Origin of the sequence: Pseudomonas syringae group sp. 247E2 (genome assembly GCF_032587795.1) — a bacterium.
GTDB classification, from domain to species: domain Bacteria; phylum Pseudomonadota; class Gammaproteobacteria; order Pseudomonadales; family Pseudomonadaceae; genus Aquipseudomonas; species Aquipseudomonas amygdali.
The window spans coordinates 1-54,286 of the sequence record NZ_JAWHPK010000025.1 but is presented as its reverse complement, the minus strand read 5'-3'; the positions used below and the strand labels follow the sequence as shown (position 1 = coordinate 54,286).

The window sequence follows — 54,286 nt, the reverse complement described above, 5'->3', positions numbered from 1 at the left end:
ACGACTGCTCAAGCAAGCGTCGGGCAGACAGGGAACATCATGCAGAAAACGATTTCCAAGTCCTACCTCCCGGATGAAACCCTGCAATCATGAAAAATACCCTGAAAAAACTGCTCATCGCCGTTGCGTGTCTGGCGGCTGCTCCCGCGTTCGCTGCGTGTCAGATGGCGCCGGTGGCGTATGACATGCCTTCGCAACGTTTGGACGAGGCCTTGCAGCAACTGGCGCATCGATCAGGCTGCCCGGTGAAGGTCGATCTGGGCGCTGACAGCAGCAGAAAGGTCAAGAAATTCAAGGGTACGTTCACGCCGGATCAGGCACTTTGGCTGGTGTTGAAGAAAACCGGGCTGGAGGGCTATGTCGAAAACGACGGGCTCACCGTTGATCGTCGAGGCCAGGATTTCGTAAACCAGCGGGCAACAGAGCTACGCACAGCTATCGATGAGGCAGGCACACGAATGGAAGCCAGAAAGAAAAAGCGCTTTCTTCACCAGCTGGAGACCATCGAAGCCGGAGCGAAGAAACTGGTTCTTGAGCAGAGCTTTGTCAGCGCAGCCGAGATGGCGAGTTACAAGCGTGACTTCGACGAACTGTCGAGCCAGATACCGGCCAGCAAGTGATCCCGCGATAATTGCGCTAACATTTGCCACTTTTGAGCAAAAGGCCGAACGCGCTGTGGATGACCGATGAAAAAAACCACATTACTCCTCTTGGCACTGGCCCTGCCTGCGCTTGCTCAAGGCGCGGGCGATGCAGAGGCCGGGAAAGCAGTCTTCACCCGCCTCTGCTCGGGCTGTCACAAGATCGGCCCTTCTGCACGCAGCGCATTTGGCCCGCCCCTCAACGGCATCATTGGTCGTCAGGCGGGGCATCAGGAAGGCTACGTTTACACCGACGCGATGAAGAACTCGGGGCTGGTCTGGACGCGCGAAGAGTTGCGCACGTATATCAAAGACCCAGGCGAAGTCGTGCCTGGCACGCGGATGAAACTGTGGTGGATGGGCAACGATGAGCGAATGGAAGACCTGCTCGAATACCTGGACGCAAACAAATAATACGGACAGGTAGATAAACCGCCCTCGGTGTTTACCGAGGGCAGTCGCTCAGTTACTTATCCGGGGTGTACGGCGGGTAATCATCCTTGCTGCCCTTGTCAGTGGCTGGAGTCTTGGCGGGCTCGCTCGGATCGATTTGCGGGTCCTGGGTTTTCGGTGACTCTTCGTCAAAACCCGGATCATTCTTGTCTTCGTTGCTGCTGCCTGGATTGGTGCCGGTCATGTGAGCCTCCACTGGTTAAATTCAGAACCTGATAGTCAGAAAGCGGATCAACATAGCCGTGCGATATGTCTGACGAACGGGGCCTTGCAGCAAGAGGATATGGCGGCGTTCAGAGGCAAATGGTAGCCTTGCGCCATGCAAGGAGAGAACCATGAAAAGGCTTTCAATCACGCTGGCAGTGTTAGCGCTGCTGGGTGCAGGCACGGCGTACGGCGAGATCTTCAAATGCACATCAGCGCAGGGACAGGTGAGCTATGCGTCGATCCCCTGTGACAACGCTGCACAGAGCGCGCTGCAGCGCCAGGGCCCGCCGAACATGCGGCGCGAGGGTGAGCCTATCGATTATGTTCACCAGACCAATCTCAAGGCCACTGAATACCTGAAGATCAGTGGCCGCACCCACGTGACGGTCTACGAGACGGAACGCTACAAGGCGTATCAACGAAACCGCCCGCCACCGCCGAACATCCCTTCGCAGTGCCAGAGCCCGCGTTACGACAGCCAGTGCTTTGATCCGTCGGGTGGCATGTCTTCAAAAAAACAAGCGGCTCGCCAGGACGCCGCTCGATAAGCTATCGCGCGGTTTTCACATCGGCACGCACTTCGCTGATCTGTATCTCCGGGATCAGGTCGGTGTAGTTGGTGATGTCGGCATTGATCTGCTTTGAATGCGGCCCCATGCCGGCTTCAAAGTCTTCTATGGAATCGCAATAGATGTGGCACATGCCGATATACCGAGGCTCGGAGCCCGGCGTTGCTCCGCCTATGCCTCTGTCGACGCTGTAGCCTTTGCAGTAACTGCCCATCAGCTCTTGCACCAGCGGCAAGTGTTTGTCGCGATAGTAATCGTGGTCGAAACGGGCACCCTCTTCATACGCATACAGCACACTGACTTTAATCATCTTGATAGGCTCCTGAGTGAAGGATCAATACATTCGTCTGAGCACTCTAGCGATTATTGCGGCCGGGTGCTGACATCAATGACGTGCTCCCTCACAATCACGCCGTCTTGCCCCCTGCCGTGAAAAGCGGCCGGGCTATCGAAACGTTTTGAGGAACCCCGCATGAATACGCTTGAGTGGAACGAGGCCGCGCTGGCGAAATACCTCGCGACCCATCCGACCCTGAAGGACGAAATCAGCGCGTTGAGCCCGAAAGAGCAAAAGCAGCAATTACAGTGGGCTTTTGAAGATGAGGCCGAGAGCCAAGGCATCGAGACCTGGGAACTGGCGCTGGAACTGATTGCCGAGTCGCCCGAACAGTTGCAGAGCATGCGCCTTGAAGCACACCGCCAGGTCGCCGAGGCGCTGGGCATGGACTGGGAAGAATATTGCGGCTTCAACGATATCCAGCCATGACCCGAGCCGCCGTTGAGGGTAAATCGGCCATTGATTGGCGATCTACCGAGTGACTCATCAGTCAGCGCTTTACCTGTTCCTTATGGGTGAGTAACGTCTGCTCACTTCAATAAAGGAATCACGTCATGAGTGATCTGGTCTCGTACCATCTGGACGACGGTGTCGCCACGCTGACCCTGAACAACGGCAAGGTCAATGCCATTTCCCCGGACGTAATCATCGCGTTCAATGCTGCGCTGGATCAGGCCGAACAGGACCGGGCAATCGTGATCGTCACTGGACAGCCCGGCATTCTCTCGGGCGGCTACGACCTCAAGGTGATGACCTCGAGCGCCGAAGCGGCGATCAATCTGGTTGCTCAGGGCTCCACCCTGGCGCGCAGAATGCTGTCGCACCCCTTCCCGATCATCGTCGCCTGCCCCGGCCACGCCGTTGCCAAGGGTGCCTTTTTGCTGCTGTCCGCCGATTATCGAATCGGTGTCGCAGGGCCATTCAGTATCGGATTGAACGAAGTGCAGATCGGCATGACCATGCACCACGCCGGCATCGAACTGGCGCGTGACCGGTTGCGTAAATCAGCCTTCAATCGCTCGGTGATCAATGCCGAAATGTTCGACCCTGAAGGAGCGATGGCCGCCGGCTTCCTGGACAAGGTGGTCAGCGTCGATGAACTGCAAGGCACCGCACTTGCGGTCGCCGCACAGTTGAAGAAGATCAACATGAGCGCGCACAAGAAGACCAAACTCAAGGTCAGAAAAGCCTTGCTCGATACACTGGCTGCAGCTATCGAGCAGGATCGGCAACACATGCTGTGATACCCAATCGAAGCCCGCCCGCGCGGGCTTTTGTTTACCGGCGAACTCATACGCATTTGATCAATCTGATCAGCTACCGCGCATGTTTTTTGCGCCACTGACATATTGAAGAAGCGATAGCGCCATGGGTCGAGTTGTTGCAGCAGCGGTGTACAGCAAAGGCAAAAAAGTCCGCGATATAACCCTTGATGAGGGTGCCGCCTGGGCCGCCAAACCCGATCATTTCGTCTGGATCGGCCTGGAGCAGCCCAGTAATGAGGAACTGACCAGCCTGAAAGAACAGTTCAACCTGCATGAACTGGCCCTTGAAGATGCCATGGAGGTTCACAGCCGTCCAAAGCTGGAAACCTTTGGCGATGCGCTGTTTATCGTGACCTACGCGCCGGTACGCGAAAACGGCAAGCTGCTGTTCATCGAAACCCATATCTTCGCGGGCAAGGGCTATGTCATCACCTCGCGCAACGGCCATTCCAAGTCCTACGGGCTGGTGCGTCAGCGCTGCGAGGCCAGGCCACTGCTGCTGGAGCACGGCGAAGACTTCGTGCTCTACGCCCTCCTGGACTTCGTCACCGAGAACTATCAACCGGTGACCGAAGCCATCCATGCCGAACTTGAACTGTTGGAGCAAAGTGTCATCGGCGGCTCGTTGCGCGAATCCGACATCCAGCACATTCATGCACTGCGCCGTGACCTTTTGCGCATGCGCCGTTATGTAGCGCCGATGGTGGAAGTGGGTGAAGAACTGCAGAGACTCAGTTTCCCGTTCATCGACAAGAACATGCGCCCCTACTTTCGCGACGTGGAAATTCACGTCAAGCGGCAGATGGAAGACCTGGGCAACCTGTGTGACATCGCCAGCCAGACAATCGAAATCGGCCTGTTGCTGGAGTCTTCGAGACAAAGCATCGTGCAGCGCAAGTTTGCTGGCTGGGCAGCGATTCTGGCCTTTCCAACCGCAATTGCCGGCATCTACGGCATGAACTTCGAGAACATGCCGGAGCTCAAGTGGGAATACGGCTACTTCATCGTGCTGGGCGTCATTCTGGGCGGGTGTACGGCGCTGTTTGCCAGCTTCAAGCGCTCTGGCTGGCTATAGCACCGCCACTGCATTCCCGTTCAAACAGCCACGCGCCGGATCAGACAGACTGTTTTTCCGGCTTGTGCGCCACAAAGCGCATCATCCATTCTGCCACCGTCGTCCCATGATGGTCGTGATCCAGGCTGGCAACACCCTGTTGGTAAACCTGTTCGCCCAGCGCTTCCTGACGAAGATCAAGCAAGGTCCGGGAAAACTCGTGAATGAACTCGGGATGGCCCTGGAAACACAGCACCTGATCATTGATATGGTAGGCCGCAAATGGACAGAACTCGCTGGATGCAAGCACCGTTGCGTTCTCGGGCAGCGCGGTCACCTGATCCTGGTGGCTGATCAGCAACGTGAGCTTGTCCATTGCTGGCGTCATCCACGGTCTGGCGGGTGCCAATTGATAGTGATGAATACCCACACCCCACCCCTGCACGGCACGCTCGGTCCTGCCGCCCAGGAGCAAGGCCAGCAACTGGTGACCAAAGCAGATACCCAGCAGTTTTTCGCCGCGCTGATACAGCTCCAGCAGATAAACCTTCAAGGTCTGAATCCAGGGATCGGTGCCAAACGAGTCTGCCTTGCTGCCGGTCACCAGATAAGCATCGAACTGCTCGTCTGCAGGTGGATAGTCCCCTTGCACCACGTTGTAAACCGTCAGCTCTGCAGCGATTGGCTGGCGAGCGAAGAGCAATTCGAACATCCGCCCGTACCCCTGGTATTGCTCGACCAGCTCCGGTCGCAGGTTGTCGGTTTCCAGAATACAGATGCGTAAAGACATAAAAGAGGCCCTGAAACAATGATGAGGCAATAGCGCACGGGCAGAGCCTGCCTTGAAGGCATCGGCAAATCAAGCAGCACCCCGCGCCTTGTCGGAGGTTTAATGCACGTAGGAAAAGTCTGACCCGGACGAACGGTGCAAAGCTGACCGATGTGAATGAAGCGTCTAGCAAAGGCCTGAGCCTCTGGCGAGCAGTTGATTGATAACGTTAAGTTGCATAAGTAGGCGTTTAAATTCCCAACCGTTCTAAGGCTTGGGGCACCTCGGCTCTATTGTTAAATCTGTAACAGGAGGCGCGCAAAATCCTTTAAGCGCTCGGGCCAGCGGTCAAATGACCGGGTCCACCTGTTCAATGCGCACCCATGCCAGCGGTCGACTCTCTGCGTTGCGGAATAGACCTGCTTCTGTCGCTCAGGAATAACAACAAAAGGCGGTCAGCCATGTTCAAGTTCAAACACTCCAAAGTACGTCAGGCGGGATTAATCCTCTTTACCACTGCGCTGTTATTGATCGTGCCTAACCTGAACAGGTTGTTCGGCTGATCTGACACGCTTTCGGTCAGTGTGTAACTGTGCCACTCTTTCCACTCGACTGAAGGAGACGCGCCTATGCGCCAATGGATTGCTGTTTTTGCACTTGTCAGCAGCTTCGCAGCCCACGCGGGCATGGTAGATCAGGCTGCAGCTGTGGCTGCGCTCAAGGAAGGCAAACTGGCGATGGATGTACGCAGCCAGACCGACTATGACGCTGGCACGGTATTGAATGCGGTACGGGTCGATGACCGGCGGCTGGTCAATCAGATGAAGCAGGTGCTCAACGACCGCAATGCGGTTTTCGTTATTTTCAGCAGCACCGACAGCAAAGCCGACAAGGCTCAGGAAAAGCTCAGGGCGGCGGGCTATTTCAGCGTCATCAATGGCGGTAATTATGAAGAGCTGCACAACGCGCTCTACAGCACCACCGACGACCCTGCCGAATAAGCAATGGCCGGAGTTTGAATTCCGGCCATTTCAGTGAAGCGCAGGTCAGTGCGTTAAAGCTACTGATGCTGCGCCTGGACCTGCACGCGGGTTTTCACTTTTGGCGTACCGGTCATGGGTGAAACCACGACCTTGGCGTGCATCTGTTCAGACCCGCCACCCCGGCGCATGCCGCGCACCGGGCAAGCATCCAGATAGTCCAGCCCTACCGCCAGCTTCAAATGGCGCTCAGGAATGGCCAGCTGGTTGGTGACATCAAAACTGTACCAGGCGTCATCTATCCAGGCTTCGGCCCAGGCGTGACTGGACAAGTGTTCGCTGTCTTCGCTGCACAGGTAACCGGATACATAACGTGCCGGCACCCCAAGACTTCGGGCGCAGGCCAGGAAGGCGTGGGTATGGTCCTGACAGACCCCCGAGCGTCCGGCGAAGGCTTGGGCGGCACTGGTGTCGACTTCGGTCGCACCCTGCGTGTAAGTCATGTGCTGGTTGAGCGCCTGCATCAGGTCGATCAATGCGCTACGGTCAGCGCGCTTGCGACATTCCCTGGCTGCGAAACTGCGAATCGCTTCGTCAGGCTCGGTCAGCCGGGTAACGCGCAAAAACGGTAATGCCGACTGGCTTTCGTGCTCGGCCTCACGGGTTTCGTCGATTTCCACCTGCCCGCGCGCGCCGATGATGATCGCCTCGTGCGGCTCTTCCAGGCTCAGGACATGCAGGATATTGCCGAAAGGATCAATCTGCGCGCGCACCGGGCGCGGCAACGTCAATTGCCAGCTAAGCACTTGCTGGCGCTCACTGTCGTGAGGCGTCAGGCGCAGATACTGGATACTCGAGCGCACCTGGTCATCATAGTGATAGGTGGTCTCATGGCTTATCGAAAGTCTCATGCAGCCTCCAGGTACGAAGTGTGAATGGCATCACCCAGTTGGGCCAGCATTGGAATGAATTCGTTCAACCACTCATGCAGGCCCTCAGCCAGAATCTCGTCGATACTGGTGTAGCGCAATCTTGCATCCATCTCGGCGGCCATGCGCTGCGCAGGTCGGCCATTGACGCCGGGCAGACTGGCCAGAATGACGTCCATCTCTTCCAGACAGGCGCGCAACGAGCGCGGAATGTCTGCACGCAGCAGCAACAGTTCGGCAACCTGACGCGCGCCTGGCGCATCCCGATAGACTTCAGTGTAAGCCTCGAACGAAGACAGTGCGCGCAACAAGGCGCTCCACTGGTAGTACCCGGCAGCCGAGTTGTCCGCCGCAGCATTGGCCTGTGGCCCACGCAGTTCGAGCATCTCATAGCGGGCGTCGAGCATGCGCATGGTGTTGTCAGCGCGCTCGATGAACGTTCCCAGACGAATGAAACGGAACGCATCGTTACGCATGATGGTGCCGTAGGTCGCACCACGGAACAGGTGCGAACGCTCCTTGACCCACTCGCAAAAGCGACTCATGCCGTAACGGGTCAGACCCTGTTGAGCAATGCCGCGAATTTCCAGCCAGGTGGAGTTGATGTTCTCCCACATGTCGGCAGTGATACGCCCGCGCACGGCATGCGCACTGGCCCTTGCGGCGCCCAGGCAGCTGTAGATGCTGGCCGGGTTGGTCGCGTCCAGCGCGAAAAAATGCAGCATGCGCTCGGCATGCAGTTCACCATGACGCTCGATGTAGGTTTCCAGCGTTCCGGTAATCAGCAACGGCATGGCTATTTCATCCAGCCCGTCGCCCCGCCCGTCCTGCGGCATCAACGACAGCGAATAGCTCACGTCCAGCATTCGGGCGAGGTTCTCCGCTCGCTCCAGGTAACGCGACATCCAGAAAAGATCAGAGGCAGTTCTACTTAACATTGGCAGGCATCCTTAATCCTCGACCACCCAGGTGTCTTTGGTTCCGCCACCCTGTGACGAATTGACCACCAGTGAGCCTTCACGCAAGGCCACTCGGGTAAGCCCGCCAGGTACGACGCGGGTTTCGCGACCGGACAGAACAAAGGGGCGCAGATCGATATGTCGCGGTGCTATGCCATTTTCGACAAAGGTCGGACAAGTCGACAGGCACAAGGTGGGTTGGGCGATGTACGCATGCGGCTTGGCCTTGAGGCGCGCCCGGAAGGCTTCGATCTCGGCGGCGGTCGCTGCAGGGCCGACCAGCATGCCGTAGCCCCCGGAGCCCTGGGTTTCCTTGACGACCAGGTCGCCCAGGTTGGCCAGCACATGTGACAGCTCTTCCGGCTTGCGGCACTGCCAGGTCGGCACGTTCTTGAGAATCGGCTCTTCGTCCAGATAGAAACGAATCATGTCGGTGACGTAGGGGTAAACCGACTTGTCATCGGCAACGCCGGTACCAATGGCATTGGCCAGAACCACATTGCCGGAGCGATACGCGGCCAGAAGTCCTGGAACGCCCAGCATGGAATCAGGGTTGAACGCCAGCGGATCAAGGAATGCATCGTCAAGCCGACGGTAGATAACATCGACAGCCTTGGGACCGTCGGTGGTACGCATGAACACGCGGTCGTCGCGGACAAACAGATCGGCACCTTCAACCAGCTCGACCCCCATCTCGCGAGCCAGAAACGCATGCTCGAAAAAGGCGCTGTTGAAACGCCCGGGCGTCAGTACCACGACACTCGGGTTGTCCAGATGGCTGGAACTCTTGAGCGTGTCGAGCAACAGATTCGGATAGTGATCGATCGGTGCAATGCGCTGGGCCGAGAAAAGCTCGGGGAACAAACGCATCATCATCTTGCGGTCTTCGAGCATGTAGCTCACGCCGCTCGGGGTTCGCAGGTTGTCCTCCAGCACGTAATACGTGCCATCACCGTCGCGCACCAGATCGACGCCGGAAATGTGCGAATACAAATCGCGGTGCAGGTTCAGGCCCTGCATCGCCAACTGATATTGCTCGTTGGCCAGCACCTGTTCGGCAGGAATTATCCCGGCCTTGATAATCCGCTGGTCGTGATAAAGATCCGCCAGAAACATGTTCAGCGCCTTTACGCGCTGGATACAGCCACGCTCGACAACACGCCATTCGCTGGCGGGAATGCTGCGCGGGATGGTATCGAAGGGGATAAGCCGCTCGGTGCCCTGCTCATCACCATAGAGTGTGAACGTGATCCCGGCGCGGTGAAACAGCAGATCGGCTTCGCGCCTGCGTTGAGCCAAAAGCTCGGGAGGCGTATCACCCAGCCAGCGGGCGAACTCCCGATAGTGCGGACGGACTACGCCGCCCGCATCGTACATCTCGTCATAAAAGGTGCGGATCATGCCGTACTCCTTGTCACCATGGACACCAAGACCATCGCAAAGCCCGTGCCACCGGCATAAACGCTTTGATTTCAAAAGGTTAGGTAAACACTCGACGTTCTACGCACCATTCCTGTGCACTAAACGCCCAAGCCGATTATTTCGCGCCTCATTCGGAAGCGTCATTCAACCGTGAAATCTATGATCAGCATAGTCAGAGTTGATTTCCGCCAACAACATTAGTTCGCCACACTCCACAGCAACCGAGCAAACAGGGCACCAAACGCCGTTTTTGCGCCAACCGTTATTTTGTCCAGCAGGCGAAGAACGCGTGCGGACTTTAAACAGACTTCCCTTTGCGCCACTCATTTGAGTGGCTTTTTTTTGACCACTGTTTACGAGCGCGAAGCAAAAACAGAACCGGCCGATCCAGAACGTATCCCGAATCAGCCGGTAATGTGTTGCCTGACAATCAAAAGCCATCAAGCGTGCAGTCTTCTGATCTCCTGAGTGACACCCCAACCTTCGACCTCACCGTCCATGGGTGAAATCACCATCTGGAAGTCCTGCTCGAAATCACCGATACCGTCATAAGTGGCGTACATCACTTTGCTCAACTGCAAGTGCCAGTTACCGTCATCACGTACGTTTACCTGGGTATTGAGGGATTCACCGCGAAATTGCTCTGCAGCCTGCCGTGCCCGCTCCTCATCCGGGAAGATGGCGTAAAACTCGATGGGATAGATTCGCGCGAAATCAAAACCGCCTTCTTTCATGCGGCGCAGTACGTTACTGCTGATGTCCTCTTGATAGGCTGTGCTCATGAAACGTCCTCCTATGCAACGATAGATAGAGTTTCAACTCTTCCAGAGCGACCGCCGAATCATCGGGGGCCGCCGCACGACAGATAATCCGGCGTGGGGAATCAAGCATGTAGCTGACCAGACCAGGCTTGGCACAGGTCGGGTATCGAGATGTCAGAGGCCGTTTGAACAGCCTCATCTGCAGAGTAGACCCATCGTGGGCAGGATGCCAAGTGGTTGCCACGAAAAGCTTTTTGAATCACCGCAGGTCAGGCAACTTCTGTAATGGAAATGATCCGCACACTGTTATGGTCTTTAAGCGTTTTAACCGTAGGCTCGTCGGTGCGCCCGTCAAGATCATTGAGATCCAGCTCATCGGTGACTGGATACAGGTCCTTGCGCAGGAAACGCGCGGCCTCCTCCTCACTGGGACGCTCGTCAAAACCAGCCTCACGGAGTTGCTGCACACCATCCTTGTCCAGATACGAAATGGCCCACTGTTTCATCAATGCCTCCAGAACGAAGCCAGGCACTCTGGCTTATGTGATAAGGACCTTTTGGCCCATGCATTCGTTCCAACGAATTACGCCGGACAGCCCGCGATGACGGGCAAAACAAAAGGCCCTCGCAATGGATGCCGAGGGCCTTTTGTGTGCTGCTGATCCGACTTGCCGGGTACCCGGACAAGTCAGTCATGGTCAGTTACGGTTCTTGCTGGCCTCGACACCGGCCGTGTTGTCCAGAAGGCTCTTGGTGGCGGTCTGCAGGAAGCTTTCCAGCTTGCGCTTGAGCTCCTGAGTGTCAGGTGCATCAGGCACTTCTTCGGCAGACGGCTTGGCACCCAGTGTGTAGGTCAACAGCTTGGCCGGCATTTCTGTCGGCTCGATCAGAATGCGGTTGCCGCTGATGATCGCGACCACCTGCTCACTGCCCGACGGCTTGATCACACCGAAGCCCTTGTCACCCTCAGGCAGGTTCAGCAGATCGCGGCCCCAGCACTGGTTGCGGTTCAGGCCACCCAGACGACCCATGATGGTTGGCACTACGTCAACCTGTGTGCCGACAATGCTGCTGCGCTGGCCGAATTTCTCTTGTACCCCAGGCCCGATCAGTAGCAATGGCACGTTGAAACGGCCCAGGTCCATTTCAGTCAACTGCTTGTCATTGCCGAAACCATGGTCGCCCAGCACCACGAACAGGGTGTTCTTGTAGTAAGGCTCTTTTTTGGCCTTCTCGAAGAACTGACCCAGCGCCCAGTCGGCATAACGCATGGCGGTCAAATGCTCATCCAGCGAGCCGTGCCCGGTCACGCGCTCGACCGGCAGCGGGTCCGGCAATGCATACGGCGTGTGGTTGGACAGGGTCTGCAGCAGCGCATAGAACGGCTTGCCGTCCTGACGAGCTTTGAGCTCCTGGGCGCCACGGTCGAACATGTCCTGGTCGGAAACGCCCCAGGTCGGATCGGAGAACACCGGATTGACGAAGTCCTCGCGACCGACAAAGTTGGTCATGCCCTGGTTGCTGAAGAAGCCCGACTGGTTGTCCCAGGCGAAGTTGCCGTTATAGACATAGACGTCATCGTAGTTGCGACCCGCGCTCAGCAATTGCGGAAGGCCCGACAGCTTATGGCTGCCCTCTGGCGTCTGCATCAGGTACTCAAAGCCCGGCAGGTTCGGGAAGCACGCCATGGTGGCGAACATGCCCTGATGGGTGTGGGTACCGTTGGAGAAGAAGTGGTCGAACAACAGCCCCTCTTTCGACAGCTTGTCGAAATACGGCGTGATGTTGGCATCGTTGCCCAGCGCCCCTACCGAGTGACCGGCGAAGCTTTCCATCAGGATCACGACCACGTTGCGGATCGGCAAGGTGTTCTCTGCCGGTGGCGTGAAGTCACGACGCACAGCGGCAATATCGGGTTCCACAAGCTTGTCATGCGAGGTCAGCAGCATGTCGCGCACCGTCTGCTGCGCCTCGGCCTGTGGCAGCGTCGCCTTCCAGATGTTGTCGCGATCTTCGGACATACGGCTCTTGGCCGCCGTAATCAGGGTCAGTGTGCCGTTCAGGCCCAGCTGGTTGGCGAAGTTGGAGTCGGTGGTGTAAGCGTCACCCCAACGCAGCGGTGGGCCCTGGCGCAGGGTGCCACGGATGCACACCACCATAACCAGCAATACCAGCACGAAAACGCCAACACGCATGTACCACGGCGCAACTGTACTGACCGTCTGGGTGCCCTTCGTCGTTACGAGGCGTGGCCGCGTCAGGCGGTCGATGCCCTTGAACACCAGGCTCAACAGCCAGGTCACGATTGCCCAGGCGAGCAGGTAGCGAACCACCGGAAAGCCATACCAGAGCATGCTCAGGACAGTCTTGGGGTCTTCCTTGACGTATTGAAACACCAGACCGTTCAGGCGCTGGTGAAACTCACGGTAGAAGTCCATTTCCATCAAGCCGAAGAACAGCGTGATGCTGCCGACCAGGGTCAGCCAGAACCGGAAAAACCCGCGTGCAGCCATGGCCCGGGCGCTGAACAGCGACAGCACCAGCGGAATGAGCAGATACATGGTCAGGCGCAGGTCGAAACGCGTGCCGTTGAAGAGTGCTTCAAGGAATGTCGAGGCTGGCGTGTCGCCAATCATCTCGCGGTTGTAGACCAGCAGACCGATACGCAACAGCGTGTACATCACCATCAAAGCGAAACCGCTGAGCAGGATGTAAGCCAGATGCGATTTGACAGTCGGGTTCAGCAGGCGGGCTTGCCGATGAATCTGGGCGTCCGTTTTAGCCATGGTTGTCAGGATCCGGTGGATTCAGGGGTAGGTTCAGGGTGCAGCACCGCCCTTCACCAAGGGCGGGCGGCGTACGACAGGGCGCAGATATTACTTGATTGCGGGTCACCAAGGGCCGGGGCGGCCCATGAATACGCGTGCCTGTTCAGCTTCGCGCGCAATTCTGGGACAGAAAGTGTGAAATTTCTGTCGCCAGTTGCGTGCTTCAACGCCTCTCAGGCGGCGTTATGGCTGACCCGGCCGCTAACGTCAGATCTATTGATCAGTCGTTGCTGGCCTTGCTCACAGCCTGCAGTACGTACTGCGGCAAGGCGAATGCGCCAATGTGAACTTCCGGGTTGTAATAGCGCGTAACAATACCGCTGCCCGTGAAGCGCTGACGCAGGGTTTCCAGTGGCAGTTTGCGGTAGCTCTTGTCAGTGGCGCCCCAGGCAAAAGTCATTGCACCGCCGATGTAGGTCGGGATGGCGGCCTGATAGAAATGCCAATCGGCAAACAGGCCATTCATGCGTCCTGCAGTGGTCTGCACACCGCTCAGTTGCATGAAGGGCGTACCGTTCTGGGTAACCAGAATGCCGCCTTCGTTCAGGCAGCGATGACAGGCCTGATAAAAGTTCTCCGAAAACAGCACTTCGCCCGGACCGATAGGATCAGTGGAGTCGGAGATGATCACGTCGAACTTCTCTTCGGTCGTCGCGACAAAGCGCATGCCGTCGTCGATGACCAGGTTCAAGCGCGAATCGTCAAAAGCGCCACTGGAGTGATTGGGCAGGAACTCCTTGCACATCTCGACCACCGTGGCGTCGATCTCGACCATAGTGATGTGCTCGACGGTCAGGTGCTTGGCGACTTCGCGCAGCATGCCGCCATCGCCGCCGCCAATGATCAGTACACGTTTGGCAGCGCCGTGGGCCAGAATCGGCACGTGAGTGAGCATTTCGTGATAGATGAACTCATCCGCCTCGGTGGTCTGGATCACGCCGTCCAGCGCCATGACGCGGCCCATGCGCGGGTTCTGGAAGATCACCAGATGCTGGTGTTCGGTACGCACTTCGTGCAGCATTTTTTCCATACGAAAGCGCTGGCCGTAGCCTTCGTACAACGTTTCCTGATAATCGCTCATGGGTAAGCTCCCGCTGGGTACTGATGACAGGACGGCCGACCGCCCACAACAAAGGCGCGCATTCTACGTCGAGGAACATGACAGGTCGAACCTCTGTGCAGCGTCATGCTTGCAAATGCCCTGGCCCATGAGCGAAAAACGCCTGATTACCCAGGGTAATCAAGCGTTCGTTGATAACCTGGCGGCCTATCAGATTCGCACGTTGCCACGCGGTCCGAGGATTGCCCAGATGATCAGGCCCACAACAGGCAACAGCACGATCAACAATACCCAGAGAATTTTCTTGCCGGTCTCGGCGCCGCTTTTCAAGACATTGATGATGGCCCAGATATCGAGCGCCAGAATGATCAAGCCGACCAGGCCGTTGAAACTAGAACCCATGGTGTTGCCCCTAATTGAATGCTTACCTTCCTAGGATAGTTGCGCCGTTCGGGGGTTCCGTTGAACCAACCTTATATTCTCAGGCTCCCAACGGGGGTCGACTTCGCATTTCATTCATTATCGCTTTCACCCTCACACAGGTAGCCGTCTTCATGCCAACGCCCGCACAACCCCGAACGCCTTGGGCGACATGGTTCAACCATCTTCAGGGCAGCCCGCTGGTGAGCCTGGGTTTCGCCCTTGCTCTGCTGATCGTCGTCGGCCTCGGCGGCATCAGTCTTTACAACGCCTTCTATGGCACCAGCCAGGTCAACTTCAATCATGCACTGCTGGGCGGCACGGCCGGCTTCCTGGCGACGGCGCTGGGTGCAGTCATGGCGGTCGCCCTGCGCAACGTTTCGCAACGCGCTCAAGACATCATGCTCGGTTTTGCTGCCGGCATGATGCTGGCTGCCAGCTCGTTCTCGCTGATACTGCCCGGGCTGGAGGCCGCTCGGGGCATAACCGACAGTGGCCCTTGGGCCGCTGCGACGGTGGTGACCGGTCTGGGCCTGGGTGTGCTGTTGATGCTTGGGCTGGACAAGTTCACCCCGCACGAGCATGAAAGCGTGGGCCGTCAGGGTCCTCATTCAGAGCGAATCAGCCGGGTCTGGCTGTTTGTCCTGGCGATTACCCTGCATAACCTGCCGGAGGGCATGGCGATAGGTGTGAGCTTCGCCAGCGGCGACATGAACGTCGGCCTGCCGTTGACTACTGCCATTGCTATTCAGGACATCCCTGAGGGCCTGGCCATTGCGCTGGCCCTGCGTGCTACCGGGCTGTCGGCATTCAAGGCAATGCTGGTGGCCATCGGTTCAGGACTCATGGAGCCGCTGGGCGCGCTAGTGGGCCTGGGTATTTCCAGCGGGTTTGCCATCGCCTACCCGCTCAGCATGGGGCTGGCGGCAGGTGCGATGATCTTCGTGGTGTCCCATGAAGTCATCCCGGAAACCCACCGCAACGGCCATCAGACCTCGGCGACGCTCGGCCTGATGGGCGGCTTCGCGGTAATGATGTTTCTCGACACGGCGCTGGGTTAACCGCGCAATGCCTGCAGAGCGGGTGCGGCATGGATGCCGGCCAACGCTGCCAGTTCAAGCACCCGCGCCTCGTCATGGCCATACACCAGCACCGCTTGCAGTTCGTCATCCAGCGGCTGGCTGAAGTTCATCAGCACGTAGCCGCCCATGTCCTTGTTCATGCTGCTCAATTGAATCTGAATCCGGTTGAGCGCTACCAGTGGTTCGACCTTGGCCAATTGTTTCGGCTTGATGTTGAACGTCACGTTCTTGCCGAATGACTGCACGATCTGCTCGAACAGGTCCATATAACTGTCGGCCTGAAACAGCACGGTTTCCGGCAGACTGCCCACCACCACCCATTCGCCCAGCGGAATCGGAAAGGTGTCGTCGTAGTTGATATCAGGGTTGGCGGCCAGAAAAGCCTGAGGGTCGGCATACGCCTGCGCGGCTTCATCGGCAATACGCACGATTTCGTCGTCGCCCATGCAGCCGGAGCTGACTTTGCTGATTAATTCGACCAGTGAGTCTTTCATGGGAGCGATCCTGATAACGGGCAAAAAAAGAGGCGCGAAGGATAACGGTAAATCCATCGCGCCTCTATGTGTTCATGCCCTGAAGGCACTCGGCATCAGGACCGGGCCGGCTGCACACCCAGTTTGATCAGTTGATCAATGGTGACAGTCGCACCCATTGCCTGAGCGGCACCCAGTGCCGTGATGCCCTTGGCATCAGTGGCATGCGGGTCCGCGCCCTGACTGATCAGGTAATCGACTATCTCGTTGCGATTGAACATGGCCGCCATCATCAACGCAGTACGACCATCGGCAGAGGCACCATCGACGTCGGCACCGGCCTCGACCAGCAGCCTCACCACCGCCAGATCGCCCTTGAACGCAGCACCGGCGATAGGGCTCTGACCATTGTCGTTGCGAATTTCCGGATCGGCCTTGTGATCAAGCAGCACCCGGACCGCATCCGCATGACAGTGATAACTGGCCAGCATCAGCAGCGTGTCGCCCTTGTGGTTGCGCAAGTCTGCAGGCAGGCCCTTTTCAAGCAGACGCTCCAACATGACTGCATTTCCCTGGCGAGCCACATCGAATACCTGCTCGGCGAACTCGGCGGCTTCGTCTTCAGTCATGGTTTGCGAAGCGCTGATATTTGTATCGGTCATTAACTACTCCTTGGCGCACGGTACTCCGGGCATGCGTTGACCCGGCGTCGATACACACACTGACCTCAAGTCTCGCCAGCTGTTCGATCAGCATCGATACGGATGCGCAACGCCTGCTCCTGATCACCGCAATCGATGCAATCCCCCTCCTGCCCGATACCCATCATGCAGGAAACGGCAAAATGCAGGGCGCACGAAGGGTGTTCATGCAAAATGCACGAAGACTTAAAATAGAGAATATTTCAAGTTATTGATTTTAAAGGATTTATTTTAAGTCAAAGACTGGCACAGACACTGCAATAGTACTTCCAAGCTTATTATCCCATGAGCAATGGAGCCGCCTGACATGACTTTTATTCAAGAAAAATTCGCTTCCGTATTCTCCGACTACACCGTTACCACCCAGCCACGTCCTGATGGTGGTGTTCTGTTGTCACTGCGTACTCACGATGGCAAGCAGATCCGTCGCTCCGTGTCTTATGCTCAATTGCACACTCCGGTCCAGCTGGAATGGGTAATCAGTGCTATCCGCCGCGACCTGGCTGCACAAGCCAGCGAGTTGCCAGCTATTTCGATGCTGCAAAGTCAGCACCGCTTTGACCTGCCGACTTACCACACCCGTTGATTTTCCCGCCGCCTTGACAGGCGGCACCCGCTGTACGCTCTCATCCCTTGTTTGCCGCGATTACACCTTGTTCTCGCGGCTTTTTTTTGCCCGCGTTTTCAGGTGTCGATTACCTGATCAAACCCCGGCAAAGCGCTTCGCCTACCGCCTGCGCCCTATTGGCGACACCCAGCTTGGAATAGATGGTCTTGAGGTGATACTTCACCGTCGACTCCGACACGTCGCGGATCATTGAGATCTCCCAGGCAGTTTTTCCATCCCTGGCCCACTGCAGTACCTCCAGTTCCCGATGGGTCAAACCGCGAGAGCAGAACTTCAAACCCCGCGCAACGCTGTGCAGCACCGGCATGAGACTGCTCATGAGGTATTTTTGTTCAGCGGAGATCGCTCGCCCCACTTCACCCAGCGTACAAACCGACGTCACGCTGTCGGCACCACGGCAATGGTTCATGTAGCCGTAGGAAATGGCCGGAAGCAGTTCGCACGTATCGACGATTTCTTCGTAACACGCTGACACCGGATACTGTCTGAATGCATCCTGCCAATTCACAAATCCCAACTGATTGCGATAACAGCGGATGACCGGATCCTGGGTGATGAACTCGCGCTGGCGGTAAGCCTTGCCCCAGGCATCATCGACATTGCAGGTAATGAACGTCAGCAGCACCGGCCCTTTGAACTGATAGAACATCGCCCGCTCACTGTTGCATTCGCGCCTTAGCCATTCGAGGGCATTCTCGATAGCGGTCTGGCCATCGAGTTCGCTGATCGTGCTCACCATCTGCTGTATCAATAAGTCCCTGCTTGCGCTTTCTGTAATGGCACTGCACATCGCTGCCGCTCCTTATGCGCCCGTGAATCGGTACAGGTGTTGTCCGTGACTCAGGGGACGATGGGCGCAGAACTTACACGAATAATCGCGTTGAAGAATGACGAGCAGAACAAACAGACTCAACGCACTTTCAGGTAGGCAACGTCCCACTCAAAAACAGGACGCTCCAGACAGAAAATAGCGTGCAAGCCTTGCGGCGGGCAGATTTTCATACCGCGGCATCAGGACAATGCCGCGCACGACAGGCTGATGTCGTTTAGAACGAAGCAGGGTCAATGAGCGCGAAACTGCTCACATATCTGTGACCCGCAAGCACCCCGCCGTCACGCGCCAGACCGCAGGTGACCATGCCAGCGGCCTGCGCTGCGTCGAGCTCTTCGACGATATCCGAGAGGAACAGAATGTGCTCGGCAGGACACTCGATTGCCTGCGCAATCGTCCGGTAGGACTGCGCTTCGCGCTTGGGGCCGGACGTCGTATCGAAGTAACCACTGAACAGACCGGACAGATCGCCCGCCTCGGAACAGCCAAAAATCAATTGCTGAGCCTGAATTGAGCCCGAGGAATAAACGTAAAGCCTGTAGCCCTGTTGATGCCAGTGTTTCAAGGCATCGACAGCATCCGGGTAAACATGGCCCTTGAGCTGTCCGGCGTTATAGCCCTGCTCCCAGACCATGCCCTGCAACGCCTTGAGCGGCGTGGCCTTGCGGTCTTCGGCAATCCATTCCAGCAGTATTGCAATAACCCGCTCGACATCGGCATCAGGCTCGCAGGCCTCGCTGCGTACCGCTTGCAGCTGCGACGCCACTGCCGGTTGTCCGGCGTTTTGCCGAACAAACCCGGGCAGGTGCTTTTTGGCAAACGGAAACAGCACGTCGAAAACAAAACTCACTGCGCTGGTGGTGCCTTCAATATCCGTGAGGATAGCTTTGATGGGCATCAGAATCGGGCTCCTGTCAGTCTTCCAGCCGTGGAAAACGGCCAGCAATGTCTTCACCGGTAAAATTCGCCACCCAGCCTTCCGGATTGTTGAACAGGCGGATGGCAACGAAATGCGGGTTTTCGCCCATATCGAACCAGTGCCGGGTGCCGGCCGGTACGGAAATCAGGTCGTTCTTTTCGCACAGCACGGCGTATACGTAGTCCTCGATGTGCAATGTGAACAAGCCCCGCCCGGCTACGAAAAAGCGCACTTCGTCCTCGCCATGCCGATGCTCTTCAAGAAATTTGGCGCGCAATTCGGCTTTCTGCGGGTGGTCACTGTTGAGGCTGATGACGTCCACGGTGACATAACCATGCTCGGTCATCAGCTTGTCGATCTGGGTACGATAGGCGCTGATCACTTCTTCCTGGCTGGCACCGGGGGTAATCGGCGTCGCCGCTTCCCAGCGGTCGAACGCCACGCCGTGCTCGGCCAGCGTCGAAGCAATATCTTCCAGATGGGTCAGCACCTTGTTGGGCGTGTCAGGGCTTGAAACGTGATAAACGGACAGGCTGCTCATGGCATGAATCCTCGGTTTGGGGCACCACCTTCCGGCTTTTACAGGCAGGTCAGGCTTACAGGCTGGTTTTAATACGACGTTTTCAACGGTTCAATACCGCGCGCATTTTAAGTTCGCATTCAAACAGAAACTCGAACGCTTCGATCTGGCGCAAGGCGTCGCTCATTTTTGCCCCCCAGGTGTAGAGACCGTGACCGCGGATCAGGTAACCAGCGCACTCGGGATGGGCGTCCAGCCAAGGCTGCACCTTTGCGGCGAGACGGGCAATATCCTGATCGTTGTCGAAAATCGGTACCACGACCTGCGACTGATGAGTGACCACGCCGTGAAAGGCCTTTTGCAGCTCGTAATCCTCGAACACCAGATGATCGGCGGCAGTCAGCCTCGACAGCACCGTCGCATTCACCGAGTGGGTGTGCAGCACCGCGCCGACCTGTGGCCTGCTGCTGTACAACTGGGTGTGCAGCAAGGTTTCAGCAGACGGCTTTTTCCCGGGCTCCAGGCTGTTGCCTGCCATATCGGTAGCCAGCACATCGTCAGGACCCAACTCGCCCTTGTGCCTGCCGGATACGGTCAGTAGCGCCTCGGTGGCTGAAAGACGCGCGGAGTAATTGCTGCTGGTGGCAGGCGACCAGCCGCGGCCATACAGGAAGCGCCCGGCCTCGATTATTTCCACGCTAAGTTGTTCGCGGCTCATACACCTTCCTCTTTCTTGGGTGTGATAATCATGATGGCTGCGGCAAAGGCTACAAGGCTGGCAATGGCAAACGTCCAGGCTGGCCCCAGCGCGTTCCAGCTGTAACCGGAATACAGAGCGCCCAACGCGCCACCCACGCCGGACAACGCGGCATACAGTGCCTGTCCCTGTCCTTGCTGACGCGGGCCAAAGCTACTTTGCACGAAATGAATGGCGGCGGCGTGAAAGCTGCCGAACGTGGCGGCGTGCATCACCTGAGCAATCAGCAGCGCGGTCAGGTGATCGGCAAACAGTCCCAGCAGCAGCCAGCGCAGCGCAGCCAGCAGAAAACTGGCGAACAGCACCTGACGTACCGAAAAGCGCTGCAGAATCCGGCTCATGACCATGAACATCAGCACTTCAGCCACCACACCGACCGCCCATAGCAGGCCGATCAGGCCACGGCTGTAACCGAGCGCTTCGAGGTGCAGGGTCAAAAAGGTGTAATACGGCCCATGGCTGAGCACCATCAGCGCGACACTGAGGTAGAACGCCAATACACCGGGACGCGCCAGTTGCCTGAGAAAGCCGCCCGACACGGTTTCGCGGCTCGACGGTGAGGGATGCGCATTCGGCACCCACCAGCTGCTGACAACGATACCGGCCATGATCGCCAGCGCGATGTAAGGAAACAGATCCAGACTGAACCACTCGAACATCCGTCCCAGCACCACGACCGCCAGAATGAAACCGATCGAGCCCCACAGTCGGATCTGACTGTAACGCGAGGTCTGGCCTTGCAGGTGCGCGAGGGTGATGACTTCGAACTGCGGCAGGATGGCATGCCAGAAGAACGCATAGAGCGCCATGACCATCGCCAGCCAGGCATAGCTTTTTTCGACCAGAATCAGCGAAAACGCCAACAACGTGCAGATGGCACCAGACCGCACAATGGTCAGACGCCAACCGGTGTGATCACCCAGCCACCCCCAAAGATTGGGCGCGACACAGCGCATCAGCATAGGGATGGCGATCAGTTCGCCTATGCGTGAGCTGGAAAAACCCAAGTGATGAAGATAAAGGGCCATGAACGGCGCAGACAGGCCGAGCAAGGCGAAATAGCACACGTAGAACCCGGACAGCCGCCAGTAAGGAAGCTGTCCGCCGGATGTTTGCGTCACGCTAGCAGTCCGCGACCGTGACAGCGCGCATTACAACTGTCCCAGCACAGGCGTGTTGACGCTGACATCGGCGTTCTGACCGCGATGACGCAGCAGATGATCGAGCAACACGATGGCCATCATCGCCTCGGCAATCGGTGTGGCGCGAATGCCGACACACGGGTCGTGCCGGCCTTTGGTGATGACGTCAGCCGCGTTGCCATCGGTATCGATCGAACGCCCCGGCGTGGTGATGCTGGAGGTTGGTTTGAGCGCCAGATGCGCAATGATCGGCTGGCCCGAGGAAATGCCACCAAGAATGCCGCCCGCCTGATTGGACAGGAAACCCTGTGGGGTCATCTCGTCGCGGTGCTCGGTACCGCGCTGTGCAACGCAGTCGAAACCGGCACCGATCTCTACGCCCTTGACCGCATTGATGCTCATCAGCGCGTGTGCCAGCTCGGCGTCCAGACGATCGAAGATCGGCTCGCCGAGGCCGGGCATTACGCCTTCGGCCACCACCGTTATTTTCGCCCCGACCGAGTCCTGATCACGTCGCAGCTGGTCCATGTAGGCTTCCAGCTCCGGCACCTTGTCAGGGTCGGGGCAGAAAAACGCGTTGTCTTCTACCGAATCCCAGGTCTTGAACGGGATCTGGATCGGGCCCAGCTGGCTCATGTAGCCGCGAATGACGATGCCCTGGGTTGCCAGATATTTCTTGGCAATCGCCCCCGCTGCCACGCGCATGGCGGTTTCCCGTGCCGAACTGCGGCCGCCGCCGCGGTAATCGCGAATACCGTACTTGTGGTGGTAGGTGTAATCGGCATGGGCCGGACGGAACAGGTCCTTGATGGCCGAATAGTCCTTGGACTTCTGGTCAGTGTTGCGGATCAGCAGGCCTATGGAGGCACCGGTGGTTTTGCCCTCGAAGACGCCGGAGAGGATCTCGACCTCATCGGCCTCCTGACGCTGCGTGGTATGACGGCTGGTGCCTGGCTTGCGCCGGTCCAGATCACGCTGCAGGTCTTGCAGGTCCAGCTCCAGCCCCGGCGGGCAGCCGTCGACGATAGCGACCAGCGCCGGGCCGTGGCTTTCGCCGGCGGTGGTGACAGTGAACAGCTTGCCGAAAGTGTTGCCGGACATGCGGGCGCTCCGAAAAATCAGCCAAAAAACCAGATCGTTAAACCAAGCGCGCCAGTATACGCAGGCTCGCGGTTCAGTTCATCCTCGAACCTTCTGTCACGCCGCGCGTCCAAGCGAGACTCTCCCCATGATGGCCTTGCGATGTTATCCGGTAATTCCCTGCTTCGAGTACCAAACGCGCTGCGTCTGCTGGCCCTGCCGATAACATTGACCCTGAGCCTAATCGCCGGAACAGCCAGTGCTGCGGCGCCCAGCGTGGTGCAGCGGCCGATCACGGTGGATACCGAAAACGGCAAACTGTACGGCACTCTGCTGATGCCCCGTTCGGACAAACCGGTCCCGGTGGTGCTGATCATCGCCGGTTCCGGCCCCACCGACCGCGACGGCAACAACCCTGAGGGTGGACGCAACGACAGCATGAAACGCCTGGCGGTGGTTCTGGCTAAAAACAATATCGCCAGCGTGCGCTACGACAAACGCGGCGTCGCAGCCAGCAAGGCAGTCACGCCGGATGAACGCAATCTGAGCGTCGAGCGCTACGTGGCCGATGTTCAACTCTGGGCCAGAGCGCTCAAAGCCAACCCGCGCCTTGGCCAGCTGATTCTTCTGGGCCACAGCGAGGGTGCGCTGGTGGCGACGCTGGCGGCTGAAAAAGTGGGTGCAGCGGCGTTGATTTCCGTGGCGGGCACCGGACGGCCTGTCGATCAGGTGCTGCGCGAACAATTTCAGGAGCGCTTGCCACCGGATCTGCTGCAACGCAGCAATCAGTTGCTCGATGAACTGAAGGCGGGCAAGACCGATGACAACGTGCCCGCCGAGCTGGAAGTGGTATTTCGCCCCAGTGTCCAGCCGTATCTGATCTCGCTGTTTCGCCAGGACCCCGCCGCAGCCTTCGCTGCAGTGCACATTCCGGCGCTGATCGTTCAGGGGCGCAACGACATTCAGGTGGGCGTGGGCGATGCCCTGCTGCTGCAAAAAGCCAGACCGGATGCCGAACTGGCCCTGATCGACGGAATGAATCATGTGCTGCGTATCGTGCCAGACGACTTACAGCAGCAGTTGTTGTCCTACCGCAACCCGACCCAGCCACTGGCCAGTGAAGTGACCAAGCGGATCCTGGCCTTCATCAAGGCCCTGCCCCAACCAGGAAAAAAATCTGACGTCAGATAATTGCAAACCCTTCAGTCTTCGGATATCTGGCCGATAGCGGTTTGCTGGCTTTTTGTTCCGTTGCAAGTATTCCGTTGCAAGTATCCCGGTGCAAGGCCCAGGAAAGGACACCATTATGACTGACGCGAATATCATGACTGAAACCACTGCAGCACCCGAAAGCGTAGAAGCCGAGGTTCAGGCACCGCCGCAGCCGTGGGAAGACGTTCTGCCCGAGAACTTTCAGATGTTGCGTCTGGCACCACAGCCTACCGACCGCGCCACCGGCGGACGGCCCTTGCGTTTTGTGCAGTTTGGTCGTGCCGAGCGGCACAGCAAGGAATTGAGCCTGCTGCGCATCAATGTGCAGCTGCCAGGCCAACGGGTCCGCAAGGAGCAGAACAATCTGGATGTCTGGGCCGATCACGAAAAGCGCACTGTGCGCTTCGGTCCCGAATCAGGCTTGCAGATCGAGCCGTGGAACCGCGGCATCGGTCGTTTCATGATCGCCCATGCCGTGCATTGGGCGCAGAAAAGATGGTCATCCTACAAGATTGAAGGCGTAGCGCTGGCGAGCAAGGACGGCCTGAACGAAGACACACGCCTGCGTCGTGACCACTTTCTGCGCACCTTGGGTTTTGAAGTAGCGTACGCCGATGCCCAGCACATGAAAGGCACCATCAAGGACGTACACGTCGGCAACCTGCACAGCACCTGGAACAACGACAAGGTGCAGATCATCGAAATTCTCGAAGCCTCGCAAATGCTGGAAAAGGCCGAGAAGAACCTGATCGAACAGGAAGTGACCATTCGCCAGCACGAGGACCGGGTCGGCAAGTACAAGCGCGAGGACGCTGGTCTGCGCTTCACGATTGCCTGCCTGGTGACCTTCGCAGTGTTTCAGGCGGGACTGTTGATCTGGATCGCGACCCACCGATAAAAAAGGAGCTGATCTCAGCTCCCCCTTCTCTCAGTCTTCCCTGTCAAACCTTCGACTGGAACAACGCCTGATGGTTGCGGCACTGTTCTGCTGTGAGCATGAACACCCCGTGACCGCCGCGCTGGAAATCCAGCCAGGCGAAATCGACTTCCGGGTACAGTGCCTGCACGTGCACCTGGCTGTTGCCTACTTCGACGATCAGCAAGCCTTTCTCGTTCAGATGATCGGCTGCCTGGGCGAGCATACGGCGTACCAGGTTCAGACCATCGCTGCCACAGGCCAGCGCCAGCTCAGGCTCATGCTGATACTCGTCGGGCATGTCGGCAAAGTCTTCGGCGTCCACATAGGGCGGGTTGGACACGATCAGGTCGAAGCGCTGCCCCGGCAAACCGTCGAACCCGTCGCCCTGCACGGTGTAGACGCGATCCTCCATGCCGTGACGCTCGATGTTCTGGTTAGCCACCTCCAGTGCGTCGTAGGACAAGTCGGCCAGGGCCACCTCGGCTTCGGGAAACACCTCGGCACAAGCGATACCGATGCAACCGGAGCCGGTGCACAAGTCCAGAATCCGGGCTGGTTCGTTGGCCAGCCAGGGCGCGAAACGCTCTTCGATCAGTTCGGCAATAGGTGAACGCGGGATCAATACACGATCATCGACAATGAACGACATACCGCAGAACCAGGCTTCGCCCAGCAGATACGGCGTTGGCACACGGTCATCGATTCGGCGTTTGATCAGGCGTTGCAGTTCGGATATTTCGTCGACTTCCAGGCGGCAATCCAGGTAGCTGTCGGCGATTTCCCAAGGCAGATGCAATGCGCCCAGCACCAACTGCCGCGCTTCATCCCAGGCATTGTCGGTGCCATGACCGAAAAATACGTCTTCCTCGTGAAAGCGGCTGACGGCCCACCGTATATGGTCGCGCACGGTACGCAAACGGGAAGTGATCATGGACAAACTCCTTGGAAAGACGACGAGCTGCTGTAAGACGAGCCACGGTGAAAAGTCTGGTTCCGAACAATGCACATTCTTCGTACCCGATAGGCATGGAAGTTTCCATGATTCGCGTACTGCCATCAAGGCAAACCGCCAGCCACCCCCACCGCCAACTGCCCTGCAGGCCATAAAAACCGTGGCCTGCGATGGTTGCCATTCCCAGAACGCCTCAGCCAGAGGACAATGTCACAAAAGCCCCACACCAAGGAGCCCGTGAATGTCCGATTTAAAGACCATGTTCCAACTCAGCGGCCGGGTGCATGCGCCCGCCAATTTGAGCAATGCGACGCTGATCATCATCGATGCCCAGAAAGAATACCTTAGCGGCCCGCTGGCCCTGACCGGCGTCGACGAAGCCCTGGCCAACATCTGCCAATTGGTCGAGAAGGCCCGTGCGGTCAAGTGCCCGATTGTTCATATTCGCCATCTGGGCACTGTGGGCGGCCTGTTCGACCCACAGGGCGAGCGCGGTCAACTGGTGCCGGAGCTGTTGCCAAAGGACGACGAACATCTGGTCGAAAAACGCCTGCCCAACGCTTTCAACGGCACCGGGCTGCATGATCTTCTGCAAAAGCTGGGTCATCTGGACCTGATCGTCTGCGGCTTCATGAGCCACTCGAGCATCAGCACCACGGTTCGCGCTACCAAGGACTATGGTTATCGCTGCACACTGGTCGACGATGCCTGCGCAACCCGCGACTTGCCGAGCCCGCACGGCGTCGTCAGCGCGCAGGTGGTGCATAGAACCGAGATGGCGATCATGGCCGACAACTTCGCCACACTGGCGCTGACCAAAGACCTGATCTGATCTGCGCCGGAACGAGTGGTTGTGTGGGCGTATTCACATAACCGCCTATCCCTTGCCGGCTCGTATCATCCCTGAGGCGGGAACCACCCCTTATTCTCCGGGTCACAGCGCCGATACTCCATTGAGCCGATACCTATTGAGGAAAAGGCATGAAAACGTCAGATGGTTTCGATGCACGTCGCCTGCGCCCCAGGGGTCAGGGCAACTGGGGCAAACGCATCGGTACGCTGATCGCGCTGCTTCTTTTGGCGTCAGGCGTGTTGCTGACCGTTGCCGGAGTTTCCAGCCTGACCGTTCACCCGCAGATGCTCGGCGAGCTGAATGCCAGCCCTGGAGGCGCCGCATTTGTCGCCGTCGGCGGGTTGCTGGTGCTTTATCTGGGTGTCTGGCTATGGCGCCGCTGCCGCCGTCAACGCAGTGCCAGCGGCTTGAGTATCTCGGCGCACCTGATGAAAAAACACAACTGACCCTGGCGCTTGAACGGTTAGAATGGCTTCCTTCGCGGAGGCCCCATGCAAGACGACGATTTTTCCCTGTTCAGAAGCGAAACGCGCGGCGTAAAGCCGCTCAAGCATGAACACGCCGATGTCGGCAAACCCAAGACCGATCGAAAAATGCTGGCCCGCCTGCGTCAGTCGGCGACTGTGCGCACCGATTCGGTGACCGTCGACGGCTTGTCGGATCAATTCGTGATCGATGTCGGTCCGGAAGATATCCTGAGCTGGTCGCGCGACGGCGTGCAGGAAGGCCAGATGCGCAAGCTCAAGCTCGGGCAGATCAGCTTCGAAGGCAGCCTGGACTTACACGGCATGAGTGTGGAAGTGGCGCGTGAGACGCTGTGGGAGTTTCTGGCTGAAGCGACCCGACTGGAAATACGCTGCGTACGTGTCACCCACGGCAAGGCGGTACGCCTGGACGGCAAGCGCCCCATGATCAAGAGCCACGTCAACACCTGGCTGCGTCAGCATTCGCAGGTACTGGGCTTTTGTTCATGCCTGGCCAAACATGGCGGTGCGGGTGCGGTGTACGTGATACTCAGACGCACCATGATGGAAGGACGCGACGAGTAATCCTCCTCGCGCCCCTCTTGCCGGACAGCAATCTGCTGCCCGGCGTATTACTCAGCGCGGGCCAGGACCGCCGGGGCCTCCAGGTCCACCCCCTTCATGATGGCCACCGCCGCCGCCATGTCCGCCCGGACCAGGCCAAAACGGCCAGCAGCCGGAAACCGACGACAGTACGATTGCGAACAACGCTATTTTTGCTACTCGACTCAACATCCGGATTCACTCTCTCGACAGGCAATTGATTAATAACCTGCACAGTCAGACAGCGCCGCACCGGGGAAGTGGGTAGCGATCTGGTCGCCAACGTGTAAGCGCTACGATACAAAACGCATAACGCCCGGTTGATTTGCAGCGCTGCCGTGCACCCGCACTCTTGCGTAAGTTACTATGTGCGCCGTCGGCGACGGGCCTGCCCTCGCACCCATCGAAACCCACACGGAAACACACCCCTGTGACACTGGAACAGAATTACACCGCCATACTCGGGCAACTGGGCGAGGACGTCTCGCGCGAAGGTCTGCTGGACACCCCCAAACGCGCCGCCAAGGCCATGCAGTACCTGTGTCGCGGTTACGCGCAAACGCTGGAAGAAGTCACCAACGGCGCGCTGTTCAGCTCCGATGCCAGTGAAATGGTCATGGTCAAGGACATCGAGCTGTACTCGCTGTGCGAGCATCATCTGCTGCCGTTCATTGGCAAGGCACATGTCGCCTACATTCCCAATGGCAAGGTGCTGGGCCTGTCGAAAGTGGCGCGAATCGTTGATATGTACGCCCGCCGCCTGCAGATCCAGGAAAACCTCAGCCGTCAGATCGCCGAGGCCATCCAGCAGGTTACCGGTGCACTGGGTGTGGCAGTGGTGATCGAAGCCAAGCACATGTGCATGATGATGCGCGGTGTCGAGAAGCAGAACTCGGCCATGATCACGTCAGTGATGCTCGGCGAATTCCGTGAAAATGCTGCCACTCGCAGTGAGTTTCTCAGCCTGATCAAGTGACCCGTTCAGCCAGCGTTCACGTGCCACGGCGCACGCTGAACGTCCGGCCGATTCCCGCCACTGTCCGCAAGAGGTATGACCGTGTTCATGAAAGCGTTAAGAGTCGGCCTTGGCCAGCTCGTCATCGGTATCGACTTCCTGACCCGCCCGAGCAGGAAGAAGCGCGATCCGCAGGCCCAGGCGGCTGTCGCTGAGGCGGCTCAAGACCTGACGCTGTACCAGTTCCACGCCTGCCCGTTCTGCGTGAAAACCCGTCGCACCCTGCACCGTCTCAATGTTCCTGTCGCTTTGCGCGATGCGAAGAACAACGAGCTTGACCGTCAGACGCTGCTTAACGAGGGCGGCAAAATCAAAGTGCCTTGCCTGCGAATCGAAGAAGGCGACAAAACCGTTTGGATGTACGAATCCAAGGTCATTATCGACTACCTGAATCAGCGGTTCGGCGCGATCTGAACACCTCGTGCCCGACGTGCCTCAACGCGGGCAACCTTCCTCGCGGCAGGCGACATAGGCTTGCAATTGCTTGAGGCGCACGCGGGTCTGGTCAGCCAGGCATTGCGATTGCAGCAACGACCATATGGAGCCTGAATCCTCGGGCTTGCCAGCCTGATACAGGCAATCGGCGTCACGCAGGTCTATCCACTTCAGTTGTGCATCCTTGAACGCCTGCTTTTTGGCCGGCGTCTTCAGCCACGTCATCTGCGCCTTGTACTGCTTGTTGAGATCAGCATCGAGCGCCGACAGCTCATTGGCAGCACACTGATTCATGCTGGCCTGATTGGCATCGCAATCCTGAGCCTGTGCCGAGCAGCCGATACCCAGCGCGATGAAAGCGGCCAGAAGTGCTATTGAAACACGCATAAATTTCCTTTTATTCAGCCAATGGGTGCATCAATCCAGCATACCGACATAACCCGGTTGCGCCTTGACCCGATCCAGCCAGCGCCGAATTCCGGTGTAAGGTGCCAGATCGAAACCGCCCTGATGAGCGACATGGGTATAGGCGTACAGGGCGATATCGGCGATGGAGAAATTCTCACCGACCAGAAACGGTGTGCGATCAAGCTGCTGCTCCATGACCGCCAGCGCTCGATAACCGGATTTCTGCATGGCCCGATACTCGGTCATGCGTTCAGCCGGCAAGCCCAGATAGAACTGAATGAAGCGGGCAACCGCCACCGACGGCTCATGGCTGTACTGCTCGAAAAACTGCCATTGCAGAACCTGGGTGCGCAGCCGCGGTTCGCTCGGAAGATACCTGGAACCATCAGCCAGAAAATTGAGAATCGCATTGGACTCCCATAGACAAGTGCCGTCTTCCAGTTCCAACACGGGGATCTTGCCGTTTGGGTTCTTCTCCAGAAAAGCCGGGGTCTGGGTTTCGCCATTAAGAATATCGACCGGCACCCACTCGTACTCACTGCCCAACAGGTTAAGCATCAACTTGACCTTGTAGCAGTTGCCCGAGTTGTAATCGCCATAAACCTTGTACATCGCCTGCTCCCTCGATATGCCTGTATTGCCGGCTCTGATCAGGCGGCTTTCAGATTCTGTGCCGCACGGACCACGGACGCCAGTCGTTTTATGCCTTCATTCAGACGCGCCGGGTCGATATGACTGAAATTGAGGCGCAGATGGCCGTGATTGGCGTCCGGGTCAGCAAAAAAAGGTTCGCCCGGCATGAACGCGACGTCCTGCGCCAACGCGGCATCCAGCAAGGTACGGGTGTCCAGCGGCTGTTTCAGAGTCAGCCAGAAGAACAATCCGCCTTGCGGGCTGTTCCACTCAGCCAGGTCTGAAAAATGCGTCTGCAAGGCATCCTCGAATGCATCCCGGCGACCACGGTAGAACTCGCACAGCGTCAGCAGATGTTCACGATAGTGCTCAGTGCCAATCCACTGCAAGGCCTGCCATTGGCCAAGGCGATTGGTATGTAGATCGGCGGACTGCTTCAGGCGCAACAGGTGCGGAAACAGATCGGGACTGGCGATCAGATAACCCACACGCAGGCCGGGCAATAGCGTTTTGGAGACCGTGCCGGTGTAGATCCAGCTTGCTGTCTTCAGGCCGCTGACAATCGGCCTGGCACTGCCGCCGTCAAAACTCAACTCGCGGTACGGCTCATCCTCGATCAACGTGACGCCGAACTCGTCAAGCAAAGCCGCAACCGCATCGCGGCTGGCCTGGCTGTAGCGCACTGCCGAGGGGTTCTGGAACGTCGGGATCAGGTAGGCGAATGCGGGCCTGTGCTGCTCCAGGCGCTGGCGCATGGTAATCAGGTCCGGGCCTTCGGCCTGCAGGGGCACGGTGATGCAGTCGGCACCAAACAGCTGAAATATCTGCAGCGCCGCCAGGTAGGTGGGTGCTTCAAGCAGAATCTCGGTGCCTTTGTCGATGTAGAGCTTGGCCGCAAGGTCCAACGTCTGTTGAGAACCACTGACCACCATGACCTGACTGGCATCGCAAGCAATACCCAGGGCGCGGGCGTCGGCAGCCAGCGCTTCGCGCAGCGCAGGTTCGCCCTCGCTCATGCCGTACTGGCCCAGAGAAACAGGCATGTCAGCCCACTCGACTTTGGGCAGCATCGACTCGGCAGGCAGGCCACCGGCGAACGACATCACTTGCGGGCGCTGAGCGGCGGCGAGGATCTCGCGAATCAGAGAACTTTTCAGACGGGAAACGCGTTCGGAAAAAGCCATGGCACTTACCTGTAGCCGAGACGAAGGAAAATAAGTCAAACTTGTTGACTCAAATTACGACGCCCAGCCCGGATACGTCAACATGCTTGACTTAAAAAAACCTGCTAATCAACAAATGGCCATGGAAGCCTTCTTCTTCGGCTACCAGGCGTTCACCGCCAAGGCTGATGAGATGCTGGCCAAGCGCGGCTTCAGTCGCGTGCATCAGCGCATTGTATTTTTCATCGCTCGCTATCCCGAACTGAGCGTCAAGGAACTGCTCACGGTATTGGGCGTGAGCAAGCAGGCGCTCAATGCCCCGCTGCGCCAATTGATCGGCATGGACCTGGTGCACAGCACCGCCCCGGAAACCGACAAACGCAAACGACTACTCGGGCTCACCGATGAAGGCGCCCGTTTCGAGCAGGCGTTGCGGCGTGAACAGGTCAAGCTGCTGCAACGCGTGTTCGCCGAAGCGGGTCAGGAAGCGGTGGATGGCTGGATGACAGTCAACCTGGCGCTGGGCCAGACACTGCAATCCGGTGCGTGTCCAATCGGGACTGACGTCGAATAAATACCACTGTCGCAACTGTGCTGGCATTTACTCATATCGCTGTATCGTAAAGCCGAGCGGTCATGCGTTTAGGCTTGGCGTCCTTTGCTACCTGCCCGCTTCAAGGAACGCCCTGCATGAAGGAAACCCTCAAGGCACCATTGCGCCCGCTGACCGACTCATCGCCGTCTGCGGTGGTTGCCGGCTTCATTGCTATGATGACTGGCTGCACCAGCTCACTGGTGCTGATGTTTCAGGCCGGACAGGCGGCGGGGCTGAGCAGCGTGCAGATCTCATCCTGGCTGTGGGCGTTGTTCATGGGCATGGCGGTGTGCAGCATCGGCCTTTCGTTGCGCTACCGCATGCCGATTACTGTCGCGTGGTCCACACCCGGTGCCGCACTGCTGATCACCAGTCTGGGTGGTGTGGCATACCCGCAGGCGATTGGCGCGTTCATGACCAGCGCGCTGCTGGTCATCCTGTGCGGCGTAACGGGCAGCTTCGAACGTATCGTGCGGCGTTTGCCAGCCTCGCTGGCTGCGGCCTTGCTGGCGGGAATCCTGTTCAGGATCGGCAGTGAAATCTTCATCGCCGCCCAGCACCGCACCGGCCTGGTGTTGGGCATGTTTTTCACGTATCTGGTGGTGAAGCGTCTTTCCCCACGCTACTCGGTGCTGCTCGCACTGCTGGTCGGCATCGGGATATCGGGCGCGCTGGGCTTGCTGAACTTCAGCGGTCTGGCGCTGCAAGTCGCCATGCCGGTCTGGACCACTCCCGAGTTTTCCTGGGCCGCGACGGTCAGCATCGGCATTCCGCTGTTCGTGGTGGCCATGACCTCACAGAACATGCCGGGTGTGGCGGTGTTGCGAGCCGACGGTTACTACCCGCCTACCTCACCGCTGATATCGGTAACAGGCTTTGCTTCTTTGCTTACCGCACCGTTCGGCTGCCACGGGATCAACCTGGCCGCCATCAGCGCCGCCATCTGTACCAGCCCTCATGCGCACGAAGACGAGTCCAAACGCTACACAGCGGCGATCTGGGCCGGGATTTTCTACGCAATCGCCGGGATTTTCGGCGCCACGCTGGCAGGTCTGTTCAGTGCGTTCCCCACGGAGCTGATGATCTCGATTGCCGCACTGGCGCTGCTCGGTTCGATCACCAATGGCCTGACCGTGGCCATGGCCGAGCCCCGCGAGCGCGAACCCGCTCTTATCACGTTTATGGTGACGGCCTCAGGGCTGACGCTGTTTTCCATAGGTTCGGCATTCTGGGGCATTGTTGCGGGCCTGCTGACCATGCTGATTCTCAATGCACGCAAGGCCGGATAAGCCTGCCTCAAGCCCACGTCATAAGAACGATCAACTACGGGCAGTGGCTGACACCAGCAAGGTTCCGGCATCTGCATCGAGTATTGCCTGCGTTCCCAAGGGCACGGCCTGATTGAGATCTCCATGCCCTACCGGCAAGCCGCCCAGCACCGGAATGCCCAGACTGCCCAGCCGTTCCAGCAGCACATCGGCGGGGCTGATGGTGCCGCCGGTGTTCGCGGCCGGGGTGAACTCGCCCACCGCGACACCCGCCAGACGCGGAAGGATGCCGCAGTTACCCAGATGGGTCAGCATGCGGTCAACCCGATAGGCCGGTTCGTTGACCTCTTCGATGAGCAAAATCGCACCGGTCATGTCGGGCATGAACGGCGTACCCACCGAGGTATCGAGGATGCACAGATTGCCGCCCAGCAACAGGCCCTGCGCGCTGCCGCCGGTTCTGACCTTCGCCGTTGGTGAGGCATGATCGGCCTTGAGCAATACCGGCTCGGTACTCATCAGCACATGGTGCATGCCGCTGACGAACAGGCCACCGCGTTCCAGCTGCGAGGCGACCGGGCCATGAATAGTGGCCAGACGCGCATGGTTCCATAGCGCACCATGCAGTGCGGTGATATCGGAAAAGCCGGTCACCAGCTTGGGGTCACGACGCACAGCGTCCATATCCACCTGCTGGACAATTCGCTGCACGCCATAGCCGCCGCGGTTGCAAATGACCGCACGGATCTCCGGATCAGCCAGTGCGGCGTTAAGGTCAGCAAGCCGCTCCTCGTCGGTTCCCGAATAGAATGAGTATTTGCCCAGTGCATGCGGATAGACACGCGGACGCAGCCCCCACCCCTTGAGTACCGCGACCGCAGCGTCGATTTTGCCGGGGTCAACAGGCCCGGCAGGCGATACCAACGCCACGGCGTCGCCAGCACGCAGGACCTGAGGGTGAAGCGTCTGTGGAGAAGTAGCTGGCATTACGGTTATCCAGACGTTTGTCGAGCGATGAATCTAGAGCACCGGCGTAAGTGACTCAAGCCCTATCGGCATTCAGCCTGCGTCATCTGCAGATCCGTCTGAACGCCAAAGCCGCATCGGACTCCTATCAATCACATGGATCAAACAGCATTCGCTTGATGATCGCTTCTTGCCTGAGCAACGCGGCGAGCGTTTGAATCCATCTTTGAACCATTTTCTGGAGACCCTGCCATGACTGATCTTTCCAACCGCCAGTTCCTGCTCGCCAAGCGTCCGTCGGGCGATGTGCGCCGTGAAGACTTCACCTATCAAGAGGCTCCGGTCACCGCACTTGCCGAAGGCCAGATACTGGTCAGGAACAAATACCTGTCGCTGGACCCGGCGATGCGTGGCTGGATGAATGACGGAAAATCCTACATTCCGGCCGTAAAGCTGGGCGAAGTGATGCGCGCCCTGGGCGTAGGCGAAGTGCTCGAATCGAAAAACCCGAAATTTGCCGTAGGCGACCATCTGCAAGGCGCACTTGGCGTTCAGGATTACTTCGTGGGCGAGCCAAAAGGCTTTTACAAGGTCGATACCAGCCTTGCCCCGCTACCGCTTTATCTGTCTGCTCTGGGCATGACCGGCATGACTGCCTACCTGGCGCTGCTGGATGTCGGCCAGCCAAAAAGCGGTGATACCGTAGTGATTTCCGGTGCAGCGGGTGCTGTCGGCAGCGTCGCCGGACAAATTGCCAAGCTCAAGGGCTGCCGGGTTGTCGGCATCGCAGGAGGCGCAGAAAAATGCCGTTTACTGACCGAAGAACTGGGCTTCGATGCAGCCATCGACTATAAGTCCGAAGACGTTATGGATGGTTTGAAGCGCCACTGTCCGGATGGCGTGAACGTGTACTTCGACAACGTTGGCGGCGACATTCTGGACGCGGCGCTCAGCCAGCTGGCGGTCGGCGCGCGCGTGGTGATCTGCGGTGCCATCAGTCAGTACAACAACACCACGGCGATCAAAGGCCCGGCCAACTACATGTCACTGCTGGTCAACCGTGCACGCATGGAAGGCTTCATCGTACTGGACCACCCCGAGCGCTTCGCTGAAGCCGGTGAGGTGATGGCGGGCTGGATCAAGGAAGGCAAGCTCAAGAGCAAGGAGCATATCGTCGACGGTCTCGAGACTTTCCCGGAGACCTTCCAGATGCTGTTCAGCGGTGAGAACCAGGGCAAGCTGATCTTGAAAGTGGAATAAAGCCCGCGGACCGGACACCTCACGCTTCGGCGTGGGGTGCCTTGCGCGACGCTGTGCGTCCGTCCGCTTAAGCCAGCTCGGCAACCACTGCAGCCAGGGCCTTCGCCGGGTCAGCTGCCTGGCTGATCGGGCGGCCGATAACGAGGTAATCGGAGCCGGCATCCAGGGCCTGGCGCGGGGTCAGAATGCGCCGCTGATCGTCCTGCGCACTGCCCGCCGGGCGGATACCGGGCGTCACCAGTTGCAACGACGGGTGAGCCGCTTTCAGGGCCTGCGCTTCCAGCGCCGAACAGACCAGACCGTCCATACCGGCCTTCTCGGCCAGCGCTGCAAGGCGCAGCACCTGCACCTGCGGATCAATATCCAGGCCGATACCGGCAAGGTCTTCCCGCTCCATGCTGGTCAGAACGGTCACGCCAATCAGCAGTGGCTGAGGACCGCTGCGCTGCTCGAGGACTTCGCGGCAGGCCGTCATCATGCGTAGCCCGCCTGAACAGTGCACGTTGACCATCCATACGCCCATCTCGGCAGCGGCCTTGACCGCCATCGCCGTGGTATTGGGGATATCGTGGAATTTGAGATCAAGAAACACCTCGAAACCCTTGTTGCGCAGGGTCTCGACGATATCGGCCGCACAACTGGTGAACAGCTCCTTGCCGACCTTGACCCTGCACAGTTTGGGATCGAGCTGATCAGCCAAACGCAAGGCGGCTTCACGGGTCGGAAAATCCAGGGCGACGATGACGGGAGTCTGGCAGGCGGACATGAGCGTGGTCTCAGGTAAGTCGAAATCGGCGCGCATTGTAGCCGAACCGGCGAGCAGACGGGACCCGTAGATCGGCATTTAGCCAGTCGCGTCCATAAAAAGTCATGATTCCCTGCACCCGCAGCGACCACTGCTTCGATGGCCTGCACCAAACCTGCACAACCCGATGAATCGGTTCACTGCAGCGTTCTGTAAACGACCCGTTTTGAAGCAACACGACAATGATCAGTGCACTGGCACGGCCTCTGCAACAGGATGTTTCAACGATTACCGAATCTCAGGGAGATGACCATGAGCACGCAACTCAAGCCAACGCTGGGCACGATTCATCTATGGGGGATCGCTGTCGGGCTGGTGATTTCCGGCGAGTACTTTGGCTGGAGTTACGGCTGGGGCGTGGCGGGTACACTGGGCTTTTTGGTAACAGCCTTGATGGTTGCGACCATGTACACCTGCTTCATCTTCAGCTTTACCGAGCTCACTACGGCCATCCCGCACGCGGGCGGCCCATTTGCCTATAGCCGCCGCGCCTTTGGCGAAAAAGGCGGGCTGATCGCCGGTATGGCCACGCTGATCGAATTCGTATTCGCGCCACCGGCCATTGCCATGGCAATCGGTGCGTACCTTAACGTGCAATACCCGGGGCTTGACCCTAAGCATGCGGCTGTCGGCGCTTACATCGTGTTCATGGCACTCAACATCGTGGGCGTAAAGCTGGCAGCAACCTTTGAGCTGGTCGTGTGCATTCTCGCCGTGGCCGAGCTGCTGGTGTTCATGGGGGTGGTCGCACCTGCATTCAGCTTCAGCAACTTCGCCCTCAACGGCTGGGCCGGTTCCCAGACCTTCGGGCCGGAAGCGATTGCCGGCATGTTCGCCGCCATCCCCTTTGCGATCTGGTTCTTCCTGGCCATTGAAGGCGCTGCAATGGCCGCCGAAGAAGCCAAGGACCCGAAACGCACCATCCCGAAGGCCTACATCAGCGGCATTCTGACCTTGGTGATACTGGCGATCGGCGTCATGCTGTTTGCCGGTGGCGTGGGTGACTGGCGCACCCTGGCCAACATCAACGACCCACTGCCGCAAGCAATGAAAGCCGTGGTCGGTGACAGCTCCGGCTGGCTGCACATGCTGGTGTGGATCGGCCTGTTCGGTCTGGTCGCCAGCTTCCACGGCATCATCATGGGTTACTCGCGCCAGTTCTTCGCCCTCGCCCGTGCCGGTTACCTGCCTGCCTCGCTGGCCAAGCTGTCACGCTTTCAGACACCGCACCGGGCGATCATCGCAGGTGGCCTGATCGGCATCGCCGCCATCTACAGCGATGGCCTAGTCAACCTGAGCGGCATGACACTCACCGCCGCGATGATCACCATGGCTGTTTTCGGCGCTATCGTCATGTACATCATGAGCATGCTCAGCCTGTTCAAGCTGCGCAAGATCGAGCCTGACCTTGAGCGCAGCTTCCGCGCGCCAGGCTACCCGGTGGTGCCCGGCATTGCGCTGGCTCTGGCAATCGTGTGTCTGGTGGCAATGGCCTGGTTCAACATGCTGATCGGCCTGATTTTCCTCGGGCTGATGGCCATAGGTTTTATCTACTTCAGCCTGACCGCCAAATCGCGCGCCGATGCACCGACCGACGCGATGCTGACCGGGCAATAATTCAGAGACTTTCCGGGGTTGCGTGCAAAGGGTTTTGCACGCAACCCGATCAGGGCGCATACACTTGAACCATTGAGCAGCCTCGCTGCTCAAACCGGTATCACAACAAGGAGAGCGCTATGCCCTGGTATGCCTGGTTAATTCTGCTCGTAGCCATCGGCTCGATCGTCGGCGGTCTTATGATGCTGCGCGATACGGCCAAGAAATTGCCCCTCACCGAAGAACAGCTCAAGCGCGTCCATGAGCGCAATGCAGAAATGGATGCCAAGGAAGCCAAGGACCGTTAAATAAGTCCGGGTGGCAGGCTGAAAACCTGCCCCTGCCTATTTCCCGATCTCTGCGCTGACCGAAAGCACCTTGATATGAAGCGGCTGAAAGATCGTCTCCAACTCGCCGTCCGCGCGTAACTTCTCCAGCAGCGCTTTGAAGTGTGGAACATCAATGTTGCCATTGGGGCGCAACAACGCGTATTGACGGTAGATCTGATCAACGCGTTCGGAGACCATTAACTGCGCCGCTTCATCTTTGTTATGTGCCATAAAATCAATCAGATAGGAACGGGTAACAGGCGCGATATCCGCCCGATTGCGCACCACCATCAATAGATTACTGTCGTGAGAATAGGTGGAGGTCACATTGAAGTGCTCACTCAAGTACTTCTGATCGGTATTGAAGTTGGCAAATCCATAATGGTAACCACTGAACAACGCCAGACGTTTGTCAGACAGATCATTGAAGTAATTCTGATCACGCCCTTCGACCCGCCTTGCTACATAGACCTCGGCATCTTCAAGGCCCAGATCGACGGTTTCGTGCGCAATGTCCTTCCAGCCCCAGTCAGGGTTCTCGAAGATCGCAACATCGAAACGCCCTTCCGCGAAGTCACGAAAACGCCGGGGCACGGAGGTGGGGATCATCACAAACTCGTAATCGTCCTGCTCGGCATTCAGGGCATCGATCAGCTTGGGCAACAGACCGGCGTCTTCGCCTTTTTCAGGGCGGACCATATACGGAGGGAAATGCACGGCGGCCACCCGCACGACCTGCGCGGCATAGACTTGGGACGTTGCCATGAACGGCACAAAGAGCAGAAGGCCTGTGGCGAACGTCCGCGCGACGCCATCAATTAATACTGCAAATTTTTTCATAAAACACGACATCAATCAAAGCCCTCCACGCTATGCGGTTTCCATGATTTAAACAACTGTCAAATCAACGGCGTCAGCATTGCTCACAGTGGTTACTATTGTGCACCGCTGCGATGAACTCGCGTGAGGCACCAATGCAATTAGCAGCGGTCACTGTAAGGGCAGTTGTAAAAACGATATTGTCGGCGCAGCCTCAAGCGTGGGCGCAACAGGCTAATCTGGCTACGCTGAAGCCATTGACTATCGTAAGGGAGCTTGATGATGCCGCATTGGCTGGTGATTGATCTGGAGGCTACCACCGAAGAAGGTGGCTGGCCGGTCGCAGAAATGGAAGTCATCGAAATAGGCGCGACGCTGGTCAATCAGGACGGGCGCGAGCTGGACCATTTCGAGCGCTTCGTACGCCCCGCACGCAGGCCTGTGCTGACTCATTTTTGCCGAGAGCTGACCCATATCAATCAAAGCAGTATCGACAGCGCTGCGCCCCTGACGACCGTGTGGCCTCAGTTCGAGCGCTGGCTGAGCCATCACCGTGCCCGCGTGCTGGGATGGGCCAGCTGGGGGGATTACGACCGCCAGCAACTGGAAGAGGAATGGCGCTACCATCGCCTCGACAGCGCACTGTCGAGCATGCCGCACGTCAACCTCAAACAGCGATTCGCCCAGGCCCGTCAGTTACAAAAGCCGATGGGCCTGAACAGCGCCCTGCAACTGGCAGGCATGCAATTCACAGGTCAGCAACACCGGGCACTGGTTGATGCACGCAATACCGCCCGGCTCTTGCCGTTGATACTGCCTAATTGAATCTCGCTGCACGTCGTCGTTTGTTCAGCGTCGACTTGCAAGGAGCGTGACGAGTTTTACCGTGTTGGGCATACTGGCGGGCCATTTCCAGCCCTTTCAAAAGGAATCGCCCATGTTCAAGGTCAACGAGTACTTCGACGGCACCGTCAAATCCATCGCCTTCAGTCAGGTCGACGGTCAGGCAACCATCGGTGTCATGGCGGCGGGCGAATATGAGTTCGGTACAGCGCAACGGGAAATCATGCACGTGATCTCCGGCGAGCTGAACGTGAAGCTCCCGGACAGTACCGACTGGGAAACTTTCTCCACCGGCAGCCAGTTCAATGTCCCGGCCAACAGCAAGTTCCAGCTCAAGGTCAGCGTTGATACCGCTTACCTGTGCGAATACCGCTGAGACTGAACACGTGGGGGGCCTGACCTCCCACCTTGCCCGCACACCTGCCTATACTGCCCCTTTCTATTCGACGCCAGCATTGAACTGCAACGCCGCCAGACGTGCGTAGAGCGGGTTGCTGGCAATCAGTTGCTGATGGGTACCGACCGCCACCAGCCGGCCCTGATCCATAACGGCAATCCGGTCGGCATTCTGCACAGTGGCCAGTCGATGGGCGATGACCAGCGTAGTACGGCCATGCATCAGGCTTGGCAAGGCTTGCTGAATCAAGTGCTCACTCTGCGCATCCAGCGCACTGGTCGCCTCGTCCAGCAACAGGATCGGCGCATCGACCAGTAACGCGCGGGCAATCGCCAGACGCTGCCGCTGTCCGCCGGACAATCCCACCCCGCCCTCACCCAGATGCGTACCGTAGCCGTCGGCCATGTCGAGAATGAACTCGTGCGCATGGGCGATACGCGCTGCTGCCTGTACCTGCTCAAGGCTCGCAGTGACGTTACCGTAACGAATGTTGTCCTCGACACTGCCGAAAAACAGTGCGGGTGATTGTGAAACCAGCGCGAAGCAGCGGCGCAGATCGTGCGGATCGAGCTGTGCGATCGGCACGCCCTCGATCAGGATGCGCCCTTGAATCGGGTCGTAGAAACGCAGCAGCAGGTCGAGGATAGTCGACTTGCCTGCTCCGGAAGGCCCGACCAGCGCCAGGGTTTCACCGGGCTCGATGTTCAGGGTCAGGTTATCCAGCGCATTGCGCTCGGGACGCGACGGGTAGGCGAAAGTGACATTCTCCAGCGCCAGACGCCCGCTGATGCGTTGCGGCAGGCTCTGCAGCTCTGTGGCTGGCGCTTTGATCTCGCTGCGAGCCTGAAGCAGCTCGCCAATCCTCTCTGCGGCACCGGCGGCGCGCTGCAAATCGCCGATCACCTCGCTCAACGTGCCAAACGCCATGCCGACCATCAGCGCGTAAAACACAAACGCTGCCAGCTCTCCGCTGGAAATACGTCCGCTGATCACGTCCATGCCGCCCACCCACAGCATTACCGCCACTGCGCCCAGCACCAGAACGATCACCAGCGTAATCAGCCAGGAGCGCTGCAAAATCCGTTTGCGAGCGGTATCGAACGCCTGCTCCACCGTATGTGAAAAACGCTGTTTGTCCTGCTCTTGATGGTTGTACGCCTGCACCGTCTTGATCTGCCCCAGCGCTTCGGCCACGTAGCTGCCCACATTGGCGACCCGGTCCTGGCTCTCGCGCGACAGGTTTCGTACCCGCCGTCCGAACATGAGAATGGGGGCGATGATCAGCGGCAACGCCACCACCACGATGCTGGTGAGCTTGGGGTTGGTGATGAACAACAGCACGATGCCGCCAACGACCATCAGGACGTTGCGCAGAAACATCGACAGTGACGAGCCGATCACCGACTGCAACAACGTGGTATCGGCAGTCAGCCGCGACTGGATTTCCGAGCTGCGATTGTTCTCGTAAAAGCCCGGATGCAGCTCTATCAGGTGATCGAATACTTTCTTGCGCAGGTCGGCGACCACACGCTCGCCGATCCATGACACCAGATAGAAGCGGGCGAACGTTCCGATGGCCAGGCCAACCGTCAGCAGCATGAAAAAGCCGATCGAGCGCTCGAGCAACTGCGGCGAGCGGGTCATGAAGCCCTGATCGACCATCAGCTTGATGCCTTGGCCGATCGACAGGGTGATACCCGCGGTAATGACCAGTGCCAACAACGCTCCGAACGCTTGCCAGCGATACGGCGCAATGAAACTCGCGGCCAGGCGAAGTGCCTGGCGGTGACGTCGGGTAATCCGTGAAATCATGAAGCCTGCCTGTTTGCCCGATCTGTCTGAATAGCGAAGCCTACACCTGTCATGCATGACGCGCTGTGCATCATTTCGAATGAACTTGCGCCCGGCTTCAAAGGTCAGGTTATGACTGCTTTACAGAGGCGCTATAAGACATCGATCTAAGCGCCTGCTGGCAGATTTGCATCATTTCTGTTGCACTGGGAACGCGTTTGAGCGGCTGACAGAACCTGTCACGGACCGGTCATCAAGCGCGGTTAATTTAACGCCGTTACCTGATGAAAGGAGAAACACCATGAGCCTGCAAGAGCGCAGCAACGAAGTTCCAGTCGTTCGAGCCACGCCCAATCTGCCGGTTGGCGGTGCAATTCTCGACGAGCATGGGCAAGAAGTCCTGATCACTGAAGCAATGGTTCAGGCCGCCTGCCAGGAATGCGACAAGAACTGGGTAACCCCGGAAAAATAAAACCGAACCTGACCAAATGTCTTGAAACCCGACCCTGAGTCGGGTTTTTTATGTCCCGCGTTTACCGGACGATCAGACCAGTACGGCCCCCAGCGCCTGCACGAGTTGCGCCAGCCCCCCGGACTCACCTTCCAAACGGACCTTCAGACCTTCGATTTCCCGACGTGGCGGGTAATGCTTGCGCAGGGCATCGAAGGCTAGGCGCTGACTGGCAGTGTCGCCGGTGAGGCTGCGCCGAAAATCTGCATCGTCACGCCGCGGGTCGTACACACCACGGCACAGCATGTTCAGTGCCCAGACCGGATCGCTTGCAGCATCAAGGCTGACCTGCGCCAGCCACGGCTTGGGCAGCAGATCGTCCAGTTTTATCACCGCAGGCTGCCCCAGGAAGGCACACAGCGCTTGATAGATCTGCGCAGTGCCACGTTGCCTGCCATCGAGGCTGTAACCGGCGATGTGCGGCGTACCCAGAACGCACAGGTCGGCCAGCGCCACGTTGACCTGCGGCTCACCTTCCCACACATCCAGCACGGCTTGCAGGTCTTCGCGCTCAAGCAGCACGTCGTGCAGCGCAGTGTTGTCCACCACGGCACCACGGCTGGCATTGATCAGCCAAGCGCCCTGCCTGAGTTGGCGCAAACGGGTTTCGTCGAGCAGGTGCCAGGTTGCCAACGCCCCGGTCTTGCTCAACGGCGTGTGCAGGCTGATGACGTCACAGCGCTGCAATATCTCGTCAAGGCTGACGAAGTCACCACCTTCGGCAGACTCGCGTGGCGGATCGCAGACCAGTACGTTCCAGCCAAGCGCCTTCAAGACATCGACCAGACGACCACCCACCTGCCCTGCACCGACCACACCGTAAGTACGTTGCGCGAGGTCGACGCCTTCGATTTCAGCCAGGGTCAGCAGGCTGCCGAGCACGTAATCCACCACGCCGCGCGCATTGCAGCCCGGTGCGCTGGCCCACTGGATACCGGCTTGCTGAAACCCGTCCAGATCCAGATGATCGGTGCCGATGGTGCAGGTGCCGACAAACCGCACCGGGCTGCCTTCGAGCAGCTCACGGGTTACGGGTGTCACGGAGCGCACCAGCAGGATGTCGGCGTTCGCCACCGCAGCGCGATCTATGGCGCGTCCCGGCAAGCGATGAATCTCACCGAAATGAGCGAAAAAAGCGTCGAGCAGGGGAATATTTTCGTCAGCAACAATGCGCATGGAAGACTCTCTGGGTCTGGCGAACAGGGACCGGTCCCCAGCGGGAACAGGTGCGTCGTGAACCGGCGCGGGTTGCAGCGATGTAACAATCAATCAGGCTTTTTGCGTATCCAGTACAGGAACGTGCCTTCTTCAGCCTGCTCCGCAACCAGCTCATGCCCAAGAAATACACAGAACTTCGGAATATCGCGGCGCGTGGACGGATCGGTCGCGATCACCTTGAGCAGGCCGCCCGCAGGCAAGTCACGCACCTTTTGATGCAGCATCATCACCGGTTCCGGACAGAACAGGCCGACAGCGTCCAGCACGGCGTCGACGGTGAGGTTTTCAATGGGCTCAGACATGGGGCACTCCAGAGGCGGGTGACGATTGTCGCTCAATTCAGTCGGTCAGGCCAAATACTGATGGTTGTACTGATGCCGAACGGCGGCGCGCAGCAAGACAGCAGACAGAAAAATGCCAGGCACATGGCCTGGCATTGATCGTGACCCAGACGACCGTCAGAACGGCAGTTTCATGCCCGGTGGCAACTGCATGCCTGCGGTCATGGAAGCGGTCTTGTCCTGGCTGGCCTGCTCGATCTTGCGCACAGCGTCGTTGACGGCGGCGGCGATTAGGTCTTCCAGCACTTCCTTGTCTTCCTGCATCAGGCTGTCATCCAGATTGATGCGCTTGACGTCGTGACGACCGGTCATCACGACGCTCACCAGGCCTGCGCCCGATTGACCGGTGACTTCCGCGTTGGCCAGTTCTTCCTGCATCTTGGCCATTTTTTCCTGCATTTGCTGCGCCTGCTTCATCAGGCCAGCCATGCCACCTTTCATCATGGGATATCTCCTCGAAAATGGATGGTTTGTTTGCGCGGCGCCAATGGCGCCCTGTGTTCAGTTATTGAGGCTGCACCGCAGGCGCGTCTACGGGCTGGATAGTATCTTCCCGGATAACAGCGCCAAACTGCTGCAACATCTGCTGGATATACGGGTCGGCCTGGATCGAGGCTTCGGCCTGACGCTGACGCTCGGCACGCAGTCGCGAAGCAGCCTGGGCAGGCGTTTCCTGCTCGGGCTTGATCAGCTCGATACTCAGATTGATCGTGCGACCATGATACTGGTTCAACGCATCGTTCAGGCGGCGCTGCTGGGTTGAGTTGAACAGGGCGCTGTGCGCCGGATCCAGGTGCAGCAGCCATTTATCGCCATCGACCGCCATCAAGGTGCAGTTGGCGGCAATGCTGCCGGTCATGCCGGAGATCGGCAGTTTGGGGAATACCTCCAGCCAGTCGGCAGCAAGGCCGGTGGCTGGTTTGGCGGCCGGAGCGGGCTCGGGCTCGACCGCTTCAAGCTCGACGACGCTCTCGTGGGCCAGTTCATCCAGATAGCTGTAGGACGCCGGGTCTATATCGATATCCGGCTCGACGTAATCGTCATCCGCTGGCGGCTCGTCATCCGCTGGCGGCTCGTCATCGCGCCCCATTGGGCCGGAATTCGAAGACATCGAATCCGGATTCATGGACAGATAGGCGGAATCAGGGATGGCTTCAAGCATCGCCGGTGTAACCTGCTGCTCGGCAACCGGCTGCGCAGGTTCCGCCTCCGGCGCATCTGGCACTGGGCTGGCGGGCGCAGGCGTCGGCATTGGGGTGAGGTCTGGCTGTTCGGAGACAGTCTCCAGAACCGGCTCGGCTACCGGTTCTGCAACAGTGCCAGTGTCAGGTGCGGATTCAGCGTTTTTTTCGGCAACCGGTGCCTTTGGCTCATTCCACGGCAGATCGACTTCTTCGACCGGCTCGGGCTGTGCTTGCGGCTGTGATTCTGGCTGTGCTGCGGGCTCAGCTCGTGCAGCAGCGGTCGGCATCGGGGCGGCGGCTGGCGGCAGCGCTTCGAAGGCCGGATCGGGCGCAGCCATCACCGGTGCTGTTGAAACTGCGGGAGCTACCGATGCAACAGGTGTCGCATCGGCCACTGCTTTTCGGGAATCAACCGTGGCCTGGCTGATCCCCACCGGCTTTAGCGGTTGCCTCGGCGCATCGTCGTTATCGGCCGGGCGGAATGCCAGCATGCGCAGCAGGACCATCTCGAAACCGCCACGCGGATCCGGGGCCAGCGGCAAGTCACGACGACCAATCAGACCCATCTGGTAATAGAACTGCACGTCTTCGGCAGGCAATGCCTGGGCCAGCGCCAACACCCGGTCGCGGTCGCCGTGCCCGTTGTCGACGCCTTCGGGCAACGCCTGGGCAATCGCCACGCGGTGCAGAACATTGAGAATTTCCGAGAGCACACCATTCCAGTCAGGCCCCTGCTCGGCCAGGTGGCGTACCGCCTCCAGCACACCGCGCGCGTCGCCTTCCAGCAACGCAGTCAGCACATCGAACACCTGACCATGATCCAGTGTGCCGAGCATGGCGCGCACATCGGCAGCCATGACCTTGCCTTCACCAAAGGCAATGGCCTGATCGGTCAGGCTCATCGCGTCACGCATCGAACCGTCGGCAGCGCGCCCGAGCAGCCACAGCGCATCGTCTTCGAACGGCACATTCTCGACGCCCAGCACGTGGGTCAGGTGCTCGACCACACGTTCTGGCGTCATGTTTTTCAGCGAGAACTGCAGGCAGCGCGACAGAATGGTCGCAGGCAGCTTCTGCGGATCGGTGGTAGCGAGGATGAACTTGACGTAGGGCGGCGGCTCTTCAAGCGTCTTGAGCAAGGCGTTGAACGAGTGACTGGAGAGCATGTGCACTTCGTCGATCAGGTAGACCTTGAAGCGACCGCGACTTGGCGCGTACTGCACGTTATCCAGCAGTTCGCGCGTGTCTTCGACCTTGGTGCGGCTGGCGGCGTCGATCTCGATCAGATCGACGAAACGGCCCTCGTCGATCTCCTTGCACACCGAGCAGGTGCCACAGGGCGTAGAGGTGATGCCGGTTTCGCAGTTCAGGCACTTGGCGATGATCCGCGCGATAGTGGTCTTGCCGACGCCTCGCGTGCCGGTGAACAAATAGGCATGGTGCAGGCGCTGGCTGTCCAGCGCGTTGATCAGGGCCTTCAACACATGAGCCTGGCCGACCATTTCGCGGAACGAGCGCGGACGCCATTTACGTGCAAGAACCTGATAACTCATTTAAAACCGTCGCAACTGGTAAGCGGAAGACCGCCAATGCTAGCCGAGCAGGGGCAAAATTGCATCTGGTGTCCGCCTCTATTGTGGCTAAGCTGAGCAAATGAATCCAATGACGCGCTTTAAACGGACTTTTGCAGAGCCACGGCTGCCTCGTGCAGCCGTGGCGTGCATGCTGTTGCTGTCGATGCAGACGGTGAGCGCGGCCAAAGGCACTCTGGACTTCGCGGTCAACGAAGGGTGGACCATGCCGATGATGCATATCACCGACTTTCGGCCCGAATCCGGCATTCTGTTCGACATCATGCAAAGCGTTGCGCACCATGTCGGCCTTGAAGCCAGGTACCACGTGATGCCGCGCCTGCGCATCCAGTCGGCGCTTGAGCGTGGCGAAGTAGACATGCATTGCTACAGCTCACAGGCGTGGTATCCCGATCTGTCCGGGGATTACCTCTGGAGCCTGCCGATTCTCTACCAACGCGACTGGCTGGTCGCTTCAGCCGAAACAGCTGCGGGTCCTTACCCGGAGCAGTTCGACAATGAAACCGTCGGCACGGTACTTGGCTACAACTACCCTGCCCTGCAGCATCTTTTCGATAATCATCAACTGATACGTGAAGACGCGCGCACACAGAACCAGACGCTCGGCAAGCTGATGGCTGGACGCTACAACTACGCCGTGTCCAACCAGTTGATCCTTGAATGGACCAATCGAAACCTGCCTGTCGGCAGAAGGCTGAAGCCCATATCGCTGGTTGCAGAGCAGCCTGCGGCCTGCCTGATACGCAACACCCCCGAGCTGCCGACAGGTAAAATCCTGCGCACACTGGTGCAAATGCGCCTGTCGGGCGAGATTCAGCAAATCATCGATCACTACACCGCGCCCACGCCCCCGTAACCCTTCATCTGCGGTGTAGCAATAGCGTCATATTCCGTCGTTACGCTCGCCTGAAATCTTTGGTAATACATTAACCAGCGCGAGTATTTGGCGATGAGCGACAGACCAGACGACGAAGACACCAACAACAACCCCAGCCGCCGTCGTTTTCTGGGCGGGATGGCTGCCTTGGGCGCAGGCGTCACGCTGAGCAGTTACGTTTCGGCCCACGAGAAACCGCCCGCCGACAACGACAAGCATCATCATCTTGCCGGGCCGGCGCTGGACCGGGCCTTGCGCGAAAACGTGAAGACCATTGTGGTGATCTACGCCGAGAACCGCAGCTTCAATAACCTGTTCGGCGATTTCCCCGGGGTCCAGAAGCCACTCTCCTCGCTCAGACCTTCCGACTATGAACAGCGCGACCGCGACGGCACGCTATTGTCCAAACTGCCGCCCGCCTGGGGTGGTGTGTTGCAGGTCGGGCCGCAAACCGTTGACGGCGTGACCTACCCGGCAGGCGAGCAGTTTCAGAAAGACCTGCCCAACGCTCCCTTCCCGCTCAAGGGGCCGAACGGCGAAGACCTGCCGCTGAGTCTGGTCACTCGCGACCTGTGGCACGTTTTCTATCAGAATCAGATGCAGATCAACGACGGCCGCAATGATCGATTCGTCGCCTGGGCCGACGCTGGCGGGCTGACCATGGGCAACTACGCACAGACTCAGTACTCGCTGCGCCTGTGGGACGTTGCTTCGGAATTCGTGCTGTGCGACAACTTCTTTCAGGGTGCATTCGGCGGCTCGTTCCTCAACCACCAGTACCTGATTTCAGCCACCGCGCCGATTTACCCCAACGCTGCCGAGTCTCCGGCCAAATCCCAGATCGCAACCCTGCAGAGCTTCAACCCGCAAGACCCGCGCCTCAAGCCACTGGACAAGTCGCCTGCCAGCGCAATGGAGGGGCCACCGCAGTTTGGCCCCAGCGCCATTACCCCGGACAACTACGCCGTCAACACCATGGCCCCGCCCTACTGGCCAACCTGGCTGCGCGACCCGCAGAACCCTGATTACTCGAAACCGGATCTGCCCAACGTGCTGGTTCCGCAAAGCCACGAACACATCGGCGACAAACTGTCGAAAAGAAATGTCGACTGGGCCTGGTACGCTGGGGCCTGGCAAGTGACGCTGGACGAGTTCAAGGACTCCACGGGAATCCCGAAAATCCCTAACTTTCAATACCATCACCAGCCGTTCAACTACTTCAAGCAACAGGGTCCGCAAAACCCTGAAGAACGCAAAAAACGTTTGCGTGACGGCGGCCTGGGTGACGAGTCGAGCACCAACCGCTTCCTCGCCGATGCCGAAGCCGGCAAGTTGCCCGCGGTGACCTTCTACAAGCCCCAGGGCAACCTGAACATGCACGCCGGTTATGCCGACGTGGCTGCGGGTGACCGGCACATAGACCGGGTGATCAAGGTGCTGCGCAAGAGCGCGCAATGGGACAACATGGTGATCGTCGTGACTGTGGACGAGAACGGCGGCTGGTGGGACCACGTCGCGCCGCCCAAAGGCGACCGCTTCGGCCCCGGCACGCGTATTCCGGCGCTGGTCATTTCACCCTTCGCCCGCAAAGGCAAGGTGGACCACACGGTCTACGACACGGCCTCGATTCTGCGCCTGATTACCCGTGTTCACGGCCTGGAAAAGCTCGACGGGCTTAAGCGCCGCGACGACGCCATGATCGCGCGCGGCCAGGCTCCCATGGGCGACCTGACCAACGCATTGCACTTTCCTGCCTGATTCCGTCGCTGTAGCGCTCAGATACTCGCGTCGGCTGCCTCCAGTGCAGTCGGACGCGACGTCTTGACCGGTGGCAGGGACGCCACATACACCGTGCGGGACGGGAACGCGAAACGCACATCCAGTTCGGCGAAGGCTTCCATGATGTCCAGATTGATCGCCTGCTGCACATCCATATAAACGTTGTAGCTGGGGTCGAGAACGATAAAGACGGTCTCGAACTCCAGTGACGTTTCGCCAAAACCACGGAAATGCGAGCGGTCGAAACGGGCGAGTTTCTGCGCGTTGATGATCGCTTCTACTTTCTTTGGCACTTCCCGTATCTGATCGACGGAACAGTCATAGGTCAGCCTGAATTCGAAGACAATCCGCCGCTCCTGCAAGCGTTTGTAGTTCTGAATGGTGTTGTTGATCATGTCGGCGTTGGCCATCACGATCTGCTCGCCGCCCAGGCTACGGATGCGCGTGGTCTTCAGACCGACATGTTCGACCGTACCGGACAGCGCGCCAACCACAATGAAATCGCCGACTTCGAAAGGCTTGTCCACTGCGATGGAAAGTGAGGCAAACACATCACCCAGAATGTTCTGCACCGCCAGCGCAACCGCAATACCGCCCACCCCGAGGCTGGCGACAAACGCGGTGATGTTGACCCCGACGTTCGACAACATCGCCATGACCACCGTGGCCCACAGCAACACTTTCGCGCCCCACAGGCTCAACGTTGCCAGCGCACTGCCCTGATAGGTGCCGCCAGCGTTGTGACGTACAAAGTAGCGCTGCAGCGCGAGCGCAATTGCCCGGTTCGCCCACAACCCGACCTGCAATGCAGCAACCACGAACCACAGACTGCTGACCCGCCCAAGCCAGCGCTCCGGCAGATCGAGCATGCCCACCCCGATCAGAATCGAAGCCAGCAGTAACAGTGTATTGCTGGTGCCCGACAGCACCTGCACCACGATGTAGCGCATATGCGTGCTGGGCGAATCAGGCCGCGAGCGCATCTTTCGGAGCACAAAACCGATAACCCCCCTGACCAGAATAAAACTCATGGTCGAGGCGAACACAGCGAGTATCCAGTTGGCGAGCGAAATGCCCAAAAATTGCGAGTCTGTGAAAAATCTGATGATGTCTCGTTCCATCCGGCCCCCGGCTCCACTGCTACGAGACGCCTGACCGAAAAGCCCGTGACACCCGCAGCGACCTGAATTGCCCCTTGCCGTAAAACGGTTTCAAGCGACGCGTAAGGGGTTAGGGGGTGTGTAGGAGTGAGGGTTCAGTTGAATTGGCTATTGATCGATCACCTGAACGCACACCGAGTTTTCACTGTTCGTCGAAACTGATCGGACAGCATGGAACCTCTCCTCAATGAGTTGCCACTCACGGCCCCGAGCGACGGGCTACCAAGCACCAAGCGTTCAAGCGGCCCAAAAGGCCAATTCGTGGTTAACACCACATTCAACCAGAGGAAAATATCCGTGACCTACGGCATTCGCGGCGGAGTTGGCACATCGGCTTACTACACCCAGCCCCAGCCTTTTGATGAGTTGAAGCTGAAGCCGGAACAGATTCAGGAAAAGACGGCAAAACTCATGGAGAAAGGGTATTTCACCGTTCCCATAGCAGAACCTACAAGACGTTTTTTGCATGAGCAAAGCAGTCTCAGTAACCCCGCCTGGAGACAGGAGACCGTTGGAAAGGTTATTGATTTGAAAGCAACCGACTACGAACGATCAACAACAGCCGTAGCGAAGGACATTGCAACCACTCTTACCGGGAAGCAACAACAATTGAGGCCTCATGAGTTCCAACTGCGAAGGGCCAAAAATCAGGGCGCAGACCAATGGCATCAGGATAAAGGGCCGAAAAAGGTCATCTGCATCGCCACCATCGAGGGTCGCGGCACCGAATACGTGAAGCGCGCAGAATCAGAAGGAATATTTGAAGCGGGGCATTTTGGGAAAATGACGCCTCTGGATGCCAGGGCTGTTGAGCAGAGAACCAAAGAAGCCAAGCAAGACCGCTTCTATTTCTTTGCGGGCAAAGGTATTTGCGAAGACAGCATTCCCAAACTGGTACACCGCTCGCCCCATCAGAGTGGTCGCTCCATCTTCCTGGCACGATGGCAGTAAGGCAGGCCACGCAGGATTAACCGCCGGATTGGAGACATCCGGCGGTTATCTCCGTGCCGGGCAAACTGTTTTTACAGACGCACGAAGTTCTCGCCAGCGCATGGCGCAGTCGAAACAGGAATAGGCTTTCATTTTTACGGGTAAGCCCCTTTCAGAAAAGGACCTTGAGATAGGTGGTGCCCCCACCAGCCACACCCCGGCACACAATGTTCCCGCTGTGGCTGCTTCCTTCCGGATCTGACCAGGTTCACGGGTAATCGTTGCGGGGGGACCGATGGGGTCACCATAACGACACTCACCAGTTGGCGAGCCGCGCCATTGTACCGGTCTGGCGTGAGTTTACAACCGTTGGTTCGGATAAAAATTTCGAGGGGGCTCAAGCACTTGTGTGCAGGGGCTGAAACGCAAAGCTGCATCGGTCGTTGATGTCACAAATCCTCGAAACACCCTTATTCGATCCTGTACCCTGCCCGCCTCAACAATAATCAGCCAGCAGGTTGCTCATGCAGACTCGATTGGTCGACTACCACGACCTCAACGCCTCTCAACGTCAACAGCTCGGACACCTTGAGGTGACGCAGGAGCAGACACAGTTCTCCGGTGATATTTACACCGCGCTCAATACTCTGCTGGTCAACCCCAGCCCGAATGTTTGCGGCTTTGTGCTGCTGGGCGACGACAAGCCGGTTGGTTTTTTCCTGCTCAAGCGTGGCGACTGTCTGCCGCACTGGGCTCAGGAGGAGCTGGCTGCGACGCTGCATGCGTTGCAAATAGATCATCGCGAACAGGGCAAGGGGCTAGGCAAAGCGTGCTTGCAGGCGTTGCCTGCGGCGCTACGCCTGAAGTGGCCAGACATCACGCATTTGATGCTCTCGGTAGATGCAGATAATAGCGCTGCTATCGGGCTTTATTCAGGTCAGGGCTGGGTGGACACAGGAGAGGCTTACCGCGGAAGGATCGGTTTTGAGCGCAGGCTGGTGCTGACACTTTGATACGAAGTTTGAGCACGCGCCTGACATCCAGCGATGTCAGGCGCTGTCTGGGTTACTGAGCCTGCAACACCTCGTCGGCCTTGCCACCCGCATCCTGAATCACCAAGTGGATAAAATGCAGCTTGGCGATTACCGCAGGAGGCAGCACGAACGGATAGAAGTCCGGCTGACCCATACTGCGTGACAGCTCGTTGAGCATGCTGGCCAGTTCGATCCAGGCGTTGACGAACGACAGGAACGCCGGGCCGCCTGGGTGCTGTGGATCGTAGAGCACTTCCAGCGGGAATGGCTGGTAGTCCAGCTCCATGTCGCGGGCGCTCATGCCAAAACCCAAGGCAGTGTCAACCGCGTCCATCATGTGCAGATAGTGAGCCCAGGTTTCGGCCCAGTCTTCCCACGGGTGCATGGTGGCGTAAGCACTGACAAAGCTTTCCTGCCAGTTGTCGGGCGCGCCGTTTTTATAGTGGTGATCAAGCGCATCGGCGTAGCTGGCGCGCTCGTCGCCGAACAGATTGCGGCAACCGTCCTGCCAGTGGGTATTGGCGATCAGTCGATCCCAGTAATAATGGCCAACTTCATGGCGGAAATGGCCGAGCAAGGTGCGGTAGGGTTCGTGCATCTGCACGCGCATCGCTTCGCGGTGAGCGTCGTCGGCCTCCTCGATGTTCAGGGTGATCAGGCCATTGGCGTGGCCAGTGGTCGGCAGCTTGCCTTCCAGATCGACACCGACAAAGTCAAAGGCCAGGCCGGCTTCTTCATCGACGCTCTTGGGGATGACCTGCAGCCCCAGGGAAATCAGCTGCGCAACCAGACGACGCTTGGCGGTCTCGACCTTGCGCCAGCGCTCACCGTTTTCGGCGATGGACAGGTCGGGAATGGTGCGATTGAGGCTGCACGCAACGCAAAACTCACCGGCGTTGTGCTCCGGAAACAGCCAGTTACAGGCTGCCGGGGTATCGAGGTTGGCGCAACGTCGATACAGACCAGCACCCGGCTCGTCGCTCAGGCGCCAGGTAGGCTCAGGCCCCGCTTCAAGCGTAGCCACGCGGCCCTGCTCGGGCAGGTAACCCAGCGCAGCCGAACAGGCCAGGCATTGGGAATTGGGGAAAAACACCGACTGGCCGCATGTGCACTGCCAGACCTTGCTGTTACGTTTGGATTCGCCGACAAATGGGGCGGTAATGCGTGAACTCAATTGCTCGAAAAAGCGATACATGGCGATCTCCCGTTGGCCTTGCATGGACTAGATCATGCCTAAGCTTCAGGGGTTCAAAATATTATCGAACGGTGGGGACGGATAGCGTCGACGGCGTTTGCGTGGGCGAAAACGGTGCGTCGCACGGTAGTTGGGATTATCGTTCCGCACGCTCCAGCGTGGGAATGCCGTGCGTGACGCTCTGCGTCACAGATCTACGCCGCACCATCACACTCAAGACTGGACGCAGAGCGTCCAGAATGGCATGCGACGCGGAGCGTCTCACGATGATCAAGACATGCCTAAGCAGAGCATCTGCACGGTAGTTGGGATTATCGTTCCGCACGCTCCAGCGTGGGAATGCAGTGCGTG

General features: G+C 58.5%; 61 protein-coding genes and 1 other RNA gene. 28 read left to right on the top strand and 34 right to left on the bottom strand.

What is annotated here, in order from left to right; all coding sequences use genetic code 11:
- The first annotated feature begins 89 nt into the window (after positions 1-89).
- A complete protein-coding gene (locus tag RYC18_RS20700) occupies positions 90-620 on the top strand; it encodes a hypothetical protein (protein WP_005744366.1) in 531 nt (176 codons plus the stop codon).
- A gap of 66 nt (positions 621-686) precedes the next feature.
- Entirely contained in the window at positions 687-1,055 is a 369-nt protein-coding gene (locus RYC18_RS20695; protein WP_316886679.1) for a c-type cytochrome, read from the top strand.
- 52 nt (positions 1,056-1,107) lie between these two features.
- On the opposite strand, the gene RYC18_RS20690 is transcribed toward RYC18_RS20695, so the two are convergent.
- On the bottom strand, positions 1,108-1,278 hold the full coding sequence (locus RYC18_RS20690; RefSeq protein WP_005782995.1) for a DUF6021 family protein: 171 nt from the start codon (positions 1,276-1,278) through the stop codon (positions 1,108-1,110).
- Positions 1,279-1,429: 151 nt separating this feature from the next.
- Here RYC18_RS20690 and RYC18_RS20685 point away from each other — a divergent pair, with 151 nt between their 5' ends.
- Complete coding sequence (locus RYC18_RS20685) at positions 1,430-1,849, top strand: DUF4124 domain-containing protein (protein ID WP_005782994.1); 420 nt, start codon at positions 1,430-1,432, stop codon at positions 1,847-1,849.
- Position 1,850: 1 nt separating this feature from the next.
- On the opposite strand, the gene RYC18_RS20680 is transcribed toward RYC18_RS20685, so the two are convergent.
- Complete coding sequence (locus tag RYC18_RS20680) at positions 1,851-2,180, bottom strand: EthD family reductase (protein ID WP_005782993.1); 330 nt, start codon at positions 2,178-2,180, stop codon at positions 1,851-1,853.
- 162 nt (positions 2,181-2,342) lie between these two features.
- On the opposite strand from RYC18_RS20680, the gene RYC18_RS20675 reads away from it, so the two are divergent.
- The 3 genes from RYC18_RS20675 to RYC18_RS20665 all read left to right on the top strand — a co-directional run bounded on the left by RYC18_RS20675 (position 2,343) and on the right by RYC18_RS20665 (position 4,547).
- Complete coding sequence (locus RYC18_RS20675) at positions 2,343-2,636, top strand: DUF6388 family protein (protein ID WP_004664517.1); 294 nt, start codon at positions 2,343-2,345, stop codon at positions 2,634-2,636.
- Positions 2,637-2,761: 125 nt separating this feature from the next.
- Positions 2,762-3,451, top strand: coding sequence for a crotonase/enoyl-CoA hydratase family protein (locus tag RYC18_RS20670; protein WP_316886678.1), 690 nt, complete (start codon positions 2,762-2,764; stop codon positions 3,449-3,451).
- A 124-nt stretch (positions 3,452-3,575) separates the two neighbouring features.
- Positions 3,576-4,547, top strand: a complete 972-nt coding sequence (locus RYC18_RS20665; protein ID WP_004664514.1) for a magnesium and cobalt transport protein CorA — start codon at positions 3,576-3,578, stop codon at positions 4,545-4,547.
- 40 nt (positions 4,548-4,587) lie between these two features.
- On the opposite strand, the gene RYC18_RS20660 is transcribed toward RYC18_RS20665, so the two are convergent.
- Positions 4,588-5,316, bottom strand: a complete 729-nt coding sequence (locus RYC18_RS20660) for an amidotransferase (RefSeq protein WP_016981401.1) — start codon at positions 5,314-5,316, stop codon at positions 4,588-4,590.
- Between the two features lie 608 nt (positions 5,317-5,924).
- On the opposite strand from RYC18_RS20660, the gene RYC18_RS20655 reads away from it, so the two are divergent.
- Entirely contained in the window at positions 5,925-6,296 is a 372-nt protein-coding gene (locus RYC18_RS20655; RefSeq protein WP_002552861.1) for a rhodanese-like domain-containing protein, read from the top strand.
- Between the two features lie 59 nt (positions 6,297-6,355).
- Here RYC18_RS20655 and RYC18_RS20650 read toward each other — a convergent pair whose 3' ends face one another.
- The 8 genes from RYC18_RS20650 to RYC18_RS20615 all read right to left on the bottom strand — a co-directional run bounded on the left by RYC18_RS20650 (position 6,356) and on the right by RYC18_RS20615 (position 14,636).
- Positions 6,356-7,186, bottom strand: coding sequence for a transglutaminase domain-containing protein (locus RYC18_RS20650; protein WP_002552860.1), 831 nt, complete (start codon positions 7,184-7,186; stop codon positions 6,356-6,358).
- Positions 7,183-8,142, bottom strand: coding sequence for an alpha-E domain-containing protein (locus RYC18_RS20645; protein ID WP_003415868.1), 960 nt, complete (start codon positions 8,140-8,142; stop codon positions 7,183-7,185). The genes RYC18_RS20650 and RYC18_RS20645 overlap by 4 nt, the downstream gene beginning before the upstream one ends.
- 12 nt (positions 8,143-8,154) lie before the next feature.
- Complete coding sequence (locus tag RYC18_RS20640) at positions 8,155-9,564, bottom strand: circularly permuted type 2 ATP-grasp protein (RefSeq protein WP_002552858.1); 1,410 nt, start codon at positions 9,562-9,564, stop codon at positions 8,155-8,157.
- Positions 9,565-10,025: 461 nt separating this feature from the next.
- Positions 10,026-10,367: a ribonuclease E inhibitor RraB gene (locus RYC18_RS20635; protein WP_002552857.1), complete on the bottom strand. Its 342-nt coding sequence runs from the start codon at positions 10,365-10,367 to the stop codon at positions 10,026-10,028.
- 248 nt (positions 10,368-10,615) lie between these two features.
- Positions 10,616-10,852: a hypothetical protein gene (locus RYC18_RS20630; RefSeq protein WP_002552856.1), complete on the bottom strand. Its 237-nt coding sequence runs from the start codon at positions 10,850-10,852 to the stop codon at positions 10,616-10,618.
- Between the two features lie 192 nt (positions 10,853-11,044).
- A complete protein-coding gene (locus RYC18_RS20625) occupies positions 11,045-13,132 on the bottom strand; it encodes an LTA synthase family protein (protein ID WP_005782986.1) in 2,088 nt (695 codons plus the stop codon).
- 262 nt (positions 13,133-13,394) lie between these two features.
- A complete protein-coding gene (gene speE / locus RYC18_RS20620) occupies positions 13,395-14,255 on the bottom strand; it encodes a polyamine aminopropyltransferase (protein ID WP_004661359.1) in 861 nt (286 codons plus the stop codon).
- 189 nt (positions 14,256-14,444) lie between these two features.
- On the bottom strand, positions 14,445-14,636 hold the full coding sequence (locus RYC18_RS20615) for a PLDc N-terminal domain-containing protein (RefSeq protein WP_002552853.1): 192 nt from the start codon (positions 14,634-14,636) through the stop codon (positions 14,445-14,447).
- A gap of 152 nt (positions 14,637-14,788) precedes the next feature.
- Here RYC18_RS20615 and RYC18_RS20610 point away from each other — a divergent pair, with 152 nt between their 5' ends.
- The gene (locus RYC18_RS20610; RefSeq protein WP_004665830.1) at positions 14,789-15,715 is read left to right on the top strand and encodes a ZIP family metal transporter; all 927 of its coding nucleotides are present in this window, start codon (positions 14,789-14,791) and stop codon (positions 15,713-15,715) included.
- On the opposite strand, the gene RYC18_RS20605 is transcribed toward RYC18_RS20610, so the two are convergent.
- Positions 15,712-16,230 (bottom strand): hypothetical protein, encoded by a 519-nt coding sequence (locus RYC18_RS20605; protein ID WP_316886676.1) that lies wholly within the window; start codon positions 16,228-16,230, stop codon positions 15,712-15,714. The two genes, RYC18_RS20610 and RYC18_RS20605, sit on opposite strands and share 4 nt — an antisense overlap.
- 95 nt (positions 16,231-16,325) lie before the next feature.
- Positions 16,326-16,871 (bottom strand): ankyrin repeat domain-containing protein, encoded by a 546-nt coding sequence (locus RYC18_RS20600; RefSeq protein WP_005744355.1) that lies wholly within the window; start codon positions 16,869-16,871, stop codon positions 16,326-16,328.
- Positions 16,872-17,217: 346 nt separating this feature from the next.
- On the opposite strand from RYC18_RS20600, the gene RYC18_RS20595 reads away from it, so the two are divergent.
- Positions 17,218-17,496 carry a DUF3509 domain-containing protein gene (locus tag RYC18_RS20595; RefSeq protein ID WP_002552849.1) on the top strand — a complete coding sequence of 93 codons (279 nt, stop codon included), beginning with the start codon at positions 17,218-17,220 and terminating at the stop codon, positions 17,494-17,496.
- Between the two features lie 109 nt (positions 17,497-17,605).
- On the opposite strand, the gene RYC18_RS20590 is transcribed toward RYC18_RS20595, so the two are convergent.
- From RYC18_RS20590 to aroC, 6 genes are all read right to left on the bottom strand, one after another.
- Positions 17,606-18,328 carry a helix-turn-helix transcriptional regulator gene (locus tag RYC18_RS20590; protein ID WP_316886675.1) on the bottom strand — a complete coding sequence of 241 codons (723 nt, stop codon included), beginning with the start codon at positions 18,326-18,328 and terminating at the stop codon, positions 17,606-17,608.
- A gap of 256 nt (positions 18,329-18,584) precedes the next feature.
- Positions 18,585-19,268, bottom strand: a complete 684-nt coding sequence (mtnC, locus tag RYC18_RS20585) for an acireductone synthase (RefSeq protein ID WP_316886674.1) — start codon at positions 19,266-19,268, stop codon at positions 18,585-18,587.
- Between the two features lie 16 nt (positions 19,269-19,284).
- Positions 19,285-19,830 (bottom strand): 1,2-dihydroxy-3-keto-5-methylthiopentene dioxygenase, encoded by a 546-nt coding sequence (locus tag RYC18_RS20580; protein WP_005744353.1) that lies wholly within the window; start codon positions 19,828-19,830, stop codon positions 19,285-19,287.
- 82 nt (positions 19,831-19,912) lie between these two features.
- On the bottom strand, positions 19,913-20,527 hold the full coding sequence (locus RYC18_RS20575) for a methylthioribulose 1-phosphate dehydratase (RefSeq protein WP_316886673.1): 615 nt from the start codon (positions 20,525-20,527) through the stop codon (positions 19,913-19,915).
- Positions 20,524-21,687 carry an MFS transporter gene (locus RYC18_RS20570; RefSeq protein WP_316886672.1) on the bottom strand — a complete coding sequence of 388 codons (1,164 nt, stop codon included), beginning with the start codon at positions 21,685-21,687 and terminating at the stop codon, positions 20,524-20,526. The genes RYC18_RS20575 and RYC18_RS20570 overlap by 4 nt, the downstream gene beginning before the upstream one ends.
- Positions 21,688-21,717: 30 nt before the next feature.
- Positions 21,718-22,809: a chorismate synthase gene (gene aroC, locus RYC18_RS20565; RefSeq protein WP_005744350.1), complete on the bottom strand. Its 1,092-nt coding sequence runs from the start codon at positions 22,807-22,809 to the stop codon at positions 21,718-21,720.
- 141 nt (positions 22,810-22,950) lie between these two features.
- Here aroC and RYC18_RS20560 point away from each other — a divergent pair, with 141 nt between their 5' ends.
- Together RYC18_RS20560 and RYC18_RS20555 are read left to right on the top strand one after the other, a co-directional pair.
- Positions 22,951-23,979, top strand: a complete 1,029-nt coding sequence (locus tag RYC18_RS20560) for an alpha/beta hydrolase (RefSeq protein ID WP_002552842.1) — start codon at positions 22,951-22,953, stop codon at positions 23,977-23,979.
- A 115-nt stretch (positions 23,980-24,094) separates the two neighbouring features.
- Complete coding sequence (locus RYC18_RS20555) at positions 24,095-24,898, top strand: hypothetical protein (RefSeq protein WP_004665837.1); 804 nt, start codon at positions 24,095-24,097, stop codon at positions 24,896-24,898.
- Positions 24,899-24,941: 43 nt separating this feature from the next.
- Here the strand turns inward: RYC18_RS20555 and prmB are convergent, their stop codons facing one another.
- Positions 24,942-25,850, bottom strand: coding sequence for a 50S ribosomal protein L3 N(5)-glutamine methyltransferase (gene prmB / locus RYC18_RS20550; protein ID WP_002552840.1), 909 nt, complete (start codon positions 25,848-25,850; stop codon positions 24,942-24,944).
- 262 nt (positions 25,851-26,112) lie between these two features.
- Between prmB and RYC18_RS20545 the strand changes: the two genes are divergently transcribed.
- The 5 genes from RYC18_RS20545 (at position 26,113) to RYC18_RS20525 (ending at position 29,220) form a co-directional block, all read left to right on the top strand.
- Positions 26,113-26,703 carry a cysteine hydrolase family protein gene (locus RYC18_RS20545; RefSeq protein WP_002552839.1) on the top strand — a complete coding sequence of 197 codons (591 nt, stop codon included), beginning with the start codon at positions 26,113-26,115 and terminating at the stop codon, positions 26,701-26,703.
- Between the two features lie 149 nt (positions 26,704-26,852).
- Positions 26,853-27,170, top strand: coding sequence for a hypothetical protein (locus tag RYC18_RS20540; RefSeq protein ID WP_002552838.1), 318 nt, complete (start codon positions 26,853-26,855; stop codon positions 27,168-27,170).
- A 45-nt stretch (positions 27,171-27,215) separates the two neighbouring features.
- Positions 27,216-27,773: a Smr/MutS family protein gene (locus RYC18_RS20535; protein WP_005755898.1), complete on the top strand. Its 558-nt coding sequence runs from the start codon at positions 27,216-27,218 to the stop codon at positions 27,771-27,773.
- 448 nt (positions 27,774-28,221) lie between these two features.
- Positions 28,222-28,767 (top strand): GTP cyclohydrolase I FolE, encoded by a 546-nt coding sequence (folE, locus tag RYC18_RS20530; protein WP_002552836.1) that lies wholly within the window; start codon positions 28,222-28,224, stop codon positions 28,765-28,767.
- Positions 28,768-28,842: 75 nt separating this feature from the next.
- Complete coding sequence (locus RYC18_RS20525; protein ID WP_004658436.1) at positions 28,843-29,220, top strand: glutathione S-transferase N-terminal domain-containing protein; 378 nt, start codon at positions 28,843-28,845, stop codon at positions 29,218-29,220.
- Between the two features lie 21 nt (positions 29,221-29,241).
- Here the strand turns inward: RYC18_RS20525 and RYC18_RS20520 are convergent, their stop codons facing one another.
- The 3 genes from RYC18_RS20520 to RYC18_RS20510 are packed head-to-tail and all read right to left on the bottom strand — an operon-like array spanning position 29,242 to position 31,466.
- Entirely contained in the window at positions 29,242-29,628 is a 387-nt protein-coding gene (locus RYC18_RS20520) for a lysozyme inhibitor LprI family protein (protein ID WP_316886671.1), read from the bottom strand.
- A gap of 30 nt (positions 29,629-29,658) precedes the next feature.
- Entirely contained in the window at positions 29,659-30,261 is a 603-nt protein-coding gene (locus tag RYC18_RS20515) for a glutathione S-transferase family protein (RefSeq protein ID WP_002552833.1), read from the bottom strand.
- Positions 30,262-30,299: 38 nt separating this feature from the next.
- The gene (locus RYC18_RS20510; RefSeq protein ID WP_005782957.1) at positions 30,300-31,466 is read right to left on the bottom strand and encodes a PLP-dependent aminotransferase family protein; all 1,167 of its coding nucleotides are present in this window, start codon (positions 31,464-31,466) and stop codon (positions 30,300-30,302) included.
- An 82-nt stretch (positions 31,467-31,548) separates the two neighbouring features.
- Between RYC18_RS20510 and RYC18_RS20505 the strand changes: the two genes are divergently transcribed.
- Together RYC18_RS20505 and RYC18_RS20500 are read left to right on the top strand one after the other, a co-directional pair.
- Positions 31,549-32,019, top strand: a complete 471-nt coding sequence (locus RYC18_RS20505; protein WP_004658431.1) for a MarR family transcriptional regulator — start codon at positions 31,549-31,551, stop codon at positions 32,017-32,019.
- Positions 32,020-32,135: 116 nt separating this feature from the next.
- Positions 32,136-33,329, top strand: coding sequence for a benzoate/H(+) symporter BenE family transporter (locus RYC18_RS20500; RefSeq protein WP_316886670.1), 1,194 nt, complete (start codon positions 32,136-32,138; stop codon positions 33,327-33,329).
- Between the two features lie 30 nt (positions 33,330-33,359).
- Here RYC18_RS20500 and RYC18_RS20495 read toward each other — a convergent pair whose 3' ends face one another.
- Entirely contained in the window at positions 33,360-34,295 is a 936-nt protein-coding gene (locus RYC18_RS20495) for an LD-carboxypeptidase (protein ID WP_316886669.1), read from the bottom strand.
- A 231-nt stretch (positions 34,296-34,526) separates the two neighbouring features.
- Between RYC18_RS20495 and RYC18_RS20490 the strand changes: the two genes are divergently transcribed.
- On the top strand, positions 34,527-35,534 hold the full coding sequence (locus RYC18_RS20490; RefSeq protein WP_010197167.1) for an NADP-dependent oxidoreductase: 1,008 nt from the start codon (positions 34,527-34,529) through the stop codon (positions 35,532-35,534).
- A gap of 67 nt (positions 35,535-35,601) precedes the next feature.
- On the opposite strand, the gene pyrF is transcribed toward RYC18_RS20490, so the two are convergent.
- Entirely contained in the window at positions 35,602-36,300 is a 699-nt protein-coding gene (gene pyrF, locus RYC18_RS20485; protein WP_031599498.1) for an orotidine-5'-phosphate decarboxylase, read from the bottom strand.
- Positions 36,301-36,591: 291 nt separating this feature from the next.
- Here pyrF and eat point away from each other — a divergent pair, with 291 nt between their 5' ends.
- Positions 36,592-37,956 (top strand): ethanolamine permease, encoded by a 1,365-nt coding sequence (eat, locus tag RYC18_RS20480; RefSeq protein ID WP_005782953.1) that lies wholly within the window; start codon positions 36,592-36,594, stop codon positions 37,954-37,956.
- A gap of 119 nt (positions 37,957-38,075) precedes the next feature.
- Complete coding sequence (locus tag RYC18_RS20475; protein ID WP_002552826.1) at positions 38,076-38,243, top strand: DUF2897 family protein; 168 nt, start codon at positions 38,076-38,078, stop codon at positions 38,241-38,243.
- Between the two features lie 36 nt (positions 38,244-38,279).
- On the opposite strand, the gene RYC18_RS20470 is transcribed toward RYC18_RS20475, so the two are convergent.
- Complete coding sequence (locus RYC18_RS20470) at positions 38,280-39,116, bottom strand: substrate-binding periplasmic protein (protein ID WP_005782951.1); 837 nt, start codon at positions 39,114-39,116, stop codon at positions 38,280-38,282.
- A 249-nt stretch (positions 39,117-39,365) separates the two neighbouring features.
- Here RYC18_RS20470 and RYC18_RS20465 point away from each other — a divergent pair, with 249 nt between their 5' ends.
- Together RYC18_RS20465 and RYC18_RS20460 are read left to right on the top strand one after the other, a co-directional pair.
- Positions 39,366-39,908, top strand: coding sequence for an exonuclease domain-containing protein (locus RYC18_RS20465; protein WP_005744336.1), 543 nt, complete (start codon positions 39,366-39,368; stop codon positions 39,906-39,908).
- A 112-nt stretch (positions 39,909-40,020) separates the two neighbouring features.
- Positions 40,021-40,302 carry a pyrimidine/purine nucleoside phosphorylase gene (locus RYC18_RS20460; protein ID WP_004658419.1) on the top strand — a complete coding sequence of 94 codons (282 nt, stop codon included), beginning with the start codon at positions 40,021-40,023 and terminating at the stop codon, positions 40,300-40,302.
- A gap of 63 nt (positions 40,303-40,365) precedes the next feature.
- Here RYC18_RS20460 and RYC18_RS20455 read toward each other — a convergent pair whose 3' ends face one another.
- Positions 40,366-42,135: an ABC transporter transmembrane domain-containing protein gene (locus RYC18_RS20455; RefSeq protein ID WP_005782950.1), complete on the bottom strand. Its 1,770-nt coding sequence runs from the start codon at positions 42,133-42,135 to the stop codon at positions 40,366-40,368.
- Positions 42,136-42,415: 280 nt separating this feature from the next.
- Here RYC18_RS20455 and RYC18_RS20450 point away from each other — a divergent pair, with 280 nt between their 5' ends.
- A complete protein-coding gene (locus tag RYC18_RS20450; RefSeq protein ID WP_002552821.1) occupies positions 42,416-42,586 on the top strand; it encodes a PA1571 family protein in 171 nt (56 codons plus the stop codon).
- Positions 42,587-42,658: 72 nt separating this feature from the next.
- Here the strand turns inward: RYC18_RS20450 and pdxB are convergent, their stop codons facing one another.
- The 4 genes from pdxB to dnaX form a co-directional block, all read right to left on the bottom strand.
- Complete coding sequence (gene pdxB / locus RYC18_RS20445; protein WP_005744333.1) at positions 42,659-43,801, bottom strand: 4-phosphoerythronate dehydrogenase PdxB; 1,143 nt, start codon at positions 43,799-43,801, stop codon at positions 42,659-42,661.
- 89 nt (positions 43,802-43,890) lie between these two features.
- Positions 43,891-44,145, bottom strand: a complete 255-nt coding sequence (tusA, locus tag RYC18_RS20440) for a sulfurtransferase TusA (RefSeq protein ID WP_002552819.1) — start codon at positions 44,143-44,145, stop codon at positions 43,891-43,893.
- A gap of 156 nt (positions 44,146-44,301) precedes the next feature.
- Positions 44,302-44,628 (bottom strand): YbaB/EbfC family nucleoid-associated protein, encoded by a 327-nt coding sequence (locus RYC18_RS20435; RefSeq protein ID WP_002552818.1) that lies wholly within the window; start codon positions 44,626-44,628, stop codon positions 44,302-44,304.
- Between the two features lie 61 nt (positions 44,629-44,689).
- On the bottom strand, positions 44,690-46,921 hold the full coding sequence (gene dnaX / locus RYC18_RS20430) for a DNA polymerase III subunit gamma/tau (RefSeq protein WP_316886668.1): 2,232 nt from the start codon (positions 46,919-46,921) through the stop codon (positions 44,690-44,692).
- 109 nt (positions 46,922-47,030) lie between these two features.
- Here dnaX and RYC18_RS20425 point away from each other — a divergent pair, with 109 nt between their 5' ends.
- Both RYC18_RS20425 and RYC18_RS20420 read left to right on the top strand, forming a co-directional pair.
- Positions 47,031-47,816, top strand: coding sequence for an ABC transporter substrate-binding protein (locus RYC18_RS20425; RefSeq protein ID WP_316886667.1), 786 nt, complete (start codon positions 47,031-47,033; stop codon positions 47,814-47,816).
- 93 nt (positions 47,817-47,909) lie between these two features.
- Positions 47,910-49,595, top strand: a complete 1,686-nt coding sequence (locus tag RYC18_RS20420; RefSeq protein WP_005782947.1) for an acid phosphatase — start codon at positions 47,910-47,912, stop codon at positions 49,593-49,595.
- A 17-nt stretch (positions 49,596-49,612) separates the two neighbouring features.
- Here RYC18_RS20420 and RYC18_RS20415 read toward each other — a convergent pair whose 3' ends face one another.
- The gene (locus RYC18_RS20415; protein ID WP_005782945.1) at positions 49,613-50,737 is read right to left on the bottom strand and encodes a mechanosensitive ion channel family protein; all 1,125 of its coding nucleotides are present in this window, start codon (positions 50,735-50,737) and stop codon (positions 49,613-49,615) included.
- 336 nt (positions 50,738-51,073) lie between these two features.
- On the opposite strand from RYC18_RS20415, the gene RYC18_RS20410 reads away from it, so the two are divergent.
- Positions 51,074-51,727, top strand: a complete 654-nt coding sequence (locus RYC18_RS20410; protein ID WP_005744329.1) for a DUF1826 domain-containing protein — start codon at positions 51,074-51,076, stop codon at positions 51,725-51,727.
- A gap of 180 nt (positions 51,728-51,907) precedes the next feature.
- On the opposite strand, the gene ffs is transcribed toward RYC18_RS20410, so the two are convergent.
- An RNA gene (gene ffs / locus RYC18_RS20405) (signal recognition particle sRNA small type) lies at positions 51,908-52,004 on the bottom strand.
- A 226-nt stretch (positions 52,005-52,230) separates the two neighbouring features.
- On the opposite strand from ffs, the gene RYC18_RS20400 reads away from it, so the two are divergent.
- Positions 52,231-52,719 (top strand): GNAT family N-acetyltransferase, encoded by a 489-nt coding sequence (locus tag RYC18_RS20400; RefSeq protein ID WP_005782942.1) that lies wholly within the window; start codon positions 52,231-52,233, stop codon positions 52,717-52,719.
- A gap of 52 nt (positions 52,720-52,771) precedes the next feature.
- Here the strand turns inward: RYC18_RS20400 and RYC18_RS20395 are convergent, their stop codons facing one another.
- The gene (locus RYC18_RS20395; protein ID WP_005731470.1) at positions 52,772-53,935 is read right to left on the bottom strand and encodes a putative zinc-binding metallopeptidase; all 1,164 of its coding nucleotides are present in this window, start codon (positions 53,933-53,935) and stop codon (positions 52,772-52,774) included.
- Positions 53,936-54,286 lie beyond the last annotated feature (351 nt).

What these genes read in the sequence shown, in the direction of transcription:
- RYC18_RS20660 (WP_016981401.1), bottom strand. Translation starts at nt 5,316, where the DNA reads ATGTCTTTACGCATCTGTATTCTGGAAACCGACAACCTGCGACCGGAG.
- RYC18_RS20625 (WP_005782986.1), bottom strand. Translation starts at nt 13,132, where the DNA reads ATGGCTAAAACGGACGCCCAGATTCATCGGCAAGCCCGCCTGCTGAAC.
- RYC18_RS20510 (WP_005782957.1), bottom strand. Translation starts at nt 31,466, where the DNA reads ATGGCTTTTTCCGAACGCGTTTCCCGTCTGAAAAGTTCTCTGATTCGC.
- RYC18_RS20525 (WP_004658436.1), top strand. Translation starts at nt 28,843, where the DNA reads ATGACCGTGTTCATGAAAGCGTTAAGAGTCGGCCTTGGCCAGCTCGTC.
- RYC18_RS20690 (WP_005782995.1), bottom strand. Translation starts at nt 1,278, where the DNA reads ATGACCGGCACCAATCCAGGCAGCAGCAACGAAGACAAGAATGATCCG.
- tusA (WP_002552819.1), bottom strand. Translation starts at nt 44,145, where the DNA reads ATGTCTGAGCCCATTGAAAACCTCACCGTCGACGCCGTGCTGGACGCT.
- RYC18_RS20600 (WP_005744355.1), bottom strand. Translation starts at nt 16,871, where the DNA reads ATGACCGATACAAATATCAGCGCTTCGCAAACCATGACTGAAGACGAA.
- eat (WP_005782953.1), top strand. Translation starts at nt 36,592, where the DNA reads ATGAGCACGCAACTCAAGCCAACGCTGGGCACGATTCATCTATGGGGG.
- pdxB (WP_005744333.1), bottom strand. Translation starts at nt 43,801, where the DNA reads ATGCGCATTGTTGCTGACGAAAATATTCCCCTGCTCGACGCTTTTTTC.
- RYC18_RS20605 (WP_316886676.1), bottom strand. Translation starts at nt 16,230, where the DNA reads ATGAAAGACTCACTGGTCGAATTAATCAGCAAAGTCAGCTCCGGCTGC.
- RYC18_RS20650 (WP_002552860.1), bottom strand. Translation starts at nt 7,186, where the DNA reads ATGAGACTTTCGATAAGCCATGAGACCACCTATCACTATGATGACCAG.
- RYC18_RS20420 (WP_005782947.1), top strand. Translation starts at nt 47,910, where the DNA reads ATGAGCGACAGACCAGACGACGAAGACACCAACAACAACCCCAGCCGC.
- RYC18_RS20400 (WP_005782942.1), top strand. Translation starts at nt 52,231, where the DNA reads ATGCAGACTCGATTGGTCGACTACCACGACCTCAACGCCTCTCAACGT.
- RYC18_RS20610 (WP_004665830.1), top strand. Translation starts at nt 14,789, where the DNA reads ATGCCAACGCCCGCACAACCCCGAACGCCTTGGGCGACATGGTTCAAC.
- RYC18_RS20590 (WP_316886675.1), bottom strand. Translation starts at nt 18,328, where the DNA reads ATGTGCAGTGCCATTACAGAAAGCGCAAGCAGGGACTTATTGATACAG.
- RYC18_RS20465 (WP_005744336.1), top strand. Translation starts at nt 39,366, where the DNA reads ATGCCGCATTGGCTGGTGATTGATCTGGAGGCTACCACCGAAGAAGGT.
- RYC18_RS20580 (WP_005744353.1), bottom strand. Translation starts at nt 19,830, where the DNA reads ATGAGCAGCCTGTCCGTTTATCACGTTTCAAGCCCTGACACGCCCAAC.
- RYC18_RS20500 (WP_316886670.1), top strand. Translation starts at nt 32,136, where the DNA reads ATGAAGGAAACCCTCAAGGCACCATTGCGCCCGCTGACCGACTCATCG.
- RYC18_RS20665 (WP_004664514.1), top strand. Translation starts at nt 3,576, where the DNA reads ATGGGTCGAGTTGTTGCAGCAGCGGTGTACAGCAAAGGCAAAAAAGTC.
- RYC18_RS20685 (WP_005782994.1), top strand. Translation starts at nt 1,430, where the DNA reads ATGAAAAGGCTTTCAATCACGCTGGCAGTGTTAGCGCTGCTGGGTGCA.
- dnaX (WP_316886668.1), bottom strand. Translation starts at nt 46,921, where the DNA reads ATGAGTTATCAGGTTCTTGCACGTAAATGGCGTCCGCGCTCGTTCCGC.
- RYC18_RS20490 (WP_010197167.1), top strand. Translation starts at nt 34,527, where the DNA reads ATGACTGATCTTTCCAACCGCCAGTTCCTGCTCGCCAAGCGTCCGTCG.
- aroC (WP_005744350.1), bottom strand. Translation starts at nt 22,809, where the DNA reads ATGTCCGGCAACACTTTCGGCAAGCTGTTCACTGTCACCACCGCCGGC.
- prmB (WP_002552840.1), bottom strand. Translation starts at nt 25,850, where the DNA reads ATGATCACTTCCCGTTTGCGTACCGTGCGCGACCATATACGGTGGGCC.
- RYC18_RS20395 (WP_005731470.1), bottom strand. Translation starts at nt 53,935, where the DNA reads ATGTATCGCTTTTTCGAGCAATTGAGTTCACGCATTACCGCCCCATTT.
- RYC18_RS20655 (WP_002552861.1), top strand. Translation starts at nt 5,925, where the DNA reads ATGCGCCAATGGATTGCTGTTTTTGCACTTGTCAGCAGCTTCGCAGCC.
- RYC18_RS20415 (WP_005782945.1), bottom strand. Translation starts at nt 50,737, where the DNA reads ATGGAACGAGACATCATCAGATTTTTCACAGACTCGCAATTTTTGGGC.
- RYC18_RS20545 (WP_002552839.1), top strand. Translation starts at nt 26,113, where the DNA reads ATGTCCGATTTAAAGACCATGTTCCAACTCAGCGGCCGGGTGCATGCG.
- RYC18_RS20475 (WP_002552826.1), top strand. Translation starts at nt 38,076, where the DNA reads ATGCCCTGGTATGCCTGGTTAATTCTGCTCGTAGCCATCGGCTCGATC.
- RYC18_RS20455 (WP_005782950.1), bottom strand. Translation starts at nt 42,135, where the DNA reads ATGATTTCACGGATTACCCGACGTCACCGCCAGGCACTTCGCCTGGCC.
- RYC18_RS20645 (WP_003415868.1), bottom strand. Translation starts at nt 8,142, where the DNA reads ATGTTAAGTAGAACTGCCTCTGATCTTTTCTGGATGTCGCGTTACCTG.
- RYC18_RS20695 (WP_316886679.1), top strand. Translation starts at nt 687, where the DNA reads ATGAAAAAAACCACATTACTCCTCTTGGCACTGGCCCTGCCTGCGCTT.
- RYC18_RS20450 (WP_002552821.1), top strand. Translation starts at nt 42,416, where the DNA reads ATGAGCCTGCAAGAGCGCAGCAACGAAGTTCCAGTCGTTCGAGCCACG.
- RYC18_RS20535 (WP_005755898.1), top strand. Translation starts at nt 27,216, where the DNA reads ATGCAAGACGACGATTTTTCCCTGTTCAGAAGCGAAACGCGCGGCGTA.
- RYC18_RS20540 (WP_002552838.1), top strand. Translation starts at nt 26,853, where the DNA reads ATGAAAACGTCAGATGGTTTCGATGCACGTCGCCTGCGCCCCAGGGGT.
- RYC18_RS20495 (WP_316886669.1), bottom strand. Translation starts at nt 34,295, where the DNA reads ATGCCAGCTACTTCTCCACAGACGCTTCACCCTCAGGTCCTGCGTGCT.
- RYC18_RS20460 (WP_004658419.1), top strand. Translation starts at nt 40,021, where the DNA reads ATGTTCAAGGTCAACGAGTACTTCGACGGCACCGTCAAATCCATCGCC.
- speE (WP_004661359.1), bottom strand. Translation starts at nt 14,255, where the DNA reads ATGAGCGATTATCAGGAAACGTTGTACGAAGGCTACGGCCAGCGCTTT.
- RYC18_RS20575 (WP_316886673.1), bottom strand. Translation starts at nt 20,527, where the DNA reads ATGAGCCGCGAACAACTTAGCGTGGAAATAATCGAGGCCGGGCGCTTC.
- RYC18_RS20515 (WP_002552833.1), bottom strand. Translation starts at nt 30,261, where the DNA reads ATGTACAAGGTTTATGGCGATTACAACTCGGGCAACTGCTACAAGGTC.
- RYC18_RS20435 (WP_002552818.1), bottom strand. Translation starts at nt 44,628, where the DNA reads ATGATGAAAGGTGGCATGGCTGGCCTGATGAAGCAGGCGCAGCAAATG.
- mtnC (WP_316886674.1), bottom strand. Translation starts at nt 19,268, where the DNA reads ATGCCCATCAAAGCTATCCTCACGGATATTGAAGGCACCACCAGCGCA.
- RYC18_RS20615 (WP_002552853.1), bottom strand. Translation starts at nt 14,636, where the DNA reads ATGGGTTCTAGTTTCAACGGCCTGGTCGGCTTGATCATTCTGGCGCTC.
- RYC18_RS20680 (WP_005782993.1), bottom strand. Translation starts at nt 2,180, where the DNA reads ATGATTAAAGTCAGTGTGCTGTATGCGTATGAAGAGGGTGCCCGTTTC.
- RYC18_RS20635 (WP_002552857.1), bottom strand. Translation starts at nt 10,367, where the DNA reads ATGAGCACAGCCTATCAAGAGGACATCAGCAGTAACGTACTGCGCCGC.
- RYC18_RS20670 (WP_316886678.1), top strand. Translation starts at nt 2,762, where the DNA reads ATGAGTGATCTGGTCTCGTACCATCTGGACGACGGTGTCGCCACGCTG.
- RYC18_RS20700 (WP_005744366.1), top strand. Translation starts at nt 90, where the DNA reads ATGAAAAATACCCTGAAAAAACTGCTCATCGCCGTTGCGTGTCTGGCG.
- pyrF (WP_031599498.1), bottom strand. Translation starts at nt 36,300, where the DNA reads ATGTCCGCCTGCCAGACTCCCGTCATCGTCGCCCTGGATTTTCCGACC.
- RYC18_RS20520 (WP_316886671.1), bottom strand. Translation starts at nt 29,628, where the DNA reads ATGCGTGTTTCAATAGCACTTCTGGCCGCTTTCATCGCGCTGGGTATC.
- RYC18_RS20425 (WP_316886667.1), top strand. Translation starts at nt 47,031, where the DNA reads ATGACGCGCTTTAAACGGACTTTTGCAGAGCCACGGCTGCCTCGTGCA.
- RYC18_RS20630 (WP_002552856.1), bottom strand. Translation starts at nt 10,852, where the DNA reads ATGAAACAGTGGGCCATTTCGTATCTGGACAAGGATGGTGTGCAGCAA.
- RYC18_RS20675 (WP_004664517.1), top strand. Translation starts at nt 2,343, where the DNA reads ATGAATACGCTTGAGTGGAACGAGGCCGCGCTGGCGAAATACCTCGCG.
- RYC18_RS20640 (WP_002552858.1), bottom strand. Translation starts at nt 9,564, where the DNA reads ATGATCCGCACCTTTTATGACGAGATGTACGATGCGGGCGGCGTAGTC.
- RYC18_RS20470 (WP_005782951.1), bottom strand. Translation starts at nt 39,116, where the DNA reads ATGTCGTGTTTTATGAAAAAATTTGCAGTATTAATTGATGGCGTCGCG.
- RYC18_RS20555 (WP_004665837.1), top strand. Translation starts at nt 24,095, where the DNA reads ATGACTGACGCGAATATCATGACTGAAACCACTGCAGCACCCGAAAGC.
- RYC18_RS20595 (WP_002552849.1), top strand. Translation starts at nt 17,218, where the DNA reads ATGACTTTTATTCAAGAAAAATTCGCTTCCGTATTCTCCGACTACACC.
- RYC18_RS20505 (WP_004658431.1), top strand. Translation starts at nt 31,549, where the DNA reads ATGCTTGACTTAAAAAAACCTGCTAATCAACAAATGGCCATGGAAGCC.
- RYC18_RS20560 (WP_002552842.1), top strand. Translation starts at nt 22,951, where the DNA reads ATGTTATCCGGTAATTCCCTGCTTCGAGTACCAAACGCGCTGCGTCTG.